The following is a 57,671-nucleotide window of genomic DNA, read 5'->3' as shown; positions in this document are numbered from 1 at the left end:
TCTCCCGGTTCTTGGGTCGGCTGGACTACTGGTCGCGGCCCAGCTCGGCGTAGCACTCCTCGAGTATCGCTTCGCTGGGCGCGACGATCATCGCCGGATCGGACAGATTGCGTAGTCCGACGAAGCGCAGCGCCTGACCGCGAGTCTTCTTGTCACGGCCCATCAGTTCACGCAATTCGGCGAACGGCGCACGCTGGTAGCTGGTGGGCAATCCCAGCGCACCGATCAACTGGCGATGCACGGCGACGGCCTCGTCCGGAAGGCCGAGCACCCGGCGCGACAGCTGGGCGGCGAAGATCATGCCGAGCGCGACGGCTTCGCCGTGACGCATCCGGAAATGCTCCCAGGCCTCGATCGCGTGCCCCAGGGTGTGGCCGTAATTGAGCAGCTCACGACCGATCCGGCCGCCCACCGAGGTCGACTCGCGCAGATCCAGTGACACCACGTCGGCCTTGAACTGCACGGCCCGCCGGATCAGTTCGGCATGCCGGGCGCTGGTCACGTCCAGGGCACCGCTGGGTGAGGCTGCGATCAGTTCGCGGATTCGCTCGTCCCGGACGAAACCGGCCTTGACGACCTCGGCCAGCCCGGAGCGCACCTCGCGCTCGGGCAGGGTGCCGAGCAGATCCAGATCGGCGATCACCCCGTCGGGCTCATGGAAGGCGCCGACCAGGTTCTTGCCCTCGGGCAGATCGATACCGGTCTTGCCGCCGACCGAAGCGTCCACCATGGCGAGCACGGTGGTGGGCACGCTGACGTAGCTGACACCTCGCAGCCAGCTGGCCGCGACGAAGCCCGCCAGATCGGTGGTGGCTCCCCCGCCGACGCCGATGATCAGGTCGGAGCGGGTGAAGCCGGCTGCGGCCAGCGTGCGCCAGCAGCTGGTCGCGATCTCCGGTGTCTTGGCGGCCTCGCCTTCGGGAACGCCGATCGACAGCACCGACACGGTCGCCGAACCGGCGAGGCGGGCCACCTCCAAGGCGACCTCGGCCAGGGGTTCGGCGTAGATGACGGCCACCCGGGTGGCCTCACCGGTCAGCGAGGGCAGCTTCTGCAGCGCCCCGTTGTCGATCTCGACGGTGTAGGGGTGATCGGTGGCGAAACGTACGGTGCTCATCCAAGCTCCTGGCTGGTCAGTTGATCGACGATCTCGGCAGCGACCTGAGCGGGGGTGCGTCCGGCGGTGTCGACGACGATCGTTGCCACCTCCTCATAGTGCGGCGCCCGCTGACTGGCGAGTCGCTTCCAGTTGCCTGCCACATCGCCGGTGAGCAACGGACGGGTGGTGGACCCGCCGACACGGCGTACCGCCTCGTGCGCGGTGGTGCGCAACCAGACGACCCGATGCCCGGCCAGCGCGGCCCGCAGCTGGGCGTTGGTGACCGCTCCCCCACCCAGGGCGAGCACCCCGCCGGCCGCCAAGGCCGCCAAGGTGGCCTCCAGTTCCAAGCGCCGGAACGCCGGCTCGCCGAGTTCGGCGAAGATCTCGGTGATCGGCCGGTCTTGTTGGCGTTCGATGACGGTGTCCACATCACAGAAGCTCACGCCGAGCCTGCCGGCCAGCAACGCACCCACGGTGGACTTGCCGACCGCAGGTGGCCCGACCAGCACCACCGCGGGTGAGTCAGTCATGAATCGACAGTCCCCGCTCGGCGACCTGGCGCAGGTATCCACGGTAGTTACGACGGGTTTCGCCGAGCGAATCGCCACCGAACTTCTCCAGGCAGCATTCGGCGAGCACCAATGCCACCATGGCCTCGGCCACCACACCGGCGGCCGGCACCGCGCAGACGTCCGAGCGCTGGTGATCGGCGACCGCGGGCTCTCCGGTCCTGACGTCGATGGTGCGCAGCGCGCGCGGGACGGTGGCGATGGGTTTCATCGCGGCGCGCATCCGGACCAGCTCGCCGGTGGACATGCCGCCCTCGGTACCGCCCGACCGCTGCGAGAGTCGTTCGATGCCGTTGCCGCCGCGGACGATCTCGTCGTGGGCCTGGCTGCCGCGGATGCGGGCGAGCTCGAATCCGTCGCCGAGTTCGACGCCCTTGATCGCCTGGATGCCCATCAGGGCGCCGGCCAGTCTGGCGTCCAGCCGGCGGTCGCCCTGACTGTGACTGCCGAGTCCGGGCGGACAACCCCAGGCAATCACTTCGACCACCCCGCCCAGCGTGTCGCCGGCCTTCTGGCAGGCATCGATCTCGGCCTGCATGGCTGCGCTGGCATCGGGATCGAGGCAGCGCACCGGATCGGCATCGATCGCCGGAAGATCGGCCATGGTCGGGAAGCGGTCGCCGGTCGCGGCGATGCCGCCGAGCTCCACGACATGGCTGAGCACGGTGATCCCACAGGCCTGGGCAAGGAAATTCTGGGCGACCCGTCCGATCGCCACCCGGGCGGCGGTCTCCCGGGCGCTGGCTCGTTCCAGCACCGGACGCGACTCGGAGAAGTCGTATTTCTGCATGCCAGCCAGGTCGGCGTGGCCCGGACGCGGTCGGGTCAGCGGCGCATTGCGGGCCAGCTCGGCGAGCAGTATGGGATCGACCGGGTCGGGGGCCATCACCTGGTCCCACTTGGGCCATTCGGTGTTGCCGATCATGATCGCGATCGGCGAGCCCAGCGTCTTGCCGTGCCGCACACCGGTGAGGATGGTCAACTCGTCGGCCTCGAACCGCATCCGGGCGCCGCGGCCCGCACCCAGCCGACGCCTGGTGAGCGCTTCGGAGATGTCCTCGGAGGTGACCCCGACTCCGGCTGGTATGCCCTCGATCGTCGCAATCAGGGCGCGTCCATGTGATTCACCGGCAGTCAGGTATCGCAACATGTGCTCAAGTATCCCAGATCAGCGGGAGGGCTTACCCGCAGCGATCGGCATTGGCCCGGCACCAGACCTGGAACTCGGCCACATTCGCATCGTGCCCTGCGGCATCCGAGGAGAACTTCGTCTCGCCGGTGTCGGGATTGACGGTCACGAAGTAGATGTAATCGCCGTGAGTCGGGTTGACCGCCGACGTCAACGAGTTCTTGCCCGGGTTCGAGATGGCGCCCGGCGGCAGGCCGGGGTGCACATAGGTGTTGTACGGCGAAGGATTCGCGCGTTCTTCATCGGTGGTCGTGACGGTGCCACCCTGGGAGTTCACCGCGTAGCCCACCGTGGAGTCCATCTGCAGCGGCATGCCCTGCGCCAGCCGGTTGTAGATCACCTGGGCAATGTCGGGGCCGTAGACCGGGTCGCGGGTCTCCCGCTCGATGATGGACGCGATGGTGACCGCATCGTAGGGCGAAACACCGAGTGCCTCGGCCTTGGCGACGAAATCGATCTGGTCGGCGACCGTATTGAAGTGCGCGGTCATGTCCGACAGGATCTGGACTGCGGTCGGCTCGGTGTCGAAGACATAGGTCTCCGGGAACAAGAAGCCCTCCGTTGCGCCGTTGGCCCAGGTGGGCAGTTGCAGTTGCGACGGATTGGCCAGCACGGCGTTGAACTCGTCGGCCGCGATGCCGCTCTGTTCAGCGAGCCGAGCGACCACCTGCGTATTGCGCAGCCCCTCCGGGATGGTGACCCGGGTATTGATCATGTTCGCACGGTCCATCAGCGCTGTCACGGCCTGGACCGCCGACATCTTCGTCTTCAGCAGATAGTTCCCGGGCTGGATGCCGGACGAACCGGTGATGTTCTCGGCAGCCCGGAGGAAGGCCTTGCGCGAGGCCACCACGTCCTGAGAGACCAGCAGATCGCCCATTTCGGTCAACGTCGCGTTCTCGGGGATCGTGACGACCACCTCTTGCTCACCCGGTCCGGGATAATCGGCGGCCTGGGTGAAGTTGAGATAGCCCTCCATGACCTTGGTGTACACGAAGTAGCCGCCACCGATGAGCACCGCGAGCGAGACGGTGATGGCCAGCAGGTTCTTCCACCAGGAACCCCGGCGCTTGACCGTCGGTGGCTCGAGGTCCGGCTCCTGGCCGTCGTAGCCGTCGTCATAGTCGTCTTCGTCGAGGAATCGGCTCATCGCTGCGACTAACCTCCCTGGGGCCATTCACGACCGGCCGGCCGGCCAGTGCGTTTCTCGTATTCGAGTGCTTGTTCGAGGATGTCTACGGCGGCGGCCTGGTCGATGATGGCACGCCGGCTGCGCGAGGTCCTCCCACTGGCTGCCAGCTTACGTGCCGCGCTCGCCGTGCTCAGCCGCTCGTCCACAACACGCAGCGGCCGGGCCAAGCCGGTATGCAGCCGGTCGGCGACCTCGCTCATCTGCTGGACGGCCGGGCCCTCACGTCCGGCCAGATTGACCGGCCAGCCGAGCAGCACTTCGATCGGCTCGTACTCCGCGCAGATCTCCGCCAGCCGCTGCACGGTGCCCCCACCGGTGGGCACGGTCTCCACCGGATAGGCAAGCAGACCGTCGGGGTCGCAGGCCGCAACCCCGACCCGGGCCTTTCCCCAGTCGACGGCGAGCCGGACGCCGCGGCGGAACTCAGCGCCCAAGAACGGTCTCCACCTGATGACGGGCGGCCTCGACTGCCTGCGGGGCGGCCTCGGGCTGGGTGCCACCGCCCTGGGCCATATCGTCCTTGCCGCCGCCCTTGCCACCGAGTTCTGCCGCGGCACGCCGGACGATCTCGCCGGCCTTGATGCCCAGATCACGGGCCCGGCCATTGACCGCGACCACCACCGCAGGCTTGGGGCTCCTGGACAGCAGCACCACCACCGCGGCGCGGGTGCCGAACTGGTCGCGCACCTGCCCGGCCAGCGAGCGCAGGTCCGCAGCGTCCACACCGTCGAGCACCTGGGCGTCGAAGGCGACGCCTTCGATGTCGGTCGCATTGGCGACGATGCCGGAGACCTTCGCCTGCAGCTGGGTCATCCGAAGCTCGGCGATGGTCTTCTGCGCCGACTTCAGCTCGGCCACCATGGCCTGCACCCGGTCGCCCAGTTGCTCGGGCTGGACCCGCAGCGTGTCGCTGAGCTGATTGACCAGTGCCCGCTCGGCGGCCATGTGAGCGAACGCATCCGTACTCACCAGCGCCTCGACACGGCGGGCACCCGATCCGACCGACTGTTCGCCGAGCATGGTCAGCATGCCGATCTGGCTGGAGTGCTGCACATGGGTACCGCCGCACAGTTCACGGCTCCACGGCCCGCCCATCTCGACCATGCGGACGACCGGCGGGTACTTCTCGCCGAACATCGCCATCGCGCCGAGCGCCTTGGCGTCCTCGAGCTTCATCTGGGTGGCAGTCACTTCCAGGTCGTCGCGGATCGCCACATTGCAGCGTTCCTCGATCTCGGCGCGCAGTTCGGGGCTCAGCCCCTTGACCGACGAGTAGTCGAAGCGCAGATAACCGGGCCTGTTGTAGGAGCCCGCCTGGGTGGCGCCGGAACCGACGAGTTCGCGCAGCGCAGCGTGCAGCACATGGGTGGCCGAATGCGCCTGACAGGCGCCGCGGCGGTTGAACCCATCCACCAGCGCGGTGACCGCGTCGCCGACCACCAGTTCGTTGGGCACCTCGACCTTGTGGACGATCAGACCGGGCACCGGACGCTGCACGTCGAGCACCTTCAGGTCGCCCGCAGGGGTGCGCAGAATGCCGGTATCGGAGTCCTGGCCGCCCGACTCCGCGTAGAAGGGGGTCTCGGCGAGCACGACCTCCACGATGCTGCCGGCCGGCGCCGAGGTCACCGACTCGCCGTCGGCGATGAGCCCGCGCACCTTGGTCTCGGCACCCAGTTCGGTGTAGCCGAGGAAAGGAGTCTCACCCTCGGCGCGCAGCACCTGGTACGCCTCGGTCTGGGTCACCCCGCCCTTCTTGGCGCGGGCGTCGGCCTTGGCGCGCTGACGCTGTTCGTTCATCAAGGTGCGGAAGGCGTCCTGATCGACGCTCAGCCCCTGCTCGGCAGCCATCTCCAAGGTCAGATCGATCGGGAACCCGTAGGTGTCGTGCAATTGGAATGCCTTGTCACCGGCGAGCACGTGACCACCGGACGAGCGCACCTGCTGGGCCGCCATATCGAACAGGGCGGTACCCGAGGTGAGGGTGTGGCTGAACGACTGCTCCTCGGCATCGGCGATCTCGCGGATCCGCTCCCACTGGTCATCGATATCGGGGTAGGAGACGTGCATCACGGCGCGGCTGACCCCGAGCAGATCGACGATCGAGGGGCCGGCATAACCGAGCAGCCGCATCGAGCGGATCGAACGGCGCATCAGGCGGCGCAGCACATAGCCGCGCGCCTCGTTGCCGGGAGCCACCCCGTCGGTCATCAGCATCAGGGAGCTGCGCACATGGTCGCCGATGACCCGCAACCTCACATCATTGGTGTGATCGACACCGTACTTCTTGCCCGACAACTCGGACGCCCGCGCGATGACCGGGAAGACCTCATCGGTCTCGTACATGTTGTCGACACCCTGCAGCAACAGCGCGATCCGCTCCAGGCCTGCGCCGGTGTCGATGTTCTTGGACGGCAGCGGGCCGGCAATGTCGAAATCGTCCTTGGCGCGCACCACGGACAGATCCTCCTGCTGGAAGACCAGATTCCAGATCTCGAGGTAGCGGTCCTCATCGGCGTCCGGGCCGCCCTCGGGGCCGTATTCGGGGCCACGATCGATATAGATCTCCGAGCACGGGCCGCCGGGGCCGGGGATGCCCATATTCCAGTAGTTGTCCTTCAGGCCGCGGGACTGGATGCGCTCCGCGGGGACGCCGACCGACTTCCAGTAGGTCATCGCCTCGATATCGCCCTCGGGGTACTCGGGATGCAGGCCCGGACCGAGCACGGTCACCCAGACCTTGTTCGGATCGAAGCCGAAGCAGCCCTCGTCGATCGGGCCGGTGACCAGCTCCCAGGCCCACTCGATGGCCTCCCGCTTGAAGTAGTCGCCGAAGCTGAAGTTGCCCAGCATCTGGAAGAAGGTGCCGTGCCGGGTGGTCTTGCCGACATCCTCGATGTCGAGGGTGCGCACGCACTTCTGCAGGCTGACGGCGCGCTTGTACGGCGATGGCTCGGCGCCGATGAAGTAGGGCTTGAACGGCACCATCCCTGCGTTCACGAACAACAAGGTGGGGTCGTTGTACAGCAGCGATGCGCTGGGCACGATGGTGTGATCGCGCGCGGCGAAGAAATCCACGTACCGGCGTCCGATCTCTGCTGCCTTCATCCTTTGACCTCACTCACATTCGACACTGACTGGGCTCAGCCAGACCGATTGTCAAGCCTAGCGCGCGCTGCCGGTCCGCGTAGATTCAGACCATGACCTCGCATGCCCCTGAACCCGACGAACCTCCTGCCGCGAAACCCGAGCGGGTTCGGATGGACCTCAAGAGCTGGCTGTACACCATCACCGCGACGATCCAGCGTTTCTTGCGCAACCAGGGCACCGACATGGCCGCCGCCCTCACCTACTACACGGTGCTGACCATCTTCCCGGCGCTGCTGTGCATCGTGTCGTTGATGAAACTCAGCGGGATCGGCGACGTGCTGGTTCCCAAGCTGACCGGACTGATCAGCCAAGCCTCCTCGGACGAGTTTCTCACCGACACACTCGTGGGCCTCATCGAGAGCTTCTTCTCCAGTGCCGGAGCCGGTCTGGGCCTGGCGATCGGTATTCTCGCCGCCGCTTGGGCGGCCAGCGGGTACGTCGCCGCGTTCACCCGGGTCATGAACCGGGCGTACCGGGTACTCGAAGGACGCAACCCCGTCAGGCTGAAGGCCCAGCAGTTCGCGCTGACGATCATCCTGCTGATCTGCATGTCGACGCTGCTGCTCGCGCTGGTGGTCAGCGGTGACGTGGCCGGCTGGATTGCCGGTCAATTCGCCGCGCTGAGTGGCGTGGTGCACCTGTGGGACCGGCTGCGCTGGCCGATCACCATCGCCTTGGTCATGGTTCTCATCGACGTGCTCTACTACTTCTGCCCGAATGTGCGGTTTCCGCGCTTCCGCCCGCTCAGTTACGGCTCGATCGTCGCAGCGCTCGCCGGAATAATCGCGGTGGTGGGATTCCGCTTCTATGCGGCGAACTTCGGCAGCTACGACGCCACCTACGGCGCGTTGGCCGGTGCCATCATCGCCTTGTGGCTCATCTGGCTGACAAATCTGGCGCTGGTGGCAGGAGCCCATCTGGATCTCGAGGTATTGCGCACCCGGCAACTGCTGCAGGGCCTGCCCGCCGAGCGCGCCCCGGTGCTGCCGCCCAAGAGCGCGAAGGGCATCGACAAGAAGATCGGCAGGGACAACAAGCTCGCCGCCAAGGGCAACGAACTACGCCTCCGGGGCCAGTAGCCCCCGAATGAGGACGAGCCGCTCGGCGATCTGCGCCTCATTGCCGTGCTGAGTGGGTTCGTAGTAGCGGGTGCCGACCAGTTCGTCGGGGAGGTACTGCTGGGCTGCAACTCCGTGCGGATAGTCGTGCGCGTACCGGTATCCGACTCCGTGGCCGTATTCGCCGGCGGACGAGTAGTGCGCGTCACGCAGATGCGGTGGCACATCTCCGATCCGGCCGGCTCGCACATCGGCGATCGCCGCATCGATGGCCTTGATCACCGCATTCGACTTCGGAGCGGTCGCCGCCGCGATGGTGGCCTGAGCCAGGTTGAGCCGGGCCTCCGGCATGCCGATCAATTGGACGGCCTGGGCGGCAGCGACGCAGGTCTGCAGCACCGCCGGCGCGGCCATCCCGATATCCTCGCTGGCCAGGATGACCAGGCGCCGGGCGATGAACCGGGGATCCTCACCCGCCTCGATCATCCGGGCGAGCCAGTGCAGCGCGGCGTCCACATCGGAACCCCGCACCGACTTGATGAAAGCACTTGTCACGTCGTAGTGCTGATCACCGTCGGCGTCGTAGCGGACCGCTGCCCGGTCGACGGACTGCTCGACGGTTTCCAGGTCGATCACGGTGGTGCCCTTGGCGTCGGCGCTGCGGGCGGCCTCCTCCAGGTAGGTGAGTACGCGCCGCGCGTCGCCGCCTGCCATCGACAGCATCGCCTGACGGGCGGGCGTGTCGAGTTGGTACCGCTCGCGCAGGCCTCGCGGGTCGGCCAGCGCCCGGTCGACCAGGGTGTTCAGGTCGTCGTCGGTGAGTGGACGCAAGGTCAGCACCAGCGAACGCGAGAGCAGCGGCGAGATCACACTGAAGCTGGGGTTCTCGGTGGTGGCGGCGATGAGCGTGACCAGCCGGTTTTCCACCGCCGGCAACAAGACGTCCTGCTGGGCCTTGTTGAAGCGGTGCACCTCGTCGACGAACAGCACGGTCGACACACCCCGGGCCAGTTCGCGTTTGGCAGCCTCCAGGTGGGCGCGCACCTCTTTGACCCCCGAGGTCACCGCCGAGATCTCGACGAAGCGTCGTCCGGTCTGGTGGGAGACCACCGCGGCGATGGTGGTCTTGCCGACCCCAGGTGGCCCCCACAAGAAGACCGACATGGCACCGGTGCCCTCGGCGAGGCGACGCAGCGGCGAGCCCGCGGCCAGCAGATGCTGCTGGCCGACGATCTCGTCGATGCTGCGCGGACGCATCCGCACCGCCAGCGGCAGGTTCGCGTGATCGGCGTCGGCCAGCGACCCGCCGGAGGTGGGTTCCGCGACCGGGCTGATGTTGCCGAACAGGTCCTCGCTCACCCGAGTGAGGCTACCCCATGGCACCGACGGGCCGATCTCTCAGCCGAGAGTCTCAGCCGAGCAGCTTCGCTTCGAGGCCGGCCTGGTCGTCCGCCGTCCAGCCGTTGAGCTCCAGCCATCCGGCGACCGAGCCGAAGTCGCGGGCGACCCGCCTGAGCACCAGTTCCATCAGTTCGGGCGGGGTCGATTGGGACTGGACATCGGCGTCGTGTTCGCCCGATCCGGCGCCGGCCATGAAGCCGAGCTTGGTGAGGATGGCGACGATCCGCTCGGTGCTGGCGGCATAGTCCGCGAGGATCTGGTCTTCGGGCACGCCCAGTGCCGCGAGCAGCACCGCGCTGACGGTGCCGGTGCGATCCTTGCCGGCCGCGCAATTGATGATGGCTGCTCCCGGTGAGCCGGCGACCGCCCGCAATGCACCGATGATGCTGTCGGGCCGTGACCGGAAATAGCCGAGGTAATGCCCGGCGACGACATGCACGGTGTCCGGCGGGTCGCCGTCCTCGAGCACCGAAAACTCACCGAACCAGGCGGGCATCGGATCATTGGGGTCGTCCTCGGGGTACAGACTCAGCTTGTGCACCCGGACGCGCCCGTCGAAGGGGAATCCTTGCGCCCGGGCGCGTTCGCTGTTGGTGCGCAGATCGATCACATCGCTGAGCATCAGGTCGTCGAGCAGCCACTCGATCGAGGTCTGGGGCAGGTCATCCAGGTTGTCCGAGCGCAGCAGCACGCCTTCGCGCAGCGTGCGTCCGCCAGTGGTGGTCATGCCACCGAAGTCCCGGATGTTGACCAGGCCGTCGAGATCGACCCAGTTCGGTTGATACGCCATATGGTCGAACCTACCAACTTCTGTTACGCGTCGATGAACAGCACGCACCTCATCACCGCGGGCCGCTGCCGGCCCGGTCTTGGCGGCTGGTGGCTAGGCGCTGGTCTGCGCCGCTGCACCGGACTTGTCGGACTTGTCGCTCGCGCCGGCCTTGTCGGCCTTCGGCTTGAAGTCGACGCCGGCCTCCCTGCGCTGTTGCGCGGTGATCGGGGCGGGAGCTTCGGTCAGCGGGTCGTAGCCGCCGCCCGACTTCGGGAAGGCGATGACCTCACGGATGGACTCGAAACCGCCCAGCAGCATGACCAGGCGGTCCAGGCCGTAGGCGACACCACCGTGCGGCGGGGCGCCGTACTGGAAGGCGTCCAGCAGGAAACCGAACTTCTCCTGCGCCTCTTCGGCGCTGAGACCCATCACCTGGAAGACGCGCTCCTGAATGTCACGGCGGTGAATACGGATCGAACCTCCGCCGACCTCAACGCCGTTGCAGACGAAGTCGTAACCGTACGACAAGGCTGATCCGGGGTCGGTGTCGAACGTATCCATCGACTCGGGCTTGGGCGAGGTGAAGGCGTGATGCACCGCGGTCCAGCGTCCGTGGCCGACCGCGACATCACCTTCGGCGGTGGCCTGGGCTGCCGACTTGAACAGCGGCGCATCGACCACCCAGCAGAATGCCCACGCCTCGGGATCGATCAGATCGCAGCGGTGGCCGATCTCGACCCGAGCCGCCCCGAGCAGCTCCTGAGAGCTCTCCCGCTCCCCGGCGGCGAAGAAGATCGCATCGCCGGGCTTGGCGCCGGCGGCGGGCACCAGTGCTGCCTTTTCTTCGTCCGAGAGGTTCTTGGCGACCGGCCCGGCGAGCTCGCCGGACTCGTTGATCGTGATGTAGGCCAGCCCGCGGGCGCCGCGCTGCTTGGCCCATTCCTGCCAGGCGTCGAACTGGCGACGCGGCAGCGACCCGCCGCCGGGCATCACGACGCACCCTACGTAGGGCGCCTGGAAAACCCGGAACGAGGTGCCGGCGAACAGTGCGGTGACCTCGTGGATCTTCAGGTCGAAACGCAGATCGGGCTTGTCGGAGCCGTAGTCGTTCATCGCCTCATGCCAGGTGAGCCGACGCATCGGACGAGGCAGCTCCACGTCGATGAGCTTCCAGACCTGTGCCATCACTTCCTCGGAGACGGCGATGACATCGTCTTGATCGACGAAGCTCATCTCGACGTCCAGCTGAGTGAACTCGGGCTGCCGGTCGGCCCGGAAGTCCTCGTCGCGGTAGCAGCGGGCGATCTGGTAGTAGCGCTCCATGCCGGCGACCATCAGCAGCTGCTTGAACAGCTGGGGGCTTTGCGGCAGCGCGTACCACGAGCCCGGCCGCAGCCGGGCGGGCACCAGGAAGTCACGGGCGCCCTCGGGAGTGGACCGGGTCAATGTGGGGGTTTCGATGTCGACGAAGCCCAGCGAGTCGAGCGCCTGCCGGATGGTGTGGGTAACCGACGAACGCAGCCGGATGGCTTCGGCCTGGCGCGGACGACGCAGATCCAGGTAGCGGTACTTGAGCCGGGCATCCTCGCCGACATTGACGCGCTCATCGATCGGGAAGGGCAGCGGCGCGGAGGGGTTGAGTACCTCGAGTCCGCTGACCACGACCTCGACCTCACCGGTCACCATGGCCGGATTGACCGTGTCCTCCGACCGGGCCTCGACCACACCGGTGACAGCGATGCAGAACTCGTTGCGCAGCTTGTGGGCACCAAGTTGATCGACTAGTTCCTCGCGGATCACACATTGCACGATCCCGGAGGCATCCCGCAGGTCGATGAACACCACACCACCGTGATCGCGGCGGGCGTCCACCCATCCGGCCAGCTTGACCGTGGTGCCGATGGTGGATCGGAGCAGCGTGCCTGCCTCGTGGGTGCGGATCACAAGTATTTTCCTCTCGCGTGGCCCGTATGGACGGTAACCGAACCCGCACAGTCTAGCCCGCGCGGGCAGGACGTGGTCTCGCGGCGCCGCCAGTGCCGCAGCACGATGACTGCGAGCTTCGTCTGAATACGCCATGAGCTGAACCTGCGGTGCGCAGGTCGTCGCGAGGCCCGTGGTGCCTCACTGTCAAATCCCCGCGAAACGGGGGGGTCGTGCCTCACATTGTTTTCCCCGCGTAGGGTTCAGCTGGCGGTTAGCCGGATCCCGGCGGGGTTGGGTAGCTGTGGTCGTGCTTGTTCTTCTAGACGGCGGGTTTTCAGACCGGCGTGGCGGGTGAGCTCTTGCTGGATCAGGCCGATCTGTCGGGCCATCGCAGCGGGCTGCAAGGTGGTCTTGTATGCGGCCAGCTCAGCTTGCTGGGCTCGGCTGAGGACCCCGGCGTCGAGGAGCCGCTGGCAGGGCGTTTTGGGCTGGTCGTAGACGCGTTTGCGACGACCGACGGCATCGGTGGCCCAGCCGATTGGTTTCTTCGTGGGGGTGAAGAAGTTCAACCGGTCGTTGACTAGTGGCCACAGCCGGTTGAGGAGTTCCAGCTCCAGTGGGGTGTCGTAGCGGTGGTAGAAGCCGTAGCGGCGTACGAGGTGACCGTTCTTCGACTCGATGGTGGCTTGGTCGTTCTTCTTGTAGGGCCTTGATCGGGTGAAGAACACATCACGCTGCCCGGCCCAGCCGATCAGGTCATAGTTGATGAACTCCGAGCCGTTGTCACAGTCGATCCCGGTGACCATGAACGGCACCTGATTGATGAACTCGTCGAACGCGGACCGGATGTGCAGGTGGGCGTTGTTGCGGATCGCTTTGGTGAACACCCAGCCGGTATGCATGTCGGTGAAGTTCACGGTGCGCGCGAACTCGCCCTTCAACGTCGGGCCGCAGTGAGCCACCGTGTCGACCTCGAAGAACCCGGGCTCGGCCTCGACCTCGTCACCGGCCTTGCGGATACTGATCGAGTTACGCAACAAGCTCCCCGGTTTCGTTGCCGATTTGCCTCGGATCGGGTCCTTGGCCCGCGCTGTGTTCAGGTACCGGTCGATCGTGGCCGCCGACATGGACTCCAGCTCGGCACGCACCTCCGCGCTGTAGCGGTCCTGACCGGCCACCAGTGAACCTTCGGCTTCCATCGCATCCAGCCAGTCGCTGATCGACACGACGAGGTACTTCCCGCAACTGCCGCCAGCAGTCGCCCAAACCCGCTGCAGCACCACCAGCGCATCGTAGGAGTACTTGCGTGGTTTCGTGCGTCGCCGGTCAATCACCGCGACCGTCGCAACGGCGCGGCCCTTCGGCTGCCGTAGTCGCGCCTTCAGTGTCTGACGAGCATGATCCCGATTCCAGCCCGTCACGTCCACGACCTGATCCAAGATCAGACCCTTGTCCTTCTTCGACGCGGCCGCGTACGCCGTGGCGTACCGCTTCGTGACCTCAACCCTGGCTGCCATCGACAAACCCTCATCACTCACACCCCATCGTGGCCGACCCAAGCTTCGCGGGGAAAACTGTATGAGGCACGGCCCCCTCACTCGCGGGGACTATGTATGAGTCTCGTCGAGGCCTCGTGCTCGACACCGCCACCAGATAAGGTTTATCTAACTTCCGATGGATCTTGCACCCCACGGAGGAGGTCCGCCACGATGACGTCCTACAACCTCGCGGTCGCGCTCGGTTCGAGCCGCGTCGCCGCAGCCAGCGCGCACACCGATCCCGACCTGGGGGTTGTCGCCGAGCCGATCAGCCTCGGGCGCCTCGGCACCGCGTCTTCGTGCCTGTTTGTGCCTCGGGACGGCGATCTGGTCTTCGGCGACGCAGCCAGACAGCACGGTCAGGCCCAGCCGGAACGGATGATCTGCGATCTGCGACACCGCCTCGGAGACGACGTGCCGCTGCTGGTAGGTGGGCAAAGGCTGGTCCCGGAGCAGCTTTACGCACAACTGATCGCCTGGGTTGTCCAACGGGCCACCGAGCAAGCAGGTGAGCCGCCCGCAGGCATCACCATCGGGTACCCAGCAACCGAGTGGGGTACGCATCGCCTGAGCCTGATTGCCACCGCACTGGCGGCACTGGGTCTCGACGGCTTCGATTTCATACCCGAGTCTGAGGCTGCCGTCGCGCAGTACGAGGCCTCGGCTCCCCTGGAGAACGGCCAAACCGTCGCCGTTTACGACCTGGGCGGCGACGCACTCAGTTGCGCTGTGCTGCGCAAGGAACGCGACGGAGGTCTCGGTCAGGTCGGCGCTTCGGGTGGCCTCACCGATCTTGGCGGCACCGATTTCGACGATCTGGTCTTCCGGCACGTCATGGAGGTGTCCGGGCTGGCCAAGATGACGCTGGATGCCGACCACGTCGACGTCCGAGGCGCCCTGATCCGACTGCGCGAAGCCTGCGTCGAAGCCAAGGAGACGCTGTCCTCCCAGACAGCCGTGACCATTCCCGTTGCGGTGGCAGCGGTCCACACCACCGTCCGCCTCACGCGTGCCGAATTCGAGCAGATGATCGAGCCCGCTCTGGATCGCACGATCGATGTGCTGGATGACACTGTCGAGCATGCCGGCATTCAGGTATCGCAGCTCGAAGCCGTACTCCTCATCGGCGGTTCATCAAGAATTCCGCGGGTGGCGCAGCGGTTGTCGGAGTCGCTCGACCGGCCGATCGTGATCGACAGCGATCCTGCTTTGTCAGCGGTACTCGGTGCTGCACGGGCAGGACTACGGTTCGCAGAGGCTCGGGCGCAGGCGGTGATCGGCGCCCACGAACAACAGGCAGCGGTTGTCGAGGATCTGCCGACTCCCGACGACGAGTCGGCAGCGCAACCGGCGGTCCGGTCGAAGCGTCGACGTCGCGACCGCGGTCGGCTGATGGTGTTCACCGCCGCGGTAGTCACCGTAGTCACGCTGTTGCTCAGCGGATCATCGTCCGGCTCACCGCTTCCGGCCGGCTCGGCAGTCGACGAGGCGTCCACCTCGCACACGTCATGGTCGCAGGCGCAGCGCCCCAGCCCCGCCGACGGCGAGCCCTCTGCCGACCTCGTGGAGCCCACCGAGCTGAGGCCGCACGGTCACCTCACTCTGCCCGGTGAGGTGAGCGCGGTGCCGACGAGCAACCCTGTGGGCTCGCCTGGCGCCCCGACAACGGTGGCACCGAACACCACGGCCGCGGCCGACGACGAGACCGTCGCTGACCTGGCGCCCGAGATCGGTACGCAACTACCGACCGGCGACACCACCACCGACTCCCCGGTCGAGCCCACCACGGCCAGCCCACCATCTGATTCGAGCGCTCCATCCGCTCCTGAGACCGATGGGAGCTGACCATGACCACCACGTCCCGAGGAACCACGCCGCCGTTCTCCAGCGTTCGACATGCACTGCAGGCAATCGAGACCATCGCCACCTCCGGTAGCCCGCGGGCCTTCATTGTCGGCACCGCCCGATCCGGCAAGACCAGCCTGCTGCGCGAGATCACCAATCTGCTCGCAGACCTCGAGACCGCATTCACCGAATACCGGCCAGGCCCGTCGGCCGCCTCGGTGCCGCCCTCTCGGGTACTCGTTGTCGATGATCTTCACCTGTTGGACGAGGAGCATCTCGACCAGATCGGCGGTCGGGCCCTCGATCCCACCGCCGGGCTCATCGTCGCCAGCCGGCCCTGGCCGAGGCCCGACGGATTGACAGCGATCTGGCGTCGCCTTGAGCAGGACGCGCCCGCGGTCGTGCTCGGTCAGCTCTCGCGATCGGATGCCCTCACCTACTGCCAAGTGCATGGCCGAGCGGTCTCATCCGCCTGCTTGACCCAGATTCTGGCAGCCACCGGCGGCATCAGCTGGTTGGCTACCCGGGCGCTGAGTCTTCATGATGACCGTGATTGCGTGGACGATCCCGAGCACAGTGGATTGCATCTGCTCCTCCAAGACGAGATCGCCCACCGCCTGAACACCGCCGACGCGCAGTTGCGTCATCTGGTCGAGTTGGTGAGCATTGATCCGCATGCGAACCTCGGTTCCATCGAATCGGTGTCAGCTGTCGACGCGCTCATCGCGCAGGGTCACGCCGAAGGGCTTCTATTGCGCAATGGGCGTCCGGTCCCGGTGGTGCGGTCAGCGGTTCTGGCTTCCACTCCCGCGCACCGACTGGCCGAGCTGAGGGCTGAGACCAGCGCCGACCGGAGCAGTCTGATCAGCCACGACGATGCGTCGGCACCGCTGCTACAGCAGGCTCTCAATGTGTGGTCGAAGGGTGATCTTGACGGAGCCGCGGAACTCGTCGAGAAGGCGGAGATGGCCGCCGGTTCTCCCAACTCGGATCTCGCGGCCGACCTTGCGGCGGCTATCTGGGCCGAGCGCGGGCTGCCGCTGATCAGTAGTCAGAGTTATCTCGCGCGACCGACCGACGACCCGGCCTCATCGGTGCGCGCGCTGCTGGTCCATGCTGGTGCGGGTTTCCCTGACCGTTTCCACGATCGTCAATCCGTCGCGCAGTCGCCCACAACACTCGGTGTCGCCTTGCAGCTGTTTGAAGCCGGTCTGCGTGATTCCGTGAAGCAGCAACCACCTGCATCGGCGCTCAGTTCGTTGGTACAGGCCTCGGAGCTGTACTCCGCATCCAAGAGTGTGGGCCCGATCGCCGAGTTGCCGGCCGTGGTCGCGGCGGGCGTGGCGATGGGCGCCGGCGAGTTGCAGACCGCCCAGGCGGTCATCGACGCCGCGGTCAGCGCAGAGCAGGGCGGACCCTGGGCGCGCCCGCGGTTGCTAGGCTGGCAGGCCTTTGTCGCGATCCGCAATGAGCGTCCGCACGAGGCCCGCGAAGCCTTGCGTCAGGCCGAAGAGCTCGTCTCGCCTCAGTCGTCGCGCACGCAGCTGCTGCTTGCCACGATCCGGATCACGTTGGCTCGACGTTATGGAGATACGCAGAGCCTCACGATGGCGTGGCAGGCCGCTCTGACCGCCAGCCGCAATGTGGACGTGTCACTGTATTCGCTGCTCCCGCTCGGCTCGCTGATCGATGCCGGAGCCCGACTGGGTGACTCCGTGACGTTGGCACCCTATCTCGCACACGGCCTCGAGATCGTGCGTAGGCTCGGCTATCCCCCACTGTGGTCGAACCACCTGTGGTGGGCGGGCGTCCAGCAGGGCATCCTACTCAACAAGCCCGGTTCGCTTGCACCGCATGCTCAGGCATTGGTGGCCGCGGCGCCGCACAGCTCGGTTGCCGCTGCGATGGCCCAGGCAGGCGGGGTCTGGGTCGCAGTTCTGGGCGGCAAGGTTGACGCAGGCGCAGTCGAGGCGGCGGCCCGAGGACTGGCGGCGGCCGGACTCTCCTGGGATGGCGCGCGTTTGGCCGCGCACGGGGCGGGCCGGTTACCCGATGATCGTAGGGCGTCTTCTCGACTGATGGCCTGCGCCCGTGAACTTCATCCCCCCGAGGTGATCCGGCACGCTGCTGGCAGCACCGAGAGCAGCCCAACCCCGAGCCACGAGGGTGCTTCGCTGAGCGAACGCGAACATGATGTGGCGGTGTTGATACTGCAAGGCAAGACCTACGCCGAGATCGGCCAGGCGATCTTCATCTCACCCCGTACGGTCGAGCACCATGTGGCCAGTATCAGACGTCGGCTGGAGGCGAAATCGCGCTCTGATCTTATCGCCAAACTGCGTTTGACTATAGGTGGAACCGAGGACAGATGATGACGGACGCTGCTGATCCCGTAACCCCCTATTCACAAACTAGGGACAATCCCCCATGCTTTGTACTAACCCGTGCCATACGCTCGAATCGACCGTCACCCACAAGACAGGAGCTGCGATATGACCACGCCCTTGGCCACGATTGCTGACGCTCTCATCGAGTTCATTCTGAGCTTGTTGCGCGACCCGGCCGCGGCCGCGCAGTTTGCTGCTGAACCCGAAGAGACCCTCGCGGAGGCCGGCCTGTCCGGGGCCTGTGCTGCCGACGTGCGCGCTGTCGTGCCGGTGGTGGTTGACCGGCCCGACGTCGTGCAGCGGCCTGTCCAAGCGACTCCGGTTCACCCTGGCTACTCACCCCAGGTGAGTATTCAGCAACCGCAGTCCCCCGCGCATCCTCCGACCGTGGTCGAAGAGATCACCAATGTGACCACCAATTTCGCAATCGACGCGCGCACCACGATCATCGACCAATCGGTGAATCAGAATATCTGGGCCGGCGGTGACGTGACCCAGATCTTCGATCAGGAAGCGATCGTCGCCAGCGGTGATGGCTCGGTGGCCGCCGGCAAGGATGCCTCGATCGACAACTCGCAGACCGAGATCGATGCCGACGATATCGGGATCGGTAACACCGAGATCACCGCAGAGATCTCCGATGCGTTCAACGACCAGTCGACCACCACCGATGTTGACGTCACTGTTGGCACCGCCGCTGAGGATCCGGTGGCAGACGGCCTGGTCGCCGTCGTCGACGCGCCGGCTGATGCCGCGCTGGTCACCGACGCGGCAACGGCCACTGCGGATACCGCTACGGAGGTCCTGGACGTTCCAGACGCGGGCGTGGCCGCTGTGGCGAACGAGTACGAAGACTCGGGTGCGGTGCTCTACGATCCGGCCGGCTATGACGTCGACGGACTTGACCAACCGTAACGAGTTCGGTTGCGAACGTGAAGATGGCTGAAAATAACGATCAGGAGACCTCCGGCGCAACTGCTGCGGTCATGCGGATACGAACCGTGAAACCGCAGCAGGAGCCGCCGGAGCGTCCCTCCGTGCTCAACCCGAATGCTGCCCCGGTATTGGTGAAGCTCGCACCACCGTTCTCGGTTCGGGCCTGCCAGTTCTTGTGGGTGGTCAGCTTCGTGCTGGCGGGGCTGGCGATCATCTACTTCTTCGTCGTGCGCGAAGACCAGCTTCCGCTCATCGTCGAGACGATCCGCGACGTGAACTCCGAGCGCACCACCGAAACCTACCAGCGCGCTGCAGACATCATCTATTGGTCGGCATTCGCGGCAATGATCGGGCTGCTACTCATCCAGATAACCTTGCTGGTGTCGTTCACCAACCGCAAGCCCGGCGTGCGATGGTGGCAGTTCATCACTCTGCTCGGGCAGGCGTTGCTCTTCGGTCTGGGACGTGAACTGATAGCCGCCGGTGACCATGGCGAGCACCTGCGACAACTCCTGGCCGGCCAACTCGTCGCGGTCACCTTGGCGCTACTCGTCAGCAACCTGCGTGGTGCTGTTGCCTGGAGCGTGCGCCGTCACGACGTCCGCAAGGGACTGGGGTGGTCTGGTGGGGCTGATGCCTGAGACAATCCCTTCCAGAGTGCGCACCACGATTCTGCAGGTCTCGGTAGCTTTGCGCTCAAGCATCGGCGACTGACTCTTCGCTCGCCACTGATCGAGTTCGATCATGGCCTGCAGAGCTATTTCGTGGGCGGATACCTCCTGGGGCAGGCCCAGCCGCAGTGCCGGATCCAATCCGTCGCCACCGACGATTCTCGCGGCCCGCTGGGCATCGTCCTCCGGAAGGCCCAGCCCTGCCGTGCGCGCCGAGGACAGCAATGTCAGTTCACGCAACCAGTGAGCCGAAGCTCGGATCCGTTCGATTCCTTCCAAGACTGTGGAGGAATCTCGGCGCGGCTTGTCGCGCAATAACCGCTCCAGTGCATCCAGTACGCCCCTGGCTTTCAGGCTCGCCGCCCGGGAGTGAAAGTGCAACTCGACGAAGTCGTTCAACTCATTGAGGCCGCTGTGCTGCACGAGCTGGGTGGACAGTTGCGTCGAATCGGTGGCCCCCGCACGGATCAGCGAGATCGCCAAGCGGACTCCGAACAGCCCGAATCTCGCCAGCAGCTCTTTGCGTTCCCGTTCGCTCAGCGACAGATGATCGGCGGGCCGGACGAAACGATCTGCTGAGACCAGCAGCCGCTCTCGCTCCACTCGGTCCAATGCGGCCAGTTCCCGGAAGGCGGTGAACTCGGCCTCGCGCAAGGTCTGCGCGCCCTCTGCCAGTAGCCCAGCTACCGGGACTACTCCTAATGCCAGCGAAGCCAACTCTCCATCGCGTTCGTACCGCAGGGCGACCTTGCGTGCCGACAACAGTGAATCGATGCGTCCAGAGCCGATCTCATCAGCGCGTGACAGAACCGCCACCGCATTCACGGTCTGCGACGGCCCCGCCGCGGTGTCTCGGAAAGCCTCGAGAAACCCGAGATCCGAGGGGTGCAGATGACGCAGCAGGTAGACGATGGCGTCCGCCTCCGATGGAGAATCGGAGGGGGTCAGGAAACTCATCGAGCGCGCCGATACCTCGTGGGATGTCGAGGCGATTCCTGGGGTATCAATGAGAATCACCGACTTGAGTGCGGGGGCCGGCCAACCGATGTCTATCCTCTCGACGTCATCTGCCGACATCTCTCCCAGGTCGATGACCAGTTTGCCCCTCACTCGGCGTAGCGGCAGCCGTTGGCTCGGGCGCCCGTGTGGCCGCAAGGTGATCGATGGAGTCTCCGAGTAGCGATACCAGGTGACGATCTTGGTGCACTCACCAGCATCCGTGGGCGCGATCTGCTCACCCAGGATCGCATTGAGTAGCGTCGACTTTCCCGCCTTCACGATGCCCGCGATGGCAAGCCGGAGTGGCTCACGAATCCTGCGCTCCAGTCGGTCGAGTAGCTCCAGCGCCGCCTCGTCGCGCGTATAGAGGCGGCGGGTGACCTCGATCAGGGCCGCAGTGTCGTCCAGCTGGTCCGGGCTCACTGCGCCACGGCCCGTGGGACGCGGCCTGCCGGCAACGTCTGCACCACGGGCAGGCCGGCCTGGAGTTGTTCGAGCTGGCTCAATTGGGTACGCAGCAGCGCGACCCGCTTGTCGTGCTGCGCGCTGTAGGATCCGGCCGCCTGCTTGGCGGCCAGCACCGAATCGGTGAGAGAACGATGCATCTCATCGGCGATGGAGGTGAAATGGTCGCGAGCGGTGCGTTGGACGACTCGCAGCCGGTCCTTCAGCTGTTTGGCGACTTGGAAGGTGACCTCGTCGATATAGCGACGCACGATGTTCTTCGCCTCGAAGCGGCGGCGCATCAGCCGGTTCCCCATGTCCTCACGATAGGCCCGCCGCCCGACCAGCACACCGGCGATCAGCGAAAGCGGGTTGATCAGGCTCAGGCCGATCAACCCGCTGGCCAGTCCGACCATCAGGACTCCGCCGTAAGAGCCTCGGACGCCGATATAGATCTTCTCGGTGGCGCTCAGTTGACCGGGGTCAAAATCGGGCAACTCGTCGACTGGATCAAGGATTCCGTCGATGGATGCGACCTCGATTACCGGGAGCTCTCGCTCCTCGGCCAAGAACAGCTCGCCGATCTCTTCGGTCAGCCAGGTGGAACGCTCCTCGGTCCACACGAACGTCTCCGAGATGGCCGAGGCGACGCGCTGGTCGACCCACTCCGTGATCTGCTCCCAGATGGGGCCGGGATCTCCTTCGTCGATCGCTTGCTCGGCCTCGCGTTGGACCCGCCGCAGCCGGTCCCGCAAATCGTGCTCCATGTCGGAGATGAGGTCGGCGATGCCGTCGGCCAAGGCCACCTGCCATCGTGAGGACACACCGCGGAACTCCTCAGCCTTTGCCTTGGCGTTCTCGAGCTCGGCGATGAGACGCGGGGTATCGTGCGGGTTCAGCAGTGCGCTCAGTTCGGTTCGTACCGACACCGTCATCTGCTCCACCGCAAAATTCATGTCGTGCACCGCACTGCGGGCACTCAGCAGCTCGGCATGCTCGACCACATCGCGGCGCAGATGTGCCACGAGCGCCGGGAAGCCGGACTCGTCATTGAGCTCGCGATCCTGCTGGGAGGCCGCCAGCAGACGCAGATCGCTGGAGACCGCGAATATGGGGAGGTCACCGATCTGTTTGAGGTGCCCTTGGTCAAGACGCTCGATTACCCGCCACTGCGGGTAGAGATCGGTCTTCGCCAGCACCGCCGCCACATTCGGGCAGATACGCAACGCATGTTTGAGTAGTTGTACCTCCGGTGCGGTGTACTCCTGGGAGGCGTCCGAAACCAGCAGCACCGCATCAGCAGACGACAGCGCGGAAAGCGTCGCGAGCGCCTTGGTGGAATCCAGCGATCCCACTCCGGGAGAATCCACCAAGCGCAATCCGCCCTTGAGGAGCTCGCGTGGCAACGAGACCTCGGCGGCCACAATATGCCGCTGGTTTCCCGGATTCCCCTTCTCCGAAACATACTCGGCAAGATCGTCGATCTGAATGGGCTGTTTGACGACCTTCACGGGTTCTGCCTCGGGCTCGTCGGTGCGAGTGACCACCCACGCTGCCGGCTGTGCACCGTAGCCGACCGCGGTCGGCACGCTGGTCGCGACATCATCGTCGATCGGGCACACCGGTGCGTTCACCAACGCATTGATCAGCTTGCTCTTGCCTTGTTTGAACTCTCCGACAACGACGACCCGCACGTTCGGATCCTGGAGTCGGGTGCGAGCCTGAATCAGCCTCTGCACAAGATCTGTCCGGCTGGTGACCGCGGCGAATCGGCCGGTGCGCTCCACGAGTTCGAGCAACTCGCGCCGCCCAGGAACAGCCGCCTCAGTCGGGGGCTTCGAGGGATCAGCGATGGTCGCCGAGCGGGCCATCGCCCGCCGCGGCACCGCAGCCGATCCGTCCGCATGCGTGCGGCTTGCCCGAGCCTGATCGGTCATGCTTGCTCCTCGCAATCGGTGCTGTACGTCACTCAATCAAATGATGCCGAACATCCACAAGCCCGGCCTCCAGGGAAGCCGGGCTGTGAATGTCATCTAGTGCGATCAGAAATCGATCTCGCCCTCGCCACCGGTGGTGCCGGAGCCTGGGCTGAAGATATTGCCGCTGTTGGCCCACTCGAAGCTGTTCTCGTAGGTAGCATCGATCTCGCTGGTGAACGAATCCTCGATTGTGAACGAGTCTTCGATATCAACATTCACGTTCGTCGACTGATCATTGAACGAATCGTTGATGTCAAGATTGAGGTCGTACTGCTCGGAGAAATCGTTGAACGAATCGTTGATGCGCACATCGATGTCGGTGTTGCCGATATTGATATCGTCAGCGAAGACCTTCGTCACGGAATTGTCGATGTTCACATCGCCACCCGCGGCGATCGAATCGTCACCGAAGGCGACACTTGCGCTCTGCCCGAAAACCTGCACGATGTCGGTATCGCCGAAGCTGTTACCTGTCGAGATGACCTGGTTGACCGACTGATCGAACTGCAACGTGCGCGCATCTACGTCAATGTTGACCTCGGTATCGCTGCCGCCGAAGCCCTTGCCTGCAGCTCCGAGAAGTCCGCCACCGGTCAGTCCACTGAAATTCAAGTTCTCGAAGCCGGCGTTGTACTGGCGCACTCCGACAGTTGACGAGTAGTCATTCAACGTTTGAGTGTTGAACGAACTCGTAACGTTGAACGAATCCTGGTTGCGAATGGAGTTGTCCGAACTGTCATTGAAGGAGTCTTCGATCTCGACCTCGACCTCGGTCGACGAGTCATTGTGCGAGTTCTCCACGGTGTTGAAGGAGTCCTCGATCTCGAATTCGACGTCCACATCGGTGGACGAATCGTTGTAGGAGTTCTGGTTGCCGGAGTCCTCGATCTCGATGTCGTTGTTCGAGAGGATGTCGTTGTTGGAGTTGCTGGTCTCGTTGAACGAATCTTCGACCTCGTTGCCCGAGAGCACGTCAGTGTCATTGTTCGAGAACACGTCGTTGTACGAGTCCTCGACCTCGTTGAAGGAATCCTCGACCGCGATGCCCACGTTCGTGGAGTTGTCGGAGCTGTCGTTGAAGGAGTCTTCGATCTCGACGTCGGTCTCGGTGTTGAACGAATCCTCGGTCTCGTTGTTCGACGCGACGGTGTTGAAGGAATCCTCGACCTCGACCTCGGTCTCGGTGTTGAACGAGTCCTCGATCTCGGTATTGAACGAATCCTCAACCTCAACGTCGGTATTGAACGAATCCTCGGTCTCGTTGTTCGAGGCCACGTTGTTGAAGGAATCCTCGACCTCGACGTCGACGTCGGTCTCGGTGTTGAAGGAGTCTTCGGTCTCGTTGTTCGAGGCCACGTTATTGAAGGAATCCTCCACCTCGACGTCGGTGTTGAACGAATCCTCGACCTCGACCTCGACCTCCGTGTTGAAGGAGTCTTCGGTCTCGTTGTTCGACGCGATGGTGTTGAGGGAATCCTCCACCTCGACGTTGGTATTGAACGAATCCTCAACCTCGACGTCGGTATTGAACGAATCCTCGACCTCGACCTCAGTCTCGGTATTGAACGAATCCTCGACGCCAACCTCGACCTCGGTCTCGGTATTGAAGGACTCTTCAATCTCTATGTCGTTGTTCGACAAAATGTCATCAGCCACAGTTCTTGCCTTTCCCCGGGACCTCGGTGGGCCAGATGGATGAGTGGAAGCCTCAGGAAAAAGTCTGCGCGAGTCGTCGCCCCGGTACATCGGGGCTTATCCCGAAACCCCCGGCCCCTACCTAGGGGGTTGGGGCACGAGGGGTCGGGGGTTCTGGGGGATTGCTACTGGCCGCCCGCGATCACCCGGGGACGTGCGTCGGCCTTGGGCGGGGTCCACACGCGGGCATCCGCGGCGACCTGGTCTCCGGAGCGAATGTCCTTCACCTCTCCGCTCACGCCGCCGAACCAGACATACGGGATGCCGCGCCGATCGGCGTAGCGGATCTGCTTGCCGTACTTGTCGGCCTTGGGGGCCACCTCGCAGGCGATTCCCCGGCCTCGCAGCGCCGCCGCCACCCGCATTGCTGTGGTGCGGGTCTGTTCGGTGTCCACGGCGACCACCACGCAACTCGGAACACTGCGTGAGGCGGCCAGCTCTCCCCTGGCCAGCAGCGGCATCAGCAGTCGGGTCAGGCCCAACGAGATCCCCACCCCGGGATAGCTGCGCTTGCCGTCGGTGGCCAGCGAATCGTAGCGCCCACCCGAACTGATCGAGCCGAGGCGTTCATAGCCCACGAGCACCGTTTCGTAGACGGTGCCGGTGTAGTAGTCCAGCCCCCGCGCGATCTTCAGATCGGCGACCATCCGGCCCGGCACCTGGATCCGTGCGGCGTTGATCACCTGCGCCAACGCGTCCAGGCCCTCGTCCAGCATCTCGCTGTGCACGCCGAGTTCGCGGACCCGCCCGACGAACGAGTCGTCCTCGGTGCAGATCGTGGCCAGCTCGACGCACTTGGCCGCGACCTGCCCGGACAGCCCGAGCTCGTCGGTCAGCAACTCGGTCACCGCGTCCGGGCCGATCTTGTCGAACTTGTCGACCCGCTGCAGCACCGCTGCGGTGTCCTCGATACCAAGCCCGCGATAGAAGCCCTCGGATAGCTTGCGATTGTTGACATGCATGCGCGCCGGCGGAAGGCCGAGTTGGCCGTGGAGCCTCTCCAGCGTCTCCAACATCACTAGCGGCGCCTCGACATCGTGGTGGTCAGCCAGGGTGTTCTCGCCGACGATATCGATGTCGGCCTGAGTGAACTCGCGGTACCGGCCCTCCTGCGGACGCTCGCCTCGCCAGACCTTCTGGATCTGGTAGCGGCGGAACGGGAATTGGAGGTGCCCGGAGTTTTCCAGCACGTAGCGGGCCAGCGGCACGGTCAGGTCGAAGTGCAGCCCGAGATCATCGCCGGTCTCGCCAGGCTCGGCGTGCAACCGCCGGACGACATAGACCTCCTTGGTTATCTCGCCCTTGCGGGTGAGCGAGTCCATCGTCTCCACGGCGCGGGTCTCGATACTGGCGAATCCGTGCAACTCGAAGGTCTCGCGGACAATGTCGATGACTGCCTGCTCGACCATGCGCTGGGCGGGCAGAAGTTCCGGAAAGCCGGACAGCGGCTTGGGTCGGGCCATCAGGCGAGAGCCTCCTTGGACAGGTAGGGATTGGTAGCCAGTTCACGGGCCATGGTCGTGGTCTGGCCGTGCCCCGGCAGAATACCGGTTTCGGCGTCGATCAGCCCGCACAGTCTGCGCAACGACTGCTTCATCTGGGTCATCGAACCGCCCGGCAGGTCGACACGTCCGATGCTGCCCGCGAACAGCACGTCGCCGCTGAACAGCAGTGGCTCGCCGCCGACGTAGCTGCGCAGCACCACACAGCCCGGCGTGTGACCGGGGGCGTGGATCACCTCGAGGTCGATGCCTGCCACCGTGAGCTGGTCGCCGTCGGCCATCGGCCGCAGATCGTCGGGGGCCGGCAGCACCGTGGTCCCAGCGACCTGTTCGATGAGCGGCTCGCTGCCCGGGCCGAAACCGAGCACCGGCTCGGTGAGCATCGGCCGGTCGCCGGGATGCAGCCAGACCGGTATGGCGAATTCGTTGGCCAGCTTCGCGGCGTCGGCAACGTGGTCGAAATGACCGTGGGTACAGATGATGCCCTCCGGACGCAGCCGCTGTTCGTCCAGCACCTGGTGGACGCTCGGACCGGCGTGGGCTCCGGGATCGATGATCACGGCGGATTGAACGTTGGATGAGTCCGGGGCACCGGAAGCTACCACATAGCAGTTCGTCTGCCAGGGCCCGGTTACGATTGACACGATGAACACATTTTGCAGCCTATCGGGCAAGATGTACCCATGAGTGAAAGTGCAGGGCCGGCTCGTTTCGGTCGCGTCGATTCCGATGGCACCGTCTACGTCGTGACTTCGACGGGTGAACGAAGAGTGGGCCAAGTTCCAGATGCCGATCCAGCCGAGGCACTGGCGTTCTTCGTCCGCCGCTTCGAGGCCCTCGAAACCGAGGTGAACCTGCTGTCCAAGCGCATCGAATCGGGCACCGTGTCACCCGAGGAGGCGCGCAAAGCGGTCAATGCCCTCAGCACATCGATTGCGGAGGCCAACGCGGTAGGCGACCTCGACGGCCTGATCGTGACCCTCCAGGGCCTGGCACCCCAGCTCGCCGCAGCTCAGGAGGCCCGCAAGGCTCAGCGTGCCCAGCAGAACGAAGAGACCCGCGCTGCCAAAGAGGCGATGGTCGAACAGGCCGAGAAGCTTGCCGCCGGCAACGACTGGCGCGGTGGTGTCAACAGGTTCCGTGCCCTGCTCGATGAGTGGAAGGCGCTGCCGCGCATCGATCGGGCGACCGACGACGAACTGTGGCATCGTTTCAGCAGCGCCCGCACCACCTACACCCGCCGGCGCAAGGCGCAGTTCGCCAGTGAGAACGAACGCCGCGACGGCGCCCGCAAGGCGAAAGAGGCCATCATCGCCCGGGCGCGCGAGATCGCCGGGTCCACCGACTGGTCCGACACCGCGGCCGAGTTCCGCCAGCTGATGAATCAGTGGAAGGCGGCCGGCGGCGCCGCGCGCGAGATCGACGACGCGCTGTGGGCGGAGTTCCGGGGACTGCAGGATCAGTTCTTCGAGGCCCGCTCGGCCGCATTCAGCGCCGAGGACGACGAGTTCCGCGAGAACCTCACGGCCAAGCAGTCGCTGCTCGATGAGGCCGAGGCGACGATTGTCCCGGTCACCGATGTCAAAACCGCTCGCGACCAGTTCCGTGATTTCCTCGCCCGCTACAACGAGCACGGCAAGGTGCCGCGCGACGCCATCCGGCCGCTGGAGAACCGCGTCCGGGCGCTGGAGCACGCGATCAAGGCTGCCGAGGACGACGAATGGCGCCGCACCGACCCAGAAGCCCGCAAGCGCGCCAGCGACACGGTCGAGATGTTCACCACGCAGATCGAGAAGCTCGCCAAGCAGGCCGACGATGCGGAGGCCCGCGGTGATCTCAAGAAGGCACAGAAGACCCGCGAGTCGATCAAGACCTACACCGAGTGGCTGAATCAGGCCACCAAGGCTCTGGACGAGTTCTCCGGCAACGGAGCCTAACCCGCATACCAATGCCAGCGGCGCGTCCCCGGTTCCGGCCGGTGGCGCGCCGTTTGCTGTTCGTCAGCCGCCCTGGCTGACCCGGTAGACGTCGTATACCCCGGAGATCCGGCGCATCTGGTTGATGACGTGATCGAGATACTGCGGGTCGCTGCATTCGAAGGTCAATCGCACCTTGGCCAACCGATCTTTCGTCGTGCTGACCAGGGCAGAGGTAATCGAGATGCCCTGATCGCTGAGAGCCTTGGTGAGCTCGGAGAGCAGTCCGGTGCGATCCAACGCCTCCACCTGGATCGCGACCAGGTATCCCACCCCGCCGGTGGCGGCCCATTCGACCTGGACGATGCGCTCCGGCTGGGAGAGCAGGTTCGCGGCATTGGTGCAGTCGCGTCGGTGCACCGAGACACCGTTCTCACGAGTGACGAACCCCATGATGGCGTCCCCGGGCAACGGTGTGCAGCACTTGGCCAGCTTCACCCACATGTCCGGTAGTCCCTCGACCACCACGCCGGCATCGTTCTTTCCCGTGGATCGCCGCCTCGGAGCAGCGATCCGCATGTCTTCGGAGCCTTCGTCGACGGTCGCCTCCAGGCCACCTGCGGTCTCCACCAGACGCTGCACCACGCCTTGAGCGCCGACATTTCCTTCACCGATAGCCGCATACAGGGCGTCCACATTCGCCAGTCGATAGCTATCGGCGACCGCAGTCAGGTGCTCGACGGTCAGCATCCGCTGGATCGGCAGCCCCGACTTGCGCAGTTGACGAGCCAGCTGGTCTTTGCCGCTCTCGATGGCTTCCTCGCGGCGCTCCCGGGTGAAGTGCTGCTTGATCTTCGAGATCGCCCGTGGGCTGGTGACGAAGCTCAGCCAGTCGCGGCTGGGACCGGCATCCTCTGCCCGCGACACCAGGATCTCGCAGATGTCACCATTGCTCAGCTTGCTGCTCAGCGGCACCAGGCGTCCGTTCACCCGGGCGCCGATACATCGGTCGCCGACCTCGGAGTGAATCGCGTAGGCCAGGTCGACCGGTGTGGCGTCCTTCGGCAGTGCGATGACATCGCCCTTGGGGGTGAAGACGTAGACCTCGGTGGTGTTGAGTTCGAAACGCAGCGATTCGAGGAACTCCCCCGGATCGTCGGTCTCCCGCTGCCACTCGTTGATCTGCTGCACCCAGTTCAGCTGGGAGGCGTCCGGGTCGGGATCGCTGCCGTTGTTCTTGCCGCCCTTGCCGTTGGCTTCTTCCTTGTACTTCCAGTGCGCAGCGACACCGTACTCGGCCCGCCGGTGCATCTCGTGGGTGCGGATTTGGAACTCCACCGGATGGTTGCCAGGGCCCAGCACCGTGGTGTGAAGCGACTGGTACATGTTGTACTTCGGCATCGCGATGTAATCCTTGAACCGCCCGGGCAGCGGATTCCACCGGGTGTGCAGCACGCCGAGCGCGCCGTAACAGTCGCGGGTGGTGTCGACCAGCACCCGCAGCCCGACCAGATCGTAGATGTCGGCGAAGTCGCGGCCCCGCACCACCATCTTCTGGTAGATCGAGTAGTAGTGCTTGGGACGCCCATAGACCGTCGCCTTGATGCCGGCCTCGGCCAAGTCCTTCTGGGCCTGATCGATCACCTCACGCAGCTGCCGCTCGCGTTGCGGCGCCGCCTCGGCAACCATCCGGACGATCTCGTCGTAGACCTTCGGCTGCAAGGTGGCGAACGAGAGGTCCTCCAGCTCCCACTTGATCGCGTTCATACCCAGCCGGTGAGCCAGCGGCGCGAAGATCTCCAGGGTATCCCGGGCGATGCGTTGCTGCTTGTCGGGACGCAGATAGCTGAGGGTACGCATGTTGTGCAGGCGGTCGGCCAGCTTGATCACGAGCACCCGCACATCGCGTGCGGTCGCGACCACGAGCTTGCGGATCGTCTCTGCCTTGGCCGACTCGCCGTAGGTGAGCTTGTCGAGTTTGGTGACCCCGTCGACCAGGCGGGCGATCTCGTCGCCGAAGTCGGCGCGCAGCTGATCGAGGGTGTAGCTGGTGTCCTCCACCGTGTCGTGCAGCAGCGCAGCGCACAACGTGGACTCGGTCATGCCCAGTTCGGCGAGAATCGTGGCCACCGCCAGCGGATGGGTGATGTAGGGCTCACCGCTCTTACGGATCTGGCCGCGATGGTAGTGCTCCGCGGTGTGGTAGGCCCTCTCCAATTGCTCGAGATCGGTCTTGGGGTGATTGGCCTTCACCACCGAGAACAGCGGATCCAGCACCGCCGACTGGGGTGGACGATTGGCCGCCCCGAACCACGCCAGCCGCTGCCGCATTCGCAGTCGGGGCTGTTCGGGGCCACTGGAGACGCGCTCCAAGGTGGTCGAGCGGGGGGAGCCGGGGGTTCCCTGGCCGCTGCCGTAGGGCCCGTAGACGCTGCCTTCCGACATCGCTCCCCCTCCCGCTAAAACGATTTACGCCGAGTGTATTACGTTGGGTGAACGCCGGGCCACGACCGATTAGTCCTCGATGCCGATCATCGCGAAAAGATCTTGCACTCCGTCGGCGATCAGCGAGTCGCGGCCCGGCTGTCCGACCAGCTCCAGCACCACCTGGATCTGCGCGACCGTGGCACCCAACTGCTCCACCAGGCGTTTGGACGCCTGCAGCGTCCCGCCGGTGGCGAGCAGATCGTCGACCAGCAGCACATTGTCGTCCGGGTGCAGTGCATCGGTGTGGATGGCCAGCATGGTGGAGCCGTACTCGAGGTCGTAGCTCTGCTCCACCACTGCACCGGGCAGCTTGCCCGGCTTGCGGATCGGGACGAAGCCCAGTCCCAGCCGCAGCGCAAGCGGGGTGCCGAAGATGAAGCCACGCGACTCCACCCCGCAGACCACGCTGGCGTTCGCCGGGGCATGCTCGGCCATCACGTCGATGACATCACCGAAGGCATCGACGTCGCCCAGCAGCGGTGTGATGTCGCGGAACCTGATGCCCGGCTTCGGGAAGTCCAGCACCGTGCGGATCAGGTTCGCCGCCCGGGTCACCCGGTGATCATCACTCATCGTCATTTCTTTCTTGCCGAACGGGACTGTTTGGACGGCTGGACCCGCGGCTTGGGTTCTGCCGGGGCTTGATCGTCCGCTGGGGTCGCCGGCTGCTGCTCAACGGAAGCGGCGTCGTCGGTGGTGGCGAACTCCAGCACACCTTCGGCGGGCAGGACTGCCAGCGGTCCACCGGCAGCGCTCAGCTGCTCGTCGGAGGCGGCCACCGAGGCGACGACCTTGGTCTTGCGGCGCTGAGCCTTCTCGAGCGCCGCACGATGCTTGATCATCGCCGGCTCCCGTTCGCGCAGCTGGGCCAGCAGCGGCGCGGCCAGGAAGATCGAGGAGTAGGCGCCCGAGATCATGCCGATCAGCATCGCCAGGCCGAGATCGGCCAGCGGACCTTCACCGCCCAGTACCACCAGACCGGCGATCAGGATCGCCAGCACCGGCAGCACGGCGATGATGGTGGTGTTGATCGACCGGACGAGCACCTGATTGACGGCCGCATTGGCGGCCTGGGTGTAGCTGCGCGGCTGATTCTTCAGATCGCGGGTCTGCTCACGCACCATGTCGAAAACGACCACCGTGTCATACAGCGAGTAGCCCAGAATCGTCAGCACCGCGATCACCGTCGCCGGAGTCACGGTGAACCCGGCCAACGCATACAGCCCGACCGTCACCACCAGGTCGTGCAGCAGCGCTATCAGAGCCGAGGCCGACATCTTCCATTCCCGGAAGTACAGCCAGATCAGCACGCCGACCAGCACCAGGAAGACGACCAGCGCGACCAGTGCCTGCTGGGTGATCTGTTTGCCCCACGACGGTCCGATCAGCGAGTAGGCGACGTCGTCGGAGGCCACACCGGCCTGCTCGGCGATCGCCTCGCGTACCGTGACCACCTCGTCGTTCTCCAGGCTGCGGGTCTGGATACGCACGGTGGAGTCACCGACGGTGTTGACCTGCGTGTCGAGATCGGCCACCCCTGTCGCGGAGACCGCCTGCCCGAAATCGTCGACCGTCGACTCGGTGACCTGGACGGGCGCCTGGAAGACCGAGCCACCGACGAAGTCGATACCCAGGTTCAAGCCGCGCACCGAGACCGCCAGCACCGAGATCAGCAGCAGCACGGCGCTGATGGTGTACCAGCGCCGGCGATGTGCCATGAAGTCGAACTGGAAGTCGCCGGTGTACAGCCGGTGGGCGAAGGTCGTCTTCGGGGCGGACGGAGCGAGCTTGGTGTCACTCATGGCTGGCCTCCTCGGCTTTCTTGCTCGTGCCGGGCTTGCGGGCAGCAGACGCGTCGGGCTTGGTGCGTTTGCGGGCGGTGCCACGCCGTCCCAGCAGGGAGGCCCGGCTGACGCCCAGGTGCTGGGGATCCAGACCGGAGTTCTTGTGGCCCTCGCCGAAGAACGTCGTCCGGCCCAGCAAGGTCATCAGCGGATGAGTGAAGAAGATCACCAGCAGCAGATCGATCGCGGTCGTGACGCCCAGGGTGAAGGCGAAGCCCTTGACGCTGCCGATGGCCAGGAAGTACAGCACCACGGCGGCCAGCAGCTGCACGCCGTCGGCCATCAAGATGGTGCCTCGGGCCTTGTGCCAGCCCGACTGGATCGAGTGGTGCAGGCTGTGACCGTCGCGGATCTCGTCTCGTATTCGTTCGAAGTAGACGACGAACGAGTCGGCGGTCACACCGATCGCCACGATGGCGCCGGCGATGCCGGGCAGGTTCAGCGCGAAGCCGACCGCCGATCCGAGCAGTACCATCACCGCATACGTGACCGCGGCCGCCGCCAGCAACGAACCCGCCACCACGATCGTCAGGCCGCGGTAGTAGAGGAGGCTGTAGGCGATGACCAGGGCCAGGCCGACGATGCCGGCGATGATGCCGGCGGTCATCTGGTTGCCGCCCAGCACCGGGGACACCGTGTCGACCGAGCTGGTCTCCAGGTCGACCGGCAGCGAGCCGTAGCGCAGCGTGGTGGCCAGCGCCTTGGCGGTGCTCTCGGTGATGCCCGTGCCGGAGATGCTGGCCTTGCCGCCGGTGATCCGTTCGCTCACGCTGGGCGCCGAGATCACCTCGCGGTCGAGCACGATCGCGAACTGATTCTGGGGCTGCGATTTCTGCGCCAGGGCCTCGGTGGCATCGGCGAAGATCGCGGAGCCCTCGTCGTCAAAGGTCAGCGAGACGATCCAGGCGACCTCGCCCTGCGGGATGCCGGCGGTCGCATCAGTGACATGTTCACCGCTGAGGATGACCGGTCCGAGGAAGTACTTGTAGCTGCCGGTCTGGTCGCAGGCGATCAGGGGCTGATCGACGACGTCGGGGAACTCGTCGCCGCACTGGAAGGCGGCGAAGTCCTCGGCGTCCTGCTGAGTCGGGGTGTAGCCCAGCTGCTGGTCCAGGGTCAGCTCCTGGTCGCCCGGAGCGGTCGGACGCGGGGTCGCCGGGGCCGGCGGCTCGGTCGGCAGATTCGGGACCGGGCGTCGCTCGGCCGTGCTGGCCGGTGCGGACGTCGGCTCGGCACTGGCTTCGGCGGGGGTCTGCTCACCGGCAGTCGGCGACGATGTTGCCTCCGCGCTCGCCTCTCCCGAGGGTGTCGCCTCGCTCGTCGGTTCGGCAGTGGAGGTGTCGGTCTGCGGGACCTGCTGTACCCCGATGACCGGACGGAATGCCAGCTTGGCGGTGGTACCGACCAGCTCGACGAGTTCGTCGCTGCTCACATTCGGAACGGCAACCTCGATCTTGTCGTTGCCCTGAATCGTCACCGACGACTCGCCGACACCGAGGGAATCGACGCGGTTCTGGATGATGTTGCGCGCGGTCTCCAGGTTCTCCCGGGGCACGGTGCTGCCATCACTGGTGCGGGCAGTCAGCGTGATCGTCGTGCCACCGCGCAGGTCCAGACCCAGCCGCGGGGTCCACGTTCCGGTCAACGCCATCAGGGCGAACAGCATTGCGACGACGATCGCGAAACCGATCAGCGTGCGTTCAGGCCTGAATGTACTTGTGGATTGTGAAGATGATGCCACTGAGGCGCGCTCCTGTCAGCGTTCCTGCGGACGCTCGCCGGCGTCGTCGGTGGCGCTGACCTCGTTCGAACCGGGCTGGTAAATGGCGTTGTCGCCGGGCTGGTAGATGGTATCCGACGGCTGTTCGGCGGGCTCGGTCTGCGCGGCGTCGGCGGGGGCGTCCTCGCCGGTGGTCAGCTCACCCTCAACTGGGGTGGCCGGCGCCTGCTCCAGGCTGTCGGCCACGAAGCTGTCGACCGGGGCCGCGGCGATCTGATCCTCGGCGTATTCGAACTCTTCCTCGTCCGGGTTGGCTGTGCGCACGACAGTCTGCTTGAGCACGGTCACCTCTACACCGGGAGCCAGTTCGATGACCAACTGCTGTTCGCCTCGGGCCCGGATGGTGCCGAAGATGCCGGAGTTGAGCAGTACCCGGGAGCCGGGCTCCAGCGAATCGAGCATCTTGCGCTGTTGCTCCGCCCGCTTCTTCTGCGGAACGACCATCATGAAGTACATCAGGCCGATAAATACGGCCATGATGAGCAGGATTTCCATGTAAGACAACCTCACTTAGTCGGCAACCAGGCAGTTGCCTGGACGTGCAAGAGTGCGCACGCACAGGCACGCAACGTAGCGATCTTACCGAGTCGTGCTGTGATCACCACATCCGACCATGCCGCATTCTGCTGTGCACCGCGGGTGCGGGCCATCAGCTGAACAGATCCGGCTGACCACCGGCCGGTTCCTGGGTGGGGGGAACCATTCCCAGGTGAGCCCAGCCCGCCGGGGTGGCAATGCGTCCGCGCGGGGTCCGCATCATGAAGCCGAGCCGCACCAGGAACGGTTCGGCGACCTCCTCGATCGTCTCGGTCTCCTCGGCGACGCTGATGGCAAGGGTCGACAGGCCCACCGGGCCGCCGCCGAATCTGCGGCAGATCGCGTCCAGGACCGCGCGGTCGAGCCGGTCCAGTCCGAGCGGGTCCACCTCGTAGAGTTCCAGCGCGTCGCGGGCCAGTTCCGCGGTGACCACGCCCGCATTGTGCACCTGCGCATAGTCGCGAACCCGGCGCAACAGGCGGTTGGCGATGCGTGGCGTGCCACGGGAACGGCGGGCGATCTCCGCGGCGGACTCGGCATCCAAGGTGATCCCCAGCTTGCCGGCCGAGCGGCGGGCGATCCGTTCCAGATCGACGGAATCGTAGTAGTCGAGTTGGGCGGTGAATCCGAAGCGATCCCGCAGGGGCCCGGGCAGCAGCCCTGCCCTGGTCGTCGCCCCCACCAGCGTGAACGGGGGGATCTCGATCGGGATGGCGGTCGCGCCGGGGCCCTTGCCGACGACGACGTCGACCCGGAAGTCCTCCATCGCCAGGTAGAGCAGTTCTTCGGCGGGCCGGCTCATCCGATGGATTTCGTCCAGGAAGAGTACTTCGCCCTCGGTAAGCCCCGACAAGATGGCGGCCAGATCACCGGCGTGCTGGATGGCCGGTCCCGAGGTGATGTGCAGCGGCACCCCCATCTCGTTGGCGATGATCATCGCCAGGGTGGTCTTGCCCAGCCCGGGCGGGCCCGACAGGAGTACATGATCGGGAGTACTCCCCCGGTGTCGGGCGGCCTGCAGCACCAGGCTGAGCTGGTCGACGACACGCGGTTGACCCTCGAAATCGTCCAACGCCGAGGGACGCAGTGCGCTCTCGCTGGCGATCTCGTCGGGCGCCGGCCAAGGGTCAACCGGGGAATGGGTCACAGTGCGGGGCTCCTCAGGCTCGGGCCAGCGTTTGCAGTGCTGCCTTCATCAGCCTACCCAGCGAGATCTGCGGATTGTCGGCCACCAGCGGAGCGATCTTCTCCACGGCGGCATCGGCATCCTTCGACGACCAGCCGAGACCCTGCAGACCGGAGGAGACCTGCTCGCGCCACAACTCCGAACTGATCTGTTCGCCGGATTGGGCAGCAGTGTCGAGATCGGCGGCCAACGCCCCGACCCGGTCGCGCAGTTCGACGATGATCTTCTCGGCACCCTTGCGGCCGATGCCGGGGACCCTGATCAAGGTCGTCACCCGGTCGTTCTGGATGGCGGTCACCACCTCGGCCGGGCTGAGCACCGAGATCACCGCGAGCGCGAGTTTGGGACCCACCCCGGACGCCAGCTGCAGCAACTCGAAAGCCGCGCGCTCGTGCGTGTCGGCGAATCCGAACAGGGTCAATGCATCCTCGCGGACGATCAGCGTGGTCGCCAAGGTGCACTCGGTGCCCAACCGCAGACCGGCCGCGGTCGCCGGTGTGCAGGACACCTTGAATCCGACGCCACCGACGTCGACCACCGCCCAGTTCGGGCCGAGGGCCACGGTGGTTCCGCGGAGCTGGGAAATCATCGTCTTCCTCTTCTGGCCGCGTGTTCCTGCACGGCGGCCGCATAGCGATTGACCGAGCCACCTCGCCACAGTTGGCACAACGCCAAGGCGACCGCGTCGGCGGCATCGGCGGGCTTCGGGGCCTCGTCCAGCTTCAGGATCCGGACGACCATCGCCGCGACCTGGGCCTTGTCGGCGCTCCCGGAACCGGTGATCGCGGCTTTCACCTCGGTCGGGGTGTGCAGCGCGACCGGTATCCCGTGTCGTGCCGCGATCAGCATCGCGATTCCGGCGGCTTGAGCGGTGCCGGTGACCGTGATGACATTGTGCTGGGCGAAGACACGTTCGACGGCGACGGTGTCGGGCCGGTTCGCCACGATCCAGGCTTCCAGGCCTTCTTCGATGGCGAGCAGCCGGTGAGCATGATCCATCGCCGGTGAGGTGCGCACGACACCGGCATCGATCAGCTGGGGGGCGCGTACCGACACGGCCTCGATGATGCCGACTCCGCATCTGGTCAGACCCGGATCAATTCCGAGAATCCGCATGCCACCACCCATCGAATTGCGAACACACGTTCGGATTCTAGGGAAAAAAGACAGTGCCCGGCTCAGGCGCGCCGGGCACTGTCATCGGACACTGGTGAGAAGCTCAGTCCTCGCTGTCCAGCGCGGCCTCGACCTCAGGCGTGAGGTCGGCGTTGGTGAACACGGTCTGTACGTCGTCGAGGTCTTCCAGGGCGTCGACGATGCGGAACAGCTTCTGCGCATCATCGACCGAATCCACCACCTGGTCGAAGCTGGCCACGAACTGGACTTCGGCCGAGTCGTAGTCGATGCCGGCAGCCTGCACGGCCTTGCGCACCGCAACCAGATCGTTCGGGTCGCTGATCAATTCGAAGGCATCGCCTTCATCGCTGATGTCCTCGGCGTTGGCCTCGATCGTGGCCTCCAGCAGCTCGTCCTCGGTGATGGTGCGGGTCTGCGACTTGCGGGAGTCGGTGTCCACCTGCTGCTCCTTCGCCACGGTCACCACGCCCTTGCGGGTGAACAGCCGCTGCACCGACCCGCCGTCGGCGATGGTGCCGCCGTTACGGGTGACGGCCACGCGAACATCCGAGATCGAACGGTTGCGATTGTCGGTCAGGCACTCGATGAGGATCGCGACTCCCGCCGGGCCGTAGGCCTCGTACATGATCGACTCGTAGTTGACCGCGTCCGCACCCTCACCGGCGCCGCGCTTGACGGCGCGGTCGATGTTGTCATTGGGCACCGAGTTCTTCTTGGCCTTCTGAACCGCGTCGTAAAGGGTCGGGTTGCCGGCGAGATCTCCACCGCCGATCCGGGCCGCAACCTCGATGTTCTTGATGAGCTTGGCAAACAGCTTGCCACGCTTGGCATCAATAGCAGCCTTCTTGTGCTTCGTGGTTGCCCACTTCGAATGGCCTGACATATCGGACTATCCCCCTACGTACAGCGACGAACCTTCCCTAGCTTACTCAGTCCTCGAAGGTGGCTCCAAAGAGGACCACTCGGTCTTCGAGGCGGTAGCCCATCCCGGCAAACAACGATTCGGTCTCCGGCAGGTTGTCCGTGTCGATGCCGATACCGGCCAGTGTGCAGCCATGGTCGGCAAAGGTGTGCATGGACGCGGCCAGCAGCGCGCGTGCCAAGCCCTGCCGCTGGTAGTCGGGGATCACGCCGATCCTCTCGGTCCAGCCCTCCCGCCACCCGCTCTGGCGCTCGATGATCTCGCAGTTCACGGCGTAGCCCACCACCCCGGCGCCCGGATCATCGGTGCACACCGCGATCCATGACCAGTCCGGACGTGAGTCGGGACGCTCCAGCGACGCCTCCCAGGCCGCCTGCGGCACGTCGTGCGCGCCGTGCCTGGTGCCGAAGGCGATGTTGTGAGCCGTGCGCACCTTCTCGGACCAGGCTCGCTCGAAGGTCCGCAGTTCGATACCGGGCGGCGGCACCACCAGCGGCAGCGGCTCATCGGTGAGACTGCGGTGGGCATCGAAGAACCAGCGTTGCGGCTTGAGAAGGCCGTTCTCCTCCAGATCGGTGGACACCCGCGATCCCTCGTCGGTCGCACAGCCCACCCACAGCGGGCCGAGTTCGGGCCTGCTCTCGCGCAGGTGCAGGTACCAGGCTCGCGCCCTGTCGATCAGCCAGCCGACGAGCTTGTAGCCGATCTTGTGATGCCGCCAGGCCGGATGCACTCCGATCTCCATCCAGGCGTGCGGCAACGGATCGTCCGGGGGGGTGATGTGGTTCCAGCCGTAGGCGACGATCGTGCCACCGCGATCGCGTCCGACCACCGCATGGTTGGTCGGGTACGCCCATGGACGATCGAAGTCGTCGGTCAGCCCGCTCAGTTCACGATGCTGGGTCGGATCGTCGAAGTACTCGATGGCAGCGCACAGTTCGGCCACCTCGCCCAGATCCTCACGCCTGAGGAACGCCCACTCGAGACTTCCTTCGACGATGGCTTGTTCCCAGGAGAGTTGTTGCTCGCGCATCGTCGGCCGCCGCTCAGCTCATCACGGGATCGCGCACCACGGCCAAGGCCTCGGTCAGCGTGAAGTTGCCCACGTACAGCGCCGTGCCGATGATCGCGCCCTCGACACCGATCGGGACCAGGCCCGAGAGCATCTTCAGGTCATGCAGCGACGAGATGCCACCACTGGCGACGACCCTACCGGCGGTGCGGGCACAGACTGCCCCGAGCAGTTCGAGGTTGGGACCGGTGAGCATGCCGTCGCTGGCCACATCGGTCACCACGAAACGTTCGCAGCCGGCCTTCGTCATGCGCTGCACGGTCTCGAAGACATCACCGCCACTGGTCGTCCAGCCGCGCGCGGCGAGCTGGTTTCCCCGCACATCCAGACCGATCGCGATGCGGTCACCGTGTTCGGCGATGATCTTCTCGCACCATTGCGGGTTCTCCAGCGCCGCCGTGCCCACGTTGACGCGGCGGGCACCGGTGCCCAGCGCACGCTCGAGGGAAGCATCGTCGCGGATACCACCGGACAGTTCGACATTGATGTCCAGGGCACCGACGACATCGGCGAGTTGCTCGGCATTGGAGCCGCGACCGAAGGCCGCATCGATATCGACCAGGTGCAGCCATTCAGCTCCCTGCGACTGCCAGCGCAATGCGGCCTCCAGCGGATCGCCGAAGACACGTTCGGTGCCGGCGGCGCCCTGAACGAGCTGGACCGCCTTGCCGTCGTGCACATCGACCGCCGGTAGCAGCACCAACCGTTGTGGATCTGCCGAGGTGGAAGTGTTCGTCATAGACACGTTTAACGACCTTAACTCAATAGCCAATGGCGTAATAGCTGCGCCCCAGCCGCGCCGGACTTCTCCGGGTGGAACTGGGTGCTGGTCACGCTGCCCCACTGGACGGCAGCAATGAACCTATCTTCTTCGTGTTCGCACCAGGTGATGCGGGCATCCGCAGGTACCGAGGCCACCCCACCAGCGTCGGTGGCATGGACTCCGTACGAGTGGACGAAATAGAACCTGCGATCGCCGAGACCTTCGAAGACTCCCGCCTGTGCAGGCGTCTCCACCGTATTCCAGCCCATGTGCGGCAGCCGGCGTGCGGTGAGCCGTTCCACGGTGCCGGGAAAGATGCCGATGCCGTCGGCGTGTTCCCCGCGTTCGACACCGTGCGCGAACAGTACCTGGTGCCCGACACAGATGCCGAGCAGCTTACGGCCGGAGTCGACCCAGTCGCGAACCAGATCGTCACCGCCGATGCTGCGCAACCCGGACATGCAGGCCGCGAAAGCACCCACACCCGGCACCACCAGCGCATCTGCGCCGGCGAACTCGTCGGCCCGGCTACCCAGCCGCACCTGGGCGCCGGCGGCCTCCAGGGCTCGGCAGGCCGAATGCAGGTTTCCCGAACCGTAGTCGAGCACGCCGATCCTGGGCTCGGTCACAGCGCGCCCTTCGTGCTCGGCACCCCCGTCACCCGCGGATCGGGCTCGACGGCGAAACGCAACGCCCGGGCCAAGGACTTGAACTCGGCCTCCACGATGTGGTGCGGCTCGCGTCCGGCCAGCAGGGTCAGATGGACGCAGATGCCCGCGTTGAAGGCGAGCGACTCGATCACATGCTGAGTCATCGAACCGGCGTACAGCGGCTCGGTGCCGCCGATGCGCGCATAGATCTGGCCCTCGGGTTCGCCGCTGACGACCACGTAGGGACGCCCGGCGACATCGACCACGCAACGGGCCAGGGCCTCGTCCAGGGGTACGGTCGCGTCGGCGAAGCGGCGGATGCCGCGCTTGTCACCGAGGGCGGACTTGAGGGCCTGACCGATGGCGATCGCGGTGTCCTCGATGGAGTGATGCCCGTCGATGTAGATGTCGCCGGTGGTCTTGATCTCCATGTCGATCAGTGAATGCCGTGACAAGGCGGTCAGCATGTGGTCGTAGAAGCCGACCCCCGTGCTGATCACCGACTCGCCGGTGCCGTCCAGGTTGAGTTTGACCTCGACATCGGACTCGCTGGTGACGCGATGCACTGCGGCGACGCGTGCTTCAGTGGTCATTTCGTTGTCTCCTCGTCTGGGCTGATCATCTTCTGGTGATGCAGGATTTCGCTGAGTGCGGTGCGGAAGGCGGCCATCTCCTCGGGCGTCCCGGCCGAGACCCGCAGGAATCCGTCCGGGCCGGTCTCGCGGATCAGCACGCCTCGATCGAGCAGCTGCTGCCAGACCGCGTGACGGTCGGCGAATCGTCCGAACAGACAGAAGTTCGCCTGGCTGGGCACCACCTGAAGACCTAGCCTACGCAGCCACTGCTGGCTCTTCTGGCACTCGTCGCGCAACACGTCGACCTGGCCGAGCATCTCGGCGGTATTGGCCAGCGCCACCCGGGCGAGCGCCTGAGTCTGGGCCGACAGGTGATAGGGCAGCCGGACGATACGGCAGGCATCCACCACGGCCGGGGCCGCGGCAAGATAGCCCACCCGGCCGCCTGCCAGCGCGAACGCCTTGCTCATTGTGCGGCTCACCACCAGCTTGCCGAATCGGGGCAGCAGAGCCAGCGCGGAATCCTCGGGGACCTCGGTGAACTCCTGGTACGCCTCGTCGACGATCACGATCGCGTCGGTCGCGGCGCAGATCTCACCGATGACGCTGACCGGGGTCTGGGTTCCCGTTGGATTGTTGGGTGTGCAGATCATCACGATGTCGGGCCGGTGCTCCCGGATCGCGCCGAGCACCAGCTCGGCGTCCAGGGTGAAGTCGTGGCGCCGGGGCACGGTGACGTAGTTGGTGTGCGTATTGCGCGCGTACTCGGGATACATCGAATAGGTCGGGGTGAAGGCCAGCAGTGTGCGTCCGGGCCCGCCGAAGGCCTGGAGCAGATGGGTCATCACCTCGTTGGAGCCGTTGGCCACCCAGATGTTGTCGGAGGTCAGCCCGAAGCCGAGGTAGGACGCCAGGTCGCGGCGCAGCCCCAGCGCCTCCCGGTCCGGGTAGCGGTTGATCGTCTTGGTCAGCTCGCGCACCGCCTCGCCCATCTGGGCACGCACCTTGGCGCTGGGCGGGAACGGGTTCTCGTTGACGTTCAGCATCACCGGGACGTCGAGTTGCGGAGCGCCGTAGGGCTCCTCTCCCACCAACTCGGGGCGCAGCGGCAGATCGGCCAGGCGGATCTGGTTGCCGTTACCTAGGGTCATCGTTCCTCCTCCACGCGCAGCTGGATCGCCGCGGCGTGTCCGGGCAGCCGCTCGGCGTGCGCGAAGTCCACGATGCCGTCTGCTATTGCCGCCAAGCCCTCTCGCGAGTACTCGATGATGTGCATCGACTTCATGAAGCTGCGCACCGTCAGGCCGGACGAATAGCGCGCTGCGCTGCCGGTGGGCAGCACGTGTGTGGAGCCTGCGCTGTAGTCTCCCAACGGTACCGGCGCGTAGTCACCGACGAAGACGGCACCCGCGTTGCGTATCCGGCGGGCGACCGTGGACGCGTCGGCGGTCTGGATCTCGAGATGCTCGGCGGCGTAGGCGTTCGCGACGTCGACGGCCTGGTCGATGCCGCTGACCAGCACGATCGCGGACTGTGGGCCACCCAGCGCCTTGCGCAGCCGGTCGGCGGTGTCGAGACGGGCCACCTGGCTGTCGATCTCGCGCTGCACCCGGTCGGCAAGGTCGCGGCTGTCGGTGATCAGCACCGAACCCGCCATCGGATCGTGTTCGGCCTGGCTGATCAGGTCGGCGGCCACGAAACGCGCATCGGCGGTCTCATCGGCGATCACGGCGATCTCGGTGGGACCGGCCTCGGCGTCGATACCGACCACGCCGCGCAGCAGGCGCTTGGCGGCGACCACGTAGATATTGCCCGGCCCGGTCACCAGATCGACCCGCGGGCACAGTCCGGCAACACCGTAGGCGAACATCGCGATGGCCTGACTGCCTCCGACCGCGTACACCTCGTCCACCCCGAGCAAGGCGCAGGTGGCCAGGATAACCGGGTGCGGCAGCCCACCGAACTCCGCCTGCGGCGGCGTCGCGACCGCCAGCGACTCGACGCCGGCGACCTGGGCGGGCACCACGTTCATGACCACGCTGGAGGCCAGCGGGGCCAGCCCACCGGGCACGTACAGCCCCACTCGCTGCACGGGGACCATGACATTGCCGACCACCGCGCCCGGCGCCAGCTCGACGTTGCGATAGTGCGGCTCGGTCTCGGTCTGCTCACAGACCGTGCGGCGGCGTTCGATGGATACCTCGATCGCCGCGCGGACCGCCGGATCGATCTGGTCGAGGGCGTCGCGCAGGGCCTGTGCCGGGACTCGCAGGCTTACCGGAACCACATGATCGAACTGCTCGCTGAAGCGCAGCAACGCGTCCTGGCCCTGATCGCGCACGGCCTCGCAGACCGGACGCACCACGTCGACCGCATGACCGACGTCGAATTGTCCGCGCGGCAGCACGGACGAGTAGTCGTCGAGGCTCAGTTCGGTCAGGTCGATCATGGAAAGCACGCCTCGATTCTAGTGGGGTCACGCGAACAGACGCGCACCGCCATGGCCGGTGTGCTGAGACACCGCGGCGCAGTGCATGCGCTAGGTGATGTGATGGCTGTCGTGATTGTGCAGTTCATCGGGGTCGGAACCGTCGTCAATGTCGTCGCCGTGCTGATCGGCTCGGGGATCGGCATGCTGCTGGGTGACCGGTTCAACGAGCGCACCCGTTCGACCGTGACCGATGTCTTGGGACTGCTGACCCTGGTGATCGCAGGCACCTCGATCGTGCCCTTGGCAGCCGAGCCCCTGCGTTCGGCGGTGGGCAGCGCGGGGTTGGTGGTGATCATGGTGTCGATGCTCATCGGGACGCTCATCGGGTCGGCGCTCAAACTCGAGGACCGGGTCACCCAACTGGGTGCGTGGCTGCGCCGCTCGCTGGTCCGCGGCGACCGCGGCGCGGACGAGGAGAACGCGCAGCTGCGGTTCATCGACGGATTCGTGACCGCCTCGCTGGTCTTCTGCATCGGGCCGATGGCGATCCTCGGATCGCTGAACGATGGGCTCGGCCGGGGCGCCGAACAGCTGTACCTCAAGTCGGTGCTCGACCTGTTCGCCGCGATGGCATTCGCCGCCTCGTTCGGTGCCGGCGTGGCGGCCTCGATTCTCGTGGTCGCGATCCTGCAGGGCGGGCTCACCCTGGTCGGCTGGGCGCTGGGCGATGTGCTGCCGACCGCCCAGATCGACGCACTCACGGTGGCTGGGGGTGTGATCCTGGGCGGGCTGGCGTTGCGGTTGCTGTCGATCAAGCAGATCCGGATCGCCGATATGCTACCGGGGATCGTGATTGCCCCGATCGCGGTAGGACTGGTACAGCAGGTGATCTGAGATGAGCAAACGCAAGACAGCAGGTGCAGCGACCCCCGCGACGGCCGTGCTGAAGCGGGCGAAGGTCGCGCATATCGTCCACGAGTACGACCATGACCCGAGCAATCACCACTTCGGCGAGGAAACCGTCGAAGCGATGGGTGTCGATCCGCGGCGCACCTTCAAGACGCTGGTCGCGGAACTGACCGGCGGCCCGGAGCCGACCGTGTGTGCGGTGGTACCGGTCAGCGGCCAGCTCGATCTGAAGGCGCTGGCTCAGGCGGCCGGGGCGAAGAAGGCGGTGATGGCCGACCCGGCGGACGCCGAACGCATCACCGGATATGTCGTCGGCGGTATCTCCCCGCTCGGGCAGAAACGTCAGCTGCCGGTCTACATCGACTCGTCGGCACTGGAGTTCGAGACCATGCTGGTCTCGGGTGGCCGCCGGGGATTCTCAGTTGAGCTTGCCGCTCGTGACCTGGCCGGTGTGCTCCACGCCACCTTCGCCGATATCGGACGCGCCCGGCCGTAGCGGCGACGACAAGGATGCCGGAATCTCCCAGTCCTTGTCGTCCTCACGGCTGAGATTCGCGTAGAGCATCACCGGGATGATCGCGCCCAGCGCCCAGACCAGCAACGCAGAGCCAGTGTGCAGCTGGAAATCGATGGGCACCTGGTCACCGGGGTTGGCAGACGCGACCCGCTCGGCGAAGTTGCTCGGCCCCTGCAGGACGCCGACCAGCCAGCACACTCCGCCTGCCAGCAACCCGCCGAGCGTAGCGGCCAGTGCCACCGGCCAGCCTGTCTTGCGGAAGAACAGCCAGGCCACCAGGCCGAGAGCAAGACCCACGAGCAGACCGATGATGACGAAGATCGCGTCGATCGAGAAGATCTGGCTGACGGCCCGTTCGGTCATCTGCACCGATCCGTCATCGCTGGTGAGGTAGGTGGGCACCTTGACGATCGCGTGCCAGACCCAGCCGCCGATCACGCCCGCGACGATCGCGAGGCCGGTATAGAGCAGCACTCGCGTGGCCAGCGGCCGGACGGCTATCCGCAGGCGCGCCAGCCGGTTCTGTCCGGACGCCTCGCCCGGGCTGCCCGAGAGTGGTGCCTGCTCGGACAGTACGGTCTGGGCCGCCGCATTGGTCATCAGCGCACTCCTTGAATCGGATGTCCTTCAGTGTAGTTGGCGGCTCAGGCCCCCAGGCAGGACGGCCCCAGCAGCGCCTTCAGATCAGCGATCAGCGGTTGGGAAGGGTTGACGCGCAGTTCGTCGGCCAGCTGGAAGACGGTGGTCTGATCGGGGCTGTGCAATCTCAGCCGCACCTGGGTCGGGCCGGGATGAGCGCACAGGACCCCGCGCAGCCGGTCGACCACGCCGGGAGTGCAGCGGTTCAGCTTCATCTCGATGACCACCGGACGGTTGCCGGCCGAGGTGACGTCCAGGCCGTTGACGGTGTCGGCATGCAACTCGACCGAATCGTCCCGCACGTTGACCCGGCCCTTGACCCGCACGATCGAGTCGGGCACCAGTTCGCCGGCGACCTGCTCGTAGACGTTGGGGAAGACCGAGACGTTGATCGATGCATCGAGGTCCTCCACGACCAACGACGCCCAGATGCGGCCCTGCTTGGTCTGGCGGCGCTGCACCTGCGTGATCATGCCGCAGATCGTCTGGCTGCCGCCCTGGGCCGATTCACCGCGCTCGGTGAGCCCGGCGATGGTCGTCGTCCGCTCGGTCTGCAGCACATGCTCCAAGCCGTTCAGCGGGTGGTCCGAGACGTACAGGCCGAGCATTTCGCGCTCGAAGGCCAGTTTGGTGCGCTTGTCCCAGTCCTCGGCCTCGGGCACCGGATCGTGCGGAAGCGCTGCCTGCTCGTCCTCGAAGCCGAAACCGCCGAGCAGCGAATCCTGGCCGTGTTCGGCATTGCGTTTCAGCTCGACGACCTGATCGACGGCCGACTCGAAGATGTCCATCAGTCCGCGCCTCGAATGCCCGAACGAGTCGAACGCGCCGGCCTTGATCAGCGATTCGATGACCCGTTTGTTGCAGGCCGCCAGCGGTGAATTGTCGAGGAAGCTGTAGAAGTCGGTGGCCGGCCCGTGCTCCTCGCGGGCGCTGACGATCGCCGTGACGACGTTCGCGCCGACATTGCGGATCGCCCCGAGCCCGAAGCGGATGTCGGTGCCGACAGCGGTGTACATGCCTTCGGATTCGTTGACGTCGGGCGGCAGTACCTTGATGCCCATCCGGCGGCATTCGGCCAGGTAGACCGCCGACTTCTCCTTCTCGTCCTTCACCGACTGCAGCAGTGCCGCCATGTACTCGGTGGGATAGTTCGCCTTCAGCCAGGCCGTCTGATAGCTGACCAGGCCGTAGGCGGCCGAGTGCGACTTGTTGAACGCATAGTCGCTGAACGGCACCAGGATGTCCCAGACGGTCTGGAAGGCCTCATGGGAGTAGCCGCGCTCCAGCATGCCGTCGCGGAAGCGGTCGTACTGGGCGTCCAGTTCCTTCTTCTTCTTCTTGCCCATCACGCGGCGCAGCAGATCTGCGGCGCCCAGGGTGTAGCCGGCCAGCCGCTGGGCGATGGCCATCACCTGTTCCTGATAGACGATCAGGCCGTAGGTCTCGTCCAGGATGTCCTTGAGCGGCTCGGCGAGTTCGGGGTGGATCGGGGTGACCGGTTCGCGTCCGGTCTTGCGGCGCGCGTACTTGTTGTGGGAGTCGGCGCCCATCGGGCCGGGTCGGTAGAGCGCGCCGACCGCGGAGATGTCTTCGAACTTGTCGGGCCGCATCGAGCGCAGCAGGGCACGCATCGGGCCGCCATCCAGCTGGAAGACACCCAACGTGTCGCCGCGCTGCAGCAGATCGAAGGTGGCGGGATCGTCCAGCGCGATGTCGTTGATCGCGATCTCGTCGCCCTTGTTGCGTTTGATGTTGTGCAGAGCATCATCGATCACCGTGAGGTTGCGCAGGCCCAGGAAGTCCATCTTCACCAGGCCCAGCGATTCAGCGCTCGGGTAGTCGAACTGGGTGATGATGGCGCCGTCCTGCTCGCGTTTCATCACCGGGATGACGTCGGTCAGCGGCACCGACCCCATGATGACGCCGCAGGCGTGGACGCCCCACTGGCGTTTCAGGCCCTCAATGCCCTGCGCGGTGGTGACGACCTCCTCGACTTCCGGATCGGAGGAGAACAGTTCACGGAACTCGCCGCCCTCGGCGTATCGGGGGTGCTCGGGGTTGAACAGCTGCTTGAGCGGCACGTCCTTGCCCATCACCGCGGGCGGCATCGCCTTGGTGATCCGCTCCCCCACCACGAAGGCCTTGTCGAGCACCCGCGCGGAGTCCTTGACCGCCTGCTTGGCCTTGATGGTGCCGTAGGTGACGATCTGCGCGACGTGGTCCTTGCCGTACTTGCGGGTGACATAGTCGAGCACCTCACCGCGGCGGCGCTCATCGAAGTCCACGTCGAAGTCCGGCAGGGAGGGACGTTCCGGGTTGAGGAAGCGTTCGAACAGCAGCCCGTACGGCAGCGGGTCGAGATCGGTGATGCCCATCGCGTAGGCGATGATCGAGCCGGCTCCCGAACCACGGCCCGGTCCCACCCGGATGCCGTTGCGCTTGGCCCACATGATGTAGTCGGCCACCACCAGGTAGTAACCCGGGTAGCCCTTGGTCAAGATGATGTCGATCTCGTAGTCGGCGCGTTCGCGGACATGATCGGGCAGCGGGTCGCCGTAGCGCTGCCGCAGCCCGATTTCGGCCTCGTGCCGGAACCAGGACTCCTCGGTTTCGCCGTCGGGCACCGGGAAGACCGGCATGAAGGTGCCATTGCCCTCGTCGAAGCTGGTCTGGCAACGCTCGGCGATCTCGAGCGTCGAGTCGCAGGCCTGCGGATAGTTGCTGAACAGCGTCCGCATCTGGTCCGCGGTCTTCAGGTAGTAGCCGGTGCCGTCGAACTTGAAGCGGTTCGCGTCGCTGACCCGCGAGCCGGACGAGACGCACAGCAAGATGTCCTGGGCTTTGGCGTCCTCGGCATGCACGTAGTGCAGGTCGTTGGTGGCGACCAGCGGCGCGCCGATCTTCTTGGCCAGCCGGAGCAGATCGGAGCGCACCTTCGTCTCGATCGACAGGCCGTGATCCATCAGTTCGACGTAGAAGTTCTCCTTGCCGAAGATCGACTGGAACTCGCTGGCCGAGGCCACCGCCTTGTCGAACATGCCGAGCCGCAGATAGGTCTGCACCTCACCCGACGGGCAGCCACTGGTGGCGATCAGGCCGTCGTGGTACTCGTTCAGCAGCTCCCGATCGGCGCGCGGCTTGTAGAACTGGCCCTCGAGACTGGACCGCGATGACAGCCGGAACAGGTTGTGCATGCCCTCGCGGGTCTGGCTCCAGATGGTCATGTGGGTGTAGGCACCCTTGGCGGCGACGTCGTCGCCGGTGCCGTCGCCGAACTGGACGCGTTTGCGTTCCCAGCGCGGGGTGCCCGGGGTGAGGTAGGCCTCCAGCCCGATGATCGGCTTGATCTCGTGCTTCATGGCGGTCTTGTAGAACTCGTAGGCGCCGAACAGGTTGCCGTGATCGGTGATCGCGATCGCGGGCATGCCCTGGGCTTTGGCCTCCGAGATCAGATCGTCGACACGCGCCGCACCGTCCAACATGGAGAAATCGGTGTGGTTGTGCAGATGGACGAACCCCTGCGCCATGCGTATCGACCTGCCCTTCCTAGCGTGCCCTTCCAGGCGTGCCCTGCCTCACCCTACCCCGGGTCGTCAGCTGGTGGCCCGAGGCTGCGCCGTCAGCGGATCACACCCTTGCTCGGGTCGCCCAGGGGAACCTGGTCGACCAGGATGACATCGGAGGCGGTGGCGCGAAGGTGCGCACTCAGCTCGTTCAGCTTGTCCATGGCCGCACCAGTGGCGTGAGCCTGCAGGTCGTCAGCGGTGCTCCAGCGTTCGATGACGATCAGGCCTTCGCCCTCCTGGGTGGACTGCAGCGCGTACAGTTCGCAGCCCTTCTCCTGATGGACCAGGGGCGAGACCACCCGGAAGGCCTCGATGATCTCATCACGCTTGCCGGGCAGCGGATGGATGATGGCGACGACGTTGAATGGCTCGGCCATGAGTGTTGCTCCTTTGCGATGTGCGCTTTTCAGCGGACGAGGTCAGGGTAGCGAGTCTAGCGGCGCGCGCGGGCCGCTCCGGTCTCCGATGGACTGCCCGATGCCTCGGAGGCCTGCCCGTGGCGACTTCACACGATGGTGTCTCACCTAGTCAGCATCGTCCTGCGGGGGCTGCTGGAGATGGGCGCGCAAGGCCTGCTGGGCGTGGGTGCGTGGCATCTGGGTCCACGACGGGTTCGCCGAGATCCAGGCCGGGTCGGAGACCATCCGGGCGATCGCCAGGCCGGCGGCCAGACAGACGACCACGCTCAGGCTGGTCAAGCCGTTGGCCAGTGCGCTCAGCGGATCGTGGTTGATCATGGCGATCAGCGCCCGGAAGGCGCTCGCTCCCGGGACCATGATCAACACGGCGGGAACCGACAAGGTGATGCGCGCGGACAGGACCCGCTGGGACGCCCACGCCGCCATCAGGCCGACGGCCGTGGTCGCCAGGGTCGCGCACAACAAGGGGTTCGCTCCGGCATCGATCGCCGACAGCCGGCCGAGATTGGCCACCGCGCCGATCCCCGAACACCACAGCGCGACCCGAATGGGCGTGTTGAAGGTGACGGCGAACCCCAGCACGCCCAGGTAACTGGCGAGAATCCGCAGACCTGCCAGCGACCACCACGACAGGTCCGGTGCCGGTATCTCGGTGGGAACCAGCCCGAATGCCCAGGCGATCAGCCACGCTCCCATTCCACAGGCGAGTGTGATCATCGCGGCGTAGAGCAACCGGGACATGCCCGATGTGAAGTCGAAACGTGCCAGATCGATCCCCGCCGTCAGTAGCGGGAACCCGGGCACCAGGAACAGGATGGCCGAGGTGAAAGCCGCAGCATGGAGGGGTTCGGCAGCGTCCGGCAACGCCCATCGCAAGACTTCCGCGGACAGCACGTAGACCAGACAGGCCGCGCAGGCTGCCACTGCCACGATGGCGAGTTAGTTCAGCCGGACCCGGCTCAGCGCCAGCTGGACGCATTTGCCCGCGGCGGCTGCAATTCCGGCTGCGACGCACTCCTGCCAACGCCCGTTGTTGAGGAAGGCGAACGCTGCGCAGGCGCCCGCCGCCGCGGCGATCACGAGGCCGGTCGGATACAGCGGTCGACGCTGCTCGACCCGGTCGAGCTGATGCTGGAGGGTGGCCGCCGTGAGCCCAGCAGAGGCCCACCTCCACCACCTGGGTGCGGAAGGTGCCGTGGGCGCGGGTGGTGGCCACGATCTCGTTGAGGCTGACCTGCGCCTCAATCTGGTCGATGCCCAGCGCTTGAGCCACGCGTCCCATGGCCGCCTTGACCCGATAGGAGCCGGTGCCCGAGGTGAGCATCAGCGATCCCATTCGGCACACGGCGTCCGATTTCTCCGCGAGGAGGGCACCTGGCCCGATGTCGACGTCGTCGACCTCGTTCGTCCGATCGCCTGGGTCGTTCGGCGGGTTCTGGCCGGATGTCATCGCGTTCTCTTCTCGTCCGACATGGGCAGACTCAGGCTCGGCCCCCGGTCAGCTTCCGGCTGGCCGAGATATTCGACAGCAGGGTCAAGATGAACGCGGTGCCGGCCGCGGCGACCATCGCCAGCGTCAGACCGAGTGCATTCGTCGAGACGAACGGGGCCACGAAGGCCGGCAGATAGGCGGTGGCCTCCGAACCGGTGATGCCCACCACTGCCCCGCCGACGGTCGCAGCGGCCAGGGCAGACGCGAAGACCCGCTTGTCGGCGAACATGAATGGGTACGCGGCCTCCACGAAGGTGCCGAAGAAGAAGTTGATCGAGGCGCCCGAGGCGGCCAGGGCCCGCTCACCCGACGAGCGCGGACGCACGATATTGGCCAGGGTGATGCCCAGGCTGACCATCACCAGCGAGGTCATGTCGATCGCCCCGAAGAAGCTGTGTCCCTTCTCGCTCATCTCCACCAGCACCAGGGGCAGAATCACCGAGTGGTAGATGCCGAACATGATCGCCGGCCACATCACCAGACCGGCGACCGCACCGGCCAGCAGCGGATTGAAACCGACCAGCGCCTCGATACCGGCCTTCACCGCGCCGCCGAGCCAGCTGGTAGCCGGAGCCAGCACGAAGAAGACGACCAACCCCGACACCAGACCCGAAAGGCCGGCCGAGACGATATTCGCGGTGGTGACCGGCCAGCCCCACGCCAGCGTCCGCCGCATCAGGTAGTAGACGCTGATACCGGCCAGCACGCCGCCGACCAGCCCGCCGATGATGCCGCCGTTCACCGACAGCAGGCCGGCGACTGCGCCCGCCACCACGCCCACCTCGTCCAGGCCCGAGATCTTGCGGGCGGCCACGATCGCCACCACCACGGGGATACCGGCGATCAGGGCGTCGAAGGCCGGGGTGAGGCCGTCCAACCCGGGGATCTTGGAGATCGCCAACACCACAGCCATGGCGATGAAGGCGGGAATGGCGGGCACCATGATGCCGCGGATACTGATCCGCCGCCACGGCGATTCCGTCGTGCCGGCGCCCGCTTCTGCGGATCCCAGGGAGGGCAAGTACTTGAGCTTCCAGTGCCGGGCGAGTCCCGAGGCATAGGAGACCGCGCGTGTGCGGTTGGTCGACCCGGTGGTACCGGAGGCCGCGACCACCGTCAGTCCGGCCGCCTGTGCCCCGGCGATCGACGTGCCACCGGTGCCGACAGCCGGCAGCCCGGCCGCTGCCGCGGCGGTGATCGCCTTCGAGTTGGTGTCGCCCGGATCACAGCTGACCAGTACCAGGCCATCGATCTCGCCCGCCGCGACCTGGGCGGCTAGCGCCGCATCGGCCTGGCGGGCGGCGGCGTTGATCTGCTCCAAGGTGCCGTCCATCGCGACTTCGGGACGCAGTTGTTCGTCCAGCACCCACAGCGCGGCGGGTGTGGACCCAGCTGCCGACTCCATCGATGAGGCGGCGGCCACGAATTGCACTGCCGCGACGGTGAGACCTGCGGTGGACAACTGGCGGATGATCTCGCTCAGCAGCCCGGCGGGATCGTCGCCGCCCTGCGACCTGAGATTGCCACCACTGCTTCCGATGATCGCCACACTGCGCGTGCCGGAATCCATGGTTTCCTCCTCGACGGTTCACGGTGAGCGATGCCTCACCCAGCCAGAACAGTGCCCCCGATGGCATCGGCCGCCAGGCCGTGCCCGCCAGATGGACGCGGCAGCGCCCTCGGCCGGGCGTGGCGACCCGGCGAACCAATGAACTAGCGTTGCAGGCATGTTGGCAGTCAGCGCTGTGTCATTGTCGTCCACCGATCCTCTGGCCGGTTTGCAGATCGGCGAACGCCCGGAACCGGAGCCGAAGGACGGCTGGAGCATCATCACCATGCGGACGAGCAGCCTGAACCGGCACGATCTGTGGTCGCTGAAGGGCGTCGGACTGCGCCCCGACCAACTGCCGCGGATTCTTGGCTGCGACGGCGCAGGAATCGACGAGAACGGCAACGAGGTCGTCATCCACAGCATCGTCACCAGTCCGGGCTGGAGTGGCCCCGATCCACTCGATCCGCATCGGACGATGCTGTCGGAGGGCGTCGACGGCACATTCGCGGAAAAGGTGCTGGTGCCCACCCATCACCTGGTGCCCAAGCCGGCCCAGCTGAGCTGGAGCACCGCAGCACTGTGCTCGGTCACCCTGCTGACCGCTTACCGGATGCTGTTCACCCAGGCGGGTCTTCGTCCGGGCGATCTGGTGCTCATTCAGGGTGCGGGCGGCGGCGTGAACTCGGCCGCGACCCAGCTGGCCGCAGCAGCCGGCCTGCGGGTCTGGGTGACCAGCCGGGACGAGGACCGTCGGCTGCGGGCGCTCGACCTCGGCGCCGAGCAGGTCTTCGCGTCCGGTGCCCGGCTACCGGAAAAGGTGGATGCGGTCATCGACAATGTCGGTGCGGCGACCTGGAGCCACTCGATCAATGTCTTGCGACCCGGGGGCACGCTGGTGACCTGCGGGGCGACCACCGGGGACCCGTCCAAGACCGAACTCACCAAGATCTTCTTCCGTGAACTGCGCATCCACGGCTCCACAGCCGGCACCATCGGCGAGTTGCGCGATCTGCTGGCCTTCGTGCAGGCCACCGGCATCCAGCCGGTGATCGATCAGGAACTCCCGCTCGACCAAGCCCGCAAGGGTTTCGCCCGCATGGCGGCCGGCGACGTCTTCGGCAATATCGTCTTCAACCACTGACAGGAGAACAATGGCCATCATCACTTCGGCCGAAACCATCGACATCCGCTTCCCGACCTCGCTGGAGGCCGACGGCTCGGACGCGATGAACCCCGACGGCGACTACTCGGCGAGCTATGTCGTGCTGCACACCGATGGCCTCGACGCCGCCGGGCAGCCGCTGGCCGGGTACGGCATCACGTTCACTATCGGACGCGGCAACGACATCGTCTGCATGGCTGCTCGGGAGATCGTGAACCGGCTGATCGGACGCGACGTCGACCAGATGGTCGCCGACATGGGCGGCACCTACCTGAGTCTGTGCTCGGATTCACAGCTACGCTGGCTGGGCCCGGAGAAAGGTGTCGTTCATCTTGCCTTGTCGGCGGTCATGAACGCGGCCTGGGACCTGGCCGGACGACTGGCCGGCAAACCGGTCTGGCGGCTGCTCGCCGATATGACACCCGAGCAGCTGGTGGACATCGCCGACCTGCGCTATCTGGCCGACGTGCTGCCTCGCGAACGCGCACTCGAGATCCTCCGCAAGGCCGAACCCGGCAAGGCGGAGCGCATCGCCGATCTGGAGGCCAAGGGGTACCCCGCCTACACCACGGCGGCCGGCTGGCTCGGCTACTCCGACGAGAAGATGCTGCGCATCATCGCCGAGCAGGAGCAACTGGGCTTCACCGCGGTCAAGCTCAAGGTCGGCGCGAATCTTGCTGACGATATTCGCCGCTGCCGTAAGGCCCGGGAAGCGATCGGCCCGGATCGACCGCTGATGATCGACGCGAACCAGGTGTGGGACGTGCCCACCGCCATCGAGTGGGTCAATGCCCTGAAGGAATTCGATCTGCGATGGATCGAGGAACCGACCAGCCCCGACGACATCCTCGGCCACCGCAAGGTGCGCGAAGGAGTGGCGCCGATCGGTATCGCCACCGGTGAGCACTGCCACAACCGGGTGATGTTCAAGCAGTTTCTCGAGGCCGGCGCGATCGACTATTGCCAGATCGACGCCGGACGCCTGGCCTCCCTGAACGAGATCCTCGCCGTGCTACTGCTGGCTGCCCACTTCGAGGTGCCGGTCTGCCCCCACGCCGGTGGTGTCGGGCTGTGTGAGATGGTCCACCACGCGTCCATGCTCGACTACGTCGCCGTCTCGGGCAGCTACGAGGGGCGCATCACCGAGTACGTCGACAACCTGCACGAGCATTTCGTCCACCCGGTGCGGGTCGCAGGTGGACGCTACCAGGTGACCGGGGACGCCGGCTACAACACCGAGATACTGACTGCCTCCATCGAGGAGTTCCGCTTCCCCGACGGCAGCTACTGGGCCGCCGCCCGCTCCTGACCCCGCGGCCCCTCCAGAGCCCGCTGCCCCTCCGGAGCCCGCGCCGCCCGGGACGGCACCGGTTCTTGCGCCCCGAATACGAAGCTGCGCCCGATATATCGGGCGCAGCTTCGTATTTCGGGCGCGGGAACGGACCGGGCGCGGGCGGACCGGGCGCGGCGCGGGGAGCGCGAGCGCGGCGGCGGGGGGTCAGGCCAGGACTTGGCGGTCGCTGGGGTTGATCGGACGCGGCAGGATGCTTTCCTCGCCGGACAGGAACGTGTCCACACCGTTGGCGCAGCTGCGCCCCTCGGCGATGGCCCACACGATCAGCGACTGACCGCGTCCGGCATCACCGCAGGCGAAGACGCCCGGCACGCTGGTCTGATAGTGATCGTCGCGAGAGATATTGCCGCGCGCGTCCAACTCGACGCCCAGCTGCGAGACAACCCCATCGGCTTCCGGACCGAGGAAACCCATGGCGAGCAGCACCAGCTGAGCCGGGATGACGCGCTCGGTACCCTCGATCGGCGCGAACCGGGTGGCCGGCCCCTCGACCTCGACGATCCGTAGCCCCGACACCTGACCGTTCTCACCGAGGAACTCGCTGGTGTTCACCGAGTACAGCCGCTCGCCGCCCTCCTCGTTCGCCGAAGCGATCCGATAGATCATCGGGTAGGTCGGCCACGGCTGGGACGCGGGACGCTCGGCCGGCGGATGAGGCATGATCTCCAGCTGGGTCACCGATCGGGCGCCCTGCCGCAGCGCAGTGCCGAGGCAGTCGTTCGAGGTGTCGCCACCGCCGATGACGATGACGTCCTTGCCCTCGGCGCTGATCTGTCCGGGGACCTGGCCCTTCAGCGCCTTGGTGGCCTGGGTCAGGTACTCCATCGCCTGATGGATGCCGTCCAGTTCACGGCCGGGCACCGGGAGGTCACGCGGACGCGTCGAACCGATCGCCAGCACCACCGCGTCGAACCGCTCGAGCAGCTGCTCGCCGGTGATGTCGCTGCCGACCTTGGTGGACGGCTTGAAGGTGGTGCCTTCGAGCACCATCTGCTTGAGCCGCCGGTCGAGGACCGACTTCTCCATCTTGAAGTTGGGGATGCCGTAACGCAGCAGACCGCCGATCGCGTCGGCTCGCTCGTAGACGACCACAGTGTGTCCGGCGCGGGTCAGCTGCTGAGCCACCGCCAGTCCGGCCGGTCCCGAACCGACCACCGCGACCGTCTTCAAGGTGTGCCAGTCCGGCACCTGCGGGGTGACCCGGCGGTCGGCCCAGCCCTTGTCGATCAGTGCGACCTCGACGTTCTTGATGGTCACCGGATCGCGGTTGATGCCTTCCACGCACGCGGTTTCGCACGGCGCCGGGCACAGCCGCCCGGTGAACTCCGGGAAGTTGTTGGTGGCGTGCAGCCGCTCCAGGGCGTCCTGCCATTCATCGCGCCACAGCAGGTCGTTCCATTCCGGGATGAGGTTCGCCAGCGGGCAGCCGTTGTGGCAGAACGGGATGCCGCAGTCCATGCAGCGGCCCGCCTGCTTGACGATGATCGGCAGCAGTGCGATACCGGGAGTCCCGGGGTAGACCTCGTTCCAGTCCTCCACTCGCTGCGCCACCGGGCGCCGCTCGGCGACCTCGCGAGGAGTGGTCATGAATCCCGTCGGATCAGCCACGAGCAGCCTCCATCATGATCTCGGTCACTTCGGTCTGGGGAAGGCCATTGGCTTTCGCCTCGGCCTGGGCGCGCATCACTCGCGCGAAATCACGTGGTTCCAGCTTGGTGAAGCGACTGGCGAGCACGTCGCGTGGCAGAGCCAGCAACTCGGCCGCCCGCGTCGAGCCGGTGACCTCGTGATGAGTCTTCAACAGCTCGGTGACACGCCGGACGTCGGCATCGGTCATCGGGACCGCATCGACATACTCGGTGTTCAGCACCTCGGGACGCATGTCCAGCACCCAGGCGATGCCTCCCGACATGCCGGCTGCCAGGTTGCGTCCGGTCGGACCGATGATGAGCGCCTCGCCGCCGGTCATGTACTCGCAGCCGTGATCACCGACGCCTTCGACCACGGCGGTCGCACCTGAGTTACGGACGCAGAACCGCTCCCCCACAACACCATTCAGCAAGATCTCGCCCGAGGTAGCGCCGTAGCCGATGACATTGCCGGCGATGATCTGGGTGCTGGCGTCGAAGGTGGACGCAGGATCGCACCGCGCGGCGATGTGCCCGCCCGATAGCCCCTTGCCGAGGTAATCGTTGGCATCACCGGTCAGCAGCAGGCTGATGCCCTTGGGCAGGAAGGCTCCGAAGCTCTGGCCGGCGGTGCCGACGAACTCGAAGCGGATCGTGTCGTCCGGCAGGCCCTTGCCTTCGGTGGCCATCGTGACCTCGTGGCCCAAGATGGTGCCGACGGTGCGATCGACATTGCGGATCGGCAGGATACCGACCACCGGCTCGCCAGATTCCAGGG

Annotated in this window: 47 protein-coding genes and 2 pseudogenes (1 of these 49 cut by a window edge); 10 read left to right on the top strand and 39 right to left on the bottom strand. The window is 65.9% G+C overall.

Going from position 1 to position 57,671, the window contains the following annotated elements; genetic code table 11:
• Positions 1-25: 25 nt before the first annotated feature.
• Genes aroB through alaS form a run of 6 tightly spaced genes read right to left on the bottom strand, consistent with a single transcriptional unit; the run spans position 26 to position 7,160 of the window.
• Positions 26-1,117 (bottom strand): 3-dehydroquinate synthase, encoded by a 1,092-nt coding sequence (aroB, locus tag QUE25_RS14470; RefSeq protein ID WP_286266237.1) that lies wholly within the window; start codon positions 1,115-1,117, stop codon positions 26-28.
• Positions 1,114-1,632 (bottom strand): shikimate kinase, encoded by a 519-nt coding sequence (locus tag QUE25_RS14465; RefSeq protein WP_286266235.1) that lies wholly within the window; start codon positions 1,630-1,632, stop codon positions 1,114-1,116. Before QUE25_RS14465 ends, aroB begins: the two co-directional genes overlap by 4 nt.
• The gene (aroC, locus tag QUE25_RS14460; protein WP_286266233.1) at positions 1,625-2,821 is read right to left on the bottom strand and encodes a chorismate synthase; all 1,197 of its coding nucleotides are present in this window, start codon (positions 2,819-2,821) and stop codon (positions 1,625-1,627) included. The genes QUE25_RS14465 and aroC overlap by 8 nt, the downstream gene beginning before the upstream one ends.
• A gap of 31 nt (positions 2,822-2,852) precedes the next feature.
• On the bottom strand, positions 2,853-4,010 hold the full coding sequence (gene mltG, locus QUE25_RS14455) for an endolytic transglycosylase MltG (protein ID WP_286266230.1): 1,158 nt from the start codon (positions 4,008-4,010) through the stop codon (positions 2,853-2,855).
• Positions 4,011-4,018: 8 nt separating this feature from the next.
• Positions 4,019-4,486, bottom strand: coding sequence for a Holliday junction resolvase RuvX (ruvX, locus tag QUE25_RS14450; RefSeq protein ID WP_286266229.1), 468 nt, complete (start codon positions 4,484-4,486; stop codon positions 4,019-4,021).
• On the bottom strand, positions 4,476-7,160 hold the full coding sequence (alaS, locus tag QUE25_RS14445; RefSeq protein WP_286266226.1) for an alanine--tRNA ligase: 2,685 nt from the start codon (positions 7,158-7,160) through the stop codon (positions 4,476-4,478). The genes ruvX and alaS overlap by 11 nt, the downstream gene beginning before the upstream one ends.
• 92 nt (positions 7,161-7,252) lie before the next feature.
• On the opposite strand from alaS, the gene QUE25_RS14440 reads away from it, so the two are divergent.
• The gene (locus QUE25_RS14440; RefSeq protein ID WP_286266224.1) at positions 7,253-8,281 is read left to right on the top strand and encodes a YihY/virulence factor BrkB family protein; all 1,029 of its coding nucleotides are present in this window, start codon (positions 7,253-7,255) and stop codon (positions 8,279-8,281) included.
• Here QUE25_RS14440 and QUE25_RS14435 read toward each other — a convergent pair.
• The 4 genes from QUE25_RS14435 to QUE25_RS14420 form a co-directional block, all read right to left on the bottom strand.
• On the bottom strand, positions 8,261-9,619 hold the full coding sequence (locus QUE25_RS14435; RefSeq protein WP_286266222.1) for a replication-associated recombination protein A: 1,359 nt from the start codon (positions 9,617-9,619) through the stop codon (positions 8,261-8,263). The two genes, QUE25_RS14440 and QUE25_RS14435, sit on opposite strands and share 21 nt — an antisense overlap.
• 52 nt (positions 9,620-9,671) lie before the next feature.
• Positions 9,672-10,451 (bottom strand): tyrosine-protein phosphatase, encoded by a 780-nt coding sequence (locus QUE25_RS14430; protein WP_286266220.1) that lies wholly within the window; start codon positions 10,449-10,451, stop codon positions 9,672-9,674.
• A 93-nt stretch (positions 10,452-10,544) separates the two neighbouring features.
• Positions 10,545-12,377 (bottom strand): aspartate--tRNA ligase, encoded by a 1,833-nt coding sequence (gene aspS / locus QUE25_RS14425; protein WP_286266218.1) that lies wholly within the window; start codon positions 12,375-12,377, stop codon positions 10,545-10,547.
• A 242-nt stretch (positions 12,378-12,619) separates the two neighbouring features.
• Positions 12,620-13,876, bottom strand: coding sequence for an integrase (locus tag QUE25_RS14420; RefSeq protein WP_286266216.1), 1,257 nt, complete (start codon positions 13,874-13,876; stop codon positions 12,620-12,622).
• A gap of 192 nt (positions 13,877-14,068) precedes the next feature.
• Between QUE25_RS14420 and QUE25_RS14415 the strand changes: the two genes are divergently transcribed.
• From QUE25_RS14415 to QUE25_RS14400, 4 genes are all read left to right on the top strand, one after another.
• Positions 14,069-15,742, top strand: coding sequence for an Hsp70 family protein (locus tag QUE25_RS14415; protein WP_286266214.1), 1,674 nt, complete (start codon positions 14,069-14,071; stop codon positions 15,740-15,742).
• Positions 15,743-15,744: 2 nt separating this feature from the next.
• Positions 15,745-18,114 carry a LuxR C-terminal-related transcriptional regulator gene (locus QUE25_RS14410; protein WP_286266210.1) on the top strand — a complete coding sequence of 790 codons (2,370 nt, stop codon included), beginning with the start codon at positions 15,745-15,747 and terminating at the stop codon, positions 18,112-18,114.
• A 120-nt stretch (positions 18,115-18,234) separates the two neighbouring features.
• Positions 18,235-19,044 (top strand): IniB N-terminal domain-containing protein, encoded by an 810-nt coding sequence (locus QUE25_RS14405; protein WP_286266209.1) that lies wholly within the window; start codon positions 18,235-18,237, stop codon positions 19,042-19,044.
• 23 nt (positions 19,045-19,067) lie between these two features.
• Positions 19,068-19,706, top strand: a complete 639-nt coding sequence (locus QUE25_RS14400) for a hypothetical protein (protein WP_286266206.1) — start codon at positions 19,068-19,070, stop codon at positions 19,704-19,706.
• Here QUE25_RS14400 and QUE25_RS14395 read toward each other — a convergent pair.
• The 5 genes from QUE25_RS14395 to QUE25_RS14375 form a co-directional block, all read right to left on the bottom strand.
• Positions 19,611-21,158: a dynamin family protein gene (locus QUE25_RS14395; RefSeq protein ID WP_286266204.1), complete on the bottom strand. Its 1,548-nt coding sequence runs from the start codon at positions 21,156-21,158 to the stop codon at positions 19,611-19,613. The genes QUE25_RS14400 and QUE25_RS14395 overlap by 96 nt on opposite strands.
• Positions 21,155-23,116 (bottom strand): dynamin family protein, encoded by a 1,962-nt coding sequence (locus tag QUE25_RS14390; RefSeq protein WP_286266202.1) that lies wholly within the window; start codon positions 23,114-23,116, stop codon positions 21,155-21,157. The genes QUE25_RS14395 and QUE25_RS14390 overlap by 4 nt, the downstream gene beginning before the upstream one ends.
• Before the next feature lie 105 nt (positions 23,117-23,221).
• Positions 23,222-24,814: a hypothetical protein gene (locus QUE25_RS14385; RefSeq protein ID WP_286266200.1), complete on the bottom strand. Its 1,593-nt coding sequence runs from the start codon at positions 24,812-24,814 to the stop codon at positions 23,222-23,224.
• 164 nt (positions 24,815-24,978) lie between these two features.
• Complete coding sequence (gene hisS / locus QUE25_RS14380; RefSeq protein WP_286266198.1) at positions 24,979-26,316, bottom strand: histidine--tRNA ligase; 1,338 nt, start codon at positions 26,314-26,316, stop codon at positions 24,979-24,981.
• Complete coding sequence (locus QUE25_RS14375) at positions 26,316-26,999, bottom strand: MBL fold metallo-hydrolase (protein ID WP_286266197.1); 684 nt, start codon at positions 26,997-26,999, stop codon at positions 26,316-26,318. Before QUE25_RS14375 ends, hisS begins: the two co-directional genes overlap by 1 nt.
• Positions 27,000-27,038: 39 nt before the next feature.
• Between QUE25_RS14375 and QUE25_RS14370 the strand changes: the two genes are divergently transcribed.
• Positions 27,039-28,292 carry a DUF349 domain-containing protein gene (locus tag QUE25_RS14370; RefSeq protein ID WP_286266195.1) on the top strand — a complete coding sequence of 418 codons (1,254 nt, stop codon included), beginning with the start codon at positions 27,039-27,041 and terminating at the stop codon, positions 28,290-28,292.
• Between the two features lie 63 nt (positions 28,293-28,355).
• Here QUE25_RS14370 and QUE25_RS14365 read toward each other — a convergent pair whose 3' ends face one another.
• The 15 genes from QUE25_RS14365 to hisD form a co-directional block, all read right to left on the bottom strand.
• Positions 28,356-30,716: a RelA/SpoT family protein gene (locus QUE25_RS14365; RefSeq protein WP_286266193.1), complete on the bottom strand. Its 2,361-nt coding sequence runs from the start codon at positions 30,714-30,716 to the stop codon at positions 28,356-28,358.
• Between the two features lie 69 nt (positions 30,717-30,785).
• Positions 30,786-31,331 (bottom strand): adenine phosphoribosyltransferase, encoded by a 546-nt coding sequence (locus QUE25_RS14360; RefSeq protein WP_286266191.1) that lies wholly within the window; start codon positions 31,329-31,331, stop codon positions 30,786-30,788.
• A gap of 2 nt (positions 31,332-31,333) precedes the next feature.
• Positions 31,334-32,560 (bottom strand): protein translocase subunit SecF, encoded by a 1,227-nt coding sequence (secF, locus tag QUE25_RS14355; RefSeq protein ID WP_286266189.1) that lies wholly within the window; start codon positions 32,558-32,560, stop codon positions 31,334-31,336.
• Positions 32,553-34,292 carry a protein translocase subunit SecD gene (secD, locus tag QUE25_RS14350; RefSeq protein ID WP_286268592.1) on the bottom strand — a complete coding sequence of 580 codons (1,740 nt, stop codon included), beginning with the start codon at positions 34,290-34,292 and terminating at the stop codon, positions 32,553-32,555. Before secD ends, secF begins: the two co-directional genes overlap by 8 nt.
• 66 nt (positions 34,293-34,358) lie before the next feature.
• Positions 34,359-34,877, bottom strand: coding sequence for a preprotein translocase subunit YajC (gene yajC, locus QUE25_RS14345; protein WP_286266188.1), 519 nt, complete (start codon positions 34,875-34,877; stop codon positions 34,359-34,361).
• 154 nt (positions 34,878-35,031) lie between these two features.
• Entirely contained in the window at positions 35,032-36,066 is a 1,035-nt protein-coding gene (ruvB, locus tag QUE25_RS14340) for a Holliday junction branch migration DNA helicase RuvB (RefSeq protein ID WP_286266186.1), read from the bottom strand.
• 13 nt (positions 36,067-36,079) lie between these two features.
• Positions 36,080-36,694 (bottom strand): Holliday junction branch migration protein RuvA, encoded by a 615-nt coding sequence (ruvA, locus tag QUE25_RS14335; RefSeq protein WP_286266182.1) that lies wholly within the window; start codon positions 36,692-36,694, stop codon positions 36,080-36,082.
• Positions 36,691-37,221 carry a crossover junction endodeoxyribonuclease RuvC gene (gene ruvC / locus QUE25_RS14330; protein ID WP_286266179.1) on the bottom strand — a complete coding sequence of 177 codons (531 nt, stop codon included), beginning with the start codon at positions 37,219-37,221 and terminating at the stop codon, positions 36,691-36,693. Before ruvC ends, ruvA begins: the two co-directional genes overlap by 4 nt.
• 103 nt (positions 37,222-37,324) lie before the next feature.
• Positions 37,325-38,125, bottom strand: coding sequence for a YebC/PmpR family DNA-binding transcriptional regulator (locus QUE25_RS14325; protein WP_286266178.1), 801 nt, complete (start codon positions 38,123-38,125; stop codon positions 37,325-37,327).
• A 46-nt stretch (positions 38,126-38,171) separates the two neighbouring features.
• The gene (locus tag QUE25_RS14320) at positions 38,172-39,197 is read right to left on the bottom strand and encodes a GNAT family N-acetyltransferase (RefSeq protein ID WP_286266176.1); all 1,026 of its coding nucleotides are present in this window, start codon (positions 39,195-39,197) and stop codon (positions 38,172-38,174) included.
• A 13-nt stretch (positions 39,198-39,210) separates the two neighbouring features.
• Positions 39,211-39,975: a bifunctional 1-(5-phosphoribosyl)-5-((5-phosphoribosylamino)methylideneamino)imidazole-4-carboxamide isomerase/phosphoribosylanthranilate isomerase PriA gene (priA, locus tag QUE25_RS14315; RefSeq protein ID WP_286266174.1), complete on the bottom strand. Its 765-nt coding sequence runs from the start codon at positions 39,973-39,975 to the stop codon at positions 39,211-39,213.
• A 17-nt stretch (positions 39,976-39,992) separates the two neighbouring features.
• The gene (hisH, locus tag QUE25_RS14310) at positions 39,993-40,628 is read right to left on the bottom strand and encodes an imidazole glycerol phosphate synthase subunit HisH (RefSeq protein WP_286266172.1); all 636 of its coding nucleotides are present in this window, start codon (positions 40,626-40,628) and stop codon (positions 39,993-39,995) included.
• Positions 40,625-41,242: an imidazoleglycerol-phosphate dehydratase HisB gene (gene hisB / locus QUE25_RS14305; RefSeq protein ID WP_286266170.1), complete on the bottom strand. Its 618-nt coding sequence runs from the start codon at positions 41,240-41,242 to the stop codon at positions 40,625-40,627. Before hisB ends, hisH begins: the two co-directional genes overlap by 4 nt.
• A complete protein-coding gene (locus QUE25_RS14300; RefSeq protein WP_286266168.1) occupies positions 41,239-42,375 on the bottom strand; it encodes a histidinol-phosphate transaminase in 1,137 nt (378 codons plus the stop codon). The genes hisB and QUE25_RS14300 overlap by 4 nt, the downstream gene beginning before the upstream one ends.
• Positions 42,372-43,682, bottom strand: a complete 1,311-nt coding sequence (gene hisD, locus QUE25_RS14295; protein WP_286266166.1) for a histidinol dehydrogenase — start codon at positions 43,680-43,682, stop codon at positions 42,372-42,374. The genes QUE25_RS14300 and hisD overlap by 4 nt, the downstream gene beginning before the upstream one ends.
• 93 nt (positions 43,683-43,775) lie before the next feature.
• On the opposite strand from hisD, the gene QUE25_RS14290 reads away from it, so the two are divergent.
• Positions 43,776-44,549, top strand: coding sequence for a DUF554 domain-containing protein (locus tag QUE25_RS14290; protein ID WP_286266164.1), 774 nt, complete (start codon positions 43,776-43,778; stop codon positions 44,547-44,549).
• A 1-nt stretch (position 44,550) separates the two neighbouring features.
• Positions 44,551-45,060: a Cys-tRNA(Pro) deacylase gene (ybaK, locus tag QUE25_RS14285; protein ID WP_286266162.1), complete on the top strand. Its 510-nt coding sequence runs from the start codon at positions 44,551-44,553 to the stop codon at positions 45,058-45,060.
• Here the strand turns inward: ybaK and QUE25_RS14280 are convergent.
• The 7 genes and pseudogenes from QUE25_RS14280 to QUE25_RS14255 all read right to left on the bottom strand — a co-directional run bounded on the left by QUE25_RS14280 (position 44,983) and on the right by QUE25_RS14255 (position 52,767).
• A complete protein-coding gene (locus QUE25_RS14280) occupies positions 44,983-45,681 on the bottom strand; it encodes a hypothetical protein (RefSeq protein WP_286266160.1) in 699 nt (232 codons plus the stop codon). The genes ybaK and QUE25_RS14280 overlap by 78 nt on opposite strands.
• A gap of 44 nt (positions 45,682-45,725) precedes the next feature.
• Positions 45,726-49,247 (bottom strand): DNA polymerase III subunit alpha, encoded by a 3,522-nt coding sequence (dnaE, locus tag QUE25_RS14275; RefSeq protein WP_286266157.1) that lies wholly within the window; start codon positions 49,245-49,247, stop codon positions 45,726-45,728.
• 92 nt (positions 49,248-49,339) lie between these two features.
• Entirely contained in the window at positions 49,340-49,663 is a 324-nt protein-coding gene (locus tag QUE25_RS14270; protein WP_286266154.1) for a putative quinol monooxygenase, read from the bottom strand.
• 147 nt (positions 49,664-49,810) lie between these two features.
• Positions 49,811-50,401, bottom strand: a complete 591-nt coding sequence (locus tag QUE25_RS14265; RefSeq protein WP_286268590.1) for a threonine/serine exporter family protein — start codon at positions 50,399-50,401, stop codon at positions 49,811-49,813.
• A pseudogene (locus QUE25_RS14260) lies at positions 50,387-50,950 on the bottom strand (threonine/serine exporter family protein); the annotation flags it as partial. The pseudogene QUE25_RS14260 and the gene QUE25_RS14265, both read right to left, overlap by 15 nt.
• Positions 50,889-51,041 (bottom strand): annotated as a pseudogene (locus QUE25_RS14950) (threonine/serine exporter family protein); the annotation flags it as partial. The pseudogenes QUE25_RS14950 and QUE25_RS14260, both read right to left, overlap by 62 nt.
• Positions 51,042-51,186: 145 nt before the next feature.
• A complete protein-coding gene (locus QUE25_RS14255; RefSeq protein WP_286266152.1) occupies positions 51,187-52,767 on the bottom strand; it encodes a PTS sugar transporter subunit IIABC family protein in 1,581 nt (526 codons plus the stop codon).
• A gap of 157 nt (positions 52,768-52,924) precedes the next feature.
• On the opposite strand from QUE25_RS14255, the gene QUE25_RS14250 reads away from it, so the two are divergent.
• Positions 52,925-53,890, top strand: a complete 966-nt coding sequence (locus QUE25_RS14250; RefSeq protein WP_286266150.1) for a zinc-binding dehydrogenase — start codon at positions 52,925-52,927, stop codon at positions 53,888-53,890.
• Between the two features lie 10 nt (positions 53,891-53,900).
• A complete protein-coding gene (locus QUE25_RS14245) occupies positions 53,901-55,220 on the top strand; it encodes an enolase C-terminal domain-like protein (RefSeq protein WP_286266148.1) in 1,320 nt (439 codons plus the stop codon).
• A gap of 189 nt (positions 55,221-55,409) precedes the next feature.
• Here QUE25_RS14245 and QUE25_RS14240 read toward each other — a convergent pair whose 3' ends face one another.
• Positions 55,410-56,873: a glutamate synthase subunit beta gene (locus tag QUE25_RS14240; protein WP_286266146.1), complete on the bottom strand. Its 1,464-nt coding sequence runs from the start codon at positions 56,871-56,873 to the stop codon at positions 55,410-55,412.
• Positions 56,866-57,671 carry the final stretch of a glutamate synthase large subunit gene (gene gltB / locus QUE25_RS14235; protein ID WP_286266145.1) on the bottom strand. The gene runs 3,718 nt beyond the window's last position, so 806 of the gene's 4,524 nt are visible here — the last part of the coding sequence; the start codon falls outside the window, past its right edge; its stop codon occupies positions 56,866-56,868. Before gltB ends, QUE25_RS14240 begins: the two co-directional genes overlap by 8 nt.

It is taken from the genome of Brooklawnia propionicigenes, assembly GCF_030297015.1.
GTDB lineage: Bacteria > Actinomycetota > Actinomycetes > Propionibacteriales > Propionibacteriaceae > Brooklawnia > Brooklawnia propionicigenes.
This window is presented reverse-complemented; position numbering and strand designations above follow the sequence as displayed.

Coding starts and splice junctions, on each gene's coding strand:
- aroB (WP_286266237.1), bottom strand. CDS start 1,117: ATGAGCACCGTACGTTTCGCCACCGATCACCCCTACACCGTCGAGATC.
- QUE25_RS14465 (WP_286266235.1), bottom strand. CDS start 1,632: ATGACTGACTCACCCGCGGTGGTGCTGGTCGGGCCACCTGCGGTCGGC.
- aroC (WP_286266233.1), bottom strand. CDS start 2,821: ATGTTGCGATACCTGACTGCCGGTGAATCACATGGACGCGCCCTGATT.
- mltG (WP_286266230.1), bottom strand. CDS start 4,010: ATGAGCCGATTCCTCGACGAAGACGACTATGACGACGGCTACGACGGC.
- alaS (WP_286266226.1), bottom strand. CDS start 7,160: ATGAAGGCAGCAGAGATCGGACGCCGGTACGTGGATTTCTTCGCCGCG.
- QUE25_RS14440 (WP_286266224.1), top strand. CDS start 7,253: ATGACCTCGCATGCCCCTGAACCCGACGAACCTCCTGCCGCGAAACCC.
- QUE25_RS14430 (WP_286266220.1), bottom strand. CDS start 10,451: ATGGCGTATCAACCGAACTGGGTCGATCTCGACGGCCTGGTCAACATC.
- QUE25_RS14420 (WP_286266216.1), bottom strand. CDS start 13,876: ATGGCAGCCAGGGTTGAGGTCACGAAGCGGTACGCCACGGCGTACGCG.
- QUE25_RS14415 (WP_286266214.1), top strand. CDS start 14,069: ATGACGTCCTACAACCTCGCGGTCGCGCTCGGTTCGAGCCGCGTCGCC.
- QUE25_RS14410 (WP_286266210.1), top strand. CDS start 15,745: ATGACCACCACGTCCCGAGGAACCACGCCGCCGTTCTCCAGCGTTCGA.
- QUE25_RS14405 (WP_286266209.1), top strand. CDS start 18,235: ATGACCACGCCCTTGGCCACGATTGCTGACGCTCTCATCGAGTTCATT.
- QUE25_RS14400 (WP_286266206.1), top strand. CDS start 19,068: ATGGCTGAAAATAACGATCAGGAGACCTCCGGCGCAACTGCTGCGGTC.
- QUE25_RS14390 (WP_286266202.1), bottom strand. CDS start 23,116: ATGACCGATCAGGCTCGGGCAAGCCGCACGCATGCGGACGGATCGGCT.
- hisS (WP_286266198.1), bottom strand. CDS start 26,316: ATGGCCCGACCCAAGCCGCTGTCCGGCTTTCCGGAACTTCTGCCCGCC.
- QUE25_RS14370 (WP_286266195.1), top strand. CDS start 27,039: ATGAGTGAAAGTGCAGGGCCGGCTCGTTTCGGTCGCGTCGATTCCGAT.
- QUE25_RS14365 (WP_286266193.1), bottom strand. CDS start 30,716: ATGTCGGAAGGCAGCGTCTACGGGCCCTACGGCAGCGGCCAGGGAACC.
- QUE25_RS14360 (WP_286266191.1), bottom strand. CDS start 31,331: ATGAGTGATGATCACCGGGTGACCCGGGCGGCGAACCTGATCCGCACG.
- secF (WP_286266189.1), bottom strand. CDS start 32,560: ATGAGTGACACCAAGCTCGCTCCGTCCGCCCCGAAGACGACCTTCGCC.
- yajC (WP_286266188.1), bottom strand. CDS start 34,877: ATGGAAATCCTGCTCATCATGGCCGTATTTATCGGCCTGATGTACTTC.
- ruvA (WP_286266182.1), bottom strand. CDS start 36,694: ATGATTTCCCAGCTCCGCGGAACCACCGTGGCCCTCGGCCCGAACTGG.
- ruvC (WP_286266179.1), bottom strand. CDS start 37,221: ATGCGGATTCTCGGAATTGATCCGGGTCTGACCAGATGCGGAGTCGGC.
- QUE25_RS14325 (WP_286266178.1), bottom strand. CDS start 38,125: ATGTCAGGCCATTCGAAGTGGGCAACCACGAAGCACAAGAAGGCTGCT.
- QUE25_RS14320 (WP_286266176.1), bottom strand. CDS start 39,197: ATGCGCGAGCAACAACTCTCCTGGGAACAAGCCATCGTCGAAGGAAGT.
- priA (WP_286266174.1), bottom strand. CDS start 39,975: ATGACGAACACTTCCACCTCGGCAGATCCACAACGGTTGGTGCTGCTA.
- hisB (WP_286266170.1), bottom strand. CDS start 41,242: ATGACCACTGAAGCACGCGTCGCCGCAGTGCATCGCGTCACCAGCGAG.
- QUE25_RS14300 (WP_286266168.1), bottom strand. CDS start 42,375: ATGACCCTAGGTAACGGCAACCAGATCCGCCTGGCCGATCTGCCGCTG.
- QUE25_RS14290 (WP_286266164.1), top strand. CDS start 43,776: ATGGCTGTCGTGATTGTGCAGTTCATCGGGGTCGGAACCGTCGTCAAT.
- ybaK (WP_286266162.1), top strand. CDS start 44,551: ATGAGCAAACGCAAGACAGCAGGTGCAGCGACCCCCGCGACGGCCGTG.
- QUE25_RS14280 (WP_286266160.1), bottom strand. CDS start 45,681: ATGACCAATGCGGCGGCCCAGACCGTACTGTCCGAGCAGGCACCACTC.
- dnaE (WP_286266157.1), bottom strand. CDS start 49,247: ATGGCGCAGGGGTTCGTCCATCTGCACAACCACACCGATTTCTCCATG.
- QUE25_RS14270 (WP_286266154.1), bottom strand. CDS start 49,663: ATGGCCGAGCCATTCAACGTCGTCGCCATCATCCATCCGCTGCCCGGC.
- QUE25_RS14265 (WP_286268590.1), bottom strand. CDS start 50,401: ATGGGAGCGTGGCTGATCGCCTGGGCATTCGGGCTGGTTCCCACCGAG.
- QUE25_RS14255 (WP_286266152.1), bottom strand. CDS start 52,767: ATGGATTCCGGCACGCGCAGTGTGGCGATCATCGGAAGCAGTGGTGGC.
- QUE25_RS14250 (WP_286266150.1), top strand. CDS start 52,925: ATGTTGGCAGTCAGCGCTGTGTCATTGTCGTCCACCGATCCTCTGGCC.
- QUE25_RS14245 (WP_286266148.1), top strand. CDS start 53,901: ATGGCCATCATCACTTCGGCCGAAACCATCGACATCCGCTTCCCGACC.